The 54,120-nt window shown below is 66.1% G+C and carries 60 protein-coding genes (1 of these 60 running past the window's edge); 47 read left to right on the plus strand and 13 right to left on the minus strand.

All coding sequences use genetic code 11. From position 1 onward, the window contains the following. Nucleotides 1-89: the 3' end of a PEP-CTERM-box response regulator transcription factor gene (gene prsR / locus QOL79_RS08070; RefSeq protein WP_282949592.1), read on the plus strand. Its footprint begins 1,288 nt before the window's first position; only the last 89 of its 1,377 coding nucleotides appear in the window; its start codon lies beyond the left edge, outside the window; its stop codon occupies nt 87-89. Beyond that, the gene (locus QOL79_RS08075) at nt 90-1,934 is read left to right on the plus strand and encodes a tetratricopeptide repeat protein (protein ID WP_283419258.1); all 1,845 of its coding nucleotides are present in this window, start codon (nt 90-92) and stop codon (nt 1,932-1,934) included. It abuts the gene before it with no gap. A 272-nt stretch (nt 1,935-2,206) separates the two neighbouring features. Here the strand turns inward: QOL79_RS08075 and QOL79_RS08080 are convergent, their stop codons facing one another. Next, entirely contained in the window at nt 2,207-2,554 is a 348-nt protein-coding gene (locus tag QOL79_RS08080) for a GntR family transcriptional regulator (protein ID WP_204992645.1), read from the minus strand. A 71-nt stretch (nt 2,555-2,625) separates the two neighbouring features. Continuing rightward, nucleotides 2,626-3,207, minus strand: a complete 582-nt coding sequence (locus QOL79_RS08085; RefSeq protein WP_283419669.1) for a nitroreductase family protein — start codon at nt 3,205-3,207, stop codon at nt 2,626-2,628. A gap of 187 nt (nt 3,208-3,394) precedes the next feature. Between QOL79_RS08085 and QOL79_RS08090 the strand changes: the two genes are divergently transcribed. From QOL79_RS08090 to QOL79_RS08110, 5 genes are all read left to right on the plus strand, one after another. After that, nucleotides 3,395-5,017 (plus strand): peptide MFS transporter, encoded by a 1,623-nt coding sequence (locus tag QOL79_RS08090; protein WP_283419259.1) that lies wholly within the window; start codon nt 3,395-3,397, stop codon nt 5,015-5,017. A gap of 3 nt (nt 5,018-5,020) precedes the next feature. Continuing rightward, nucleotides 5,021-6,436 carry an amidohydrolase gene (locus tag QOL79_RS08095; protein ID WP_283419260.1) on the plus strand — a complete coding sequence of 472 codons (1,416 nt, stop codon included), beginning with the start codon at nt 5,021-5,023 and terminating at the stop codon, nt 6,434-6,436. Nucleotides 6,437-6,549: 113 nt separating this feature from the next. Beyond that, the gene (locus QOL79_RS08100; protein ID WP_283419261.1) at nt 6,550-7,884 is read left to right on the plus strand and encodes an amidohydrolase family protein; all 1,335 of its coding nucleotides are present in this window, start codon (nt 6,550-6,552) and stop codon (nt 7,882-7,884) included. Nucleotides 7,885-8,011: 127 nt separating this feature from the next. Continuing rightward, the gene (locus tag QOL79_RS08105) at nt 8,012-8,713 is read left to right on the plus strand and encodes an NnrU family protein (protein WP_058457204.1); all 702 of its coding nucleotides are present in this window, start codon (nt 8,012-8,014) and stop codon (nt 8,711-8,713) included. A 7-nt stretch (nt 8,714-8,720) separates the two neighbouring features. After that, nucleotides 8,721-9,257 carry a DUF1003 domain-containing protein gene (locus QOL79_RS08110; protein ID WP_283419262.1) on the plus strand — a complete coding sequence of 179 codons (537 nt, stop codon included), beginning with the start codon at nt 8,721-8,723 and terminating at the stop codon, nt 9,255-9,257. Between the two features lie 92 nt (nt 9,258-9,349). Here the strand turns inward: QOL79_RS08110 and QOL79_RS08115 are convergent, their stop codons facing one another. Further along, on the minus strand, nt 9,350-10,345 hold the full coding sequence (locus tag QOL79_RS08115; RefSeq protein WP_283419263.1) for an aldo/keto reductase: 996 nt from the start codon (nt 10,343-10,345) through the stop codon (nt 9,350-9,352). Next, entirely contained in the window at nt 10,342-11,595 is a 1,254-nt protein-coding gene (locus QOL79_RS08120) for a dicarboxylate/amino acid:cation symporter (RefSeq protein ID WP_082657724.1), read from the minus strand. The genes QOL79_RS08115 and QOL79_RS08120 overlap by 4 nt, the downstream gene beginning before the upstream one ends. Nucleotides 11,596-11,714: 119 nt before the next feature. On the opposite strand from QOL79_RS08120, the gene glmM reads away from it, so the two are divergent. From glmM to folP, 7 genes are all read left to right on the plus strand, one after another. Continuing rightward, nucleotides 11,715-13,052, plus strand: a complete 1,338-nt coding sequence (glmM, locus tag QOL79_RS08125) for a phosphoglucosamine mutase (RefSeq protein WP_282949600.1) — start codon at nt 11,715-11,717, stop codon at nt 13,050-13,052. Between the two features lie 43 nt (nt 13,053-13,095). After that, nucleotides 13,096-13,320 carry a DUF1272 domain-containing protein gene (locus QOL79_RS08130; RefSeq protein ID WP_204992654.1) on the plus strand — a complete coding sequence of 75 codons (225 nt, stop codon included), beginning with the start codon at nt 13,096-13,098 and terminating at the stop codon, nt 13,318-13,320. A 106-nt stretch (nt 13,321-13,426) separates the two neighbouring features. After that, a complete protein-coding gene (gene thiD, locus QOL79_RS08135) occupies nt 13,427-14,569 on the plus strand; it encodes a bifunctional hydroxymethylpyrimidine kinase/phosphomethylpyrimidine kinase (protein ID WP_283419264.1) in 1,143 nt (380 codons plus the stop codon). 139 nt (nt 14,570-14,708) lie between these two features. After that, entirely contained in the window at nt 14,709-15,263 is a 555-nt protein-coding gene (gene rnhB, locus QOL79_RS08140; protein ID WP_283419265.1) for a ribonuclease HII, read from the plus strand. 15 nt (nt 15,264-15,278) lie between these two features. Next, nucleotides 15,279-16,175: an oxidoreductase gene (locus tag QOL79_RS08145; RefSeq protein WP_283419266.1), complete on the plus strand. Its 897-nt coding sequence runs from the start codon at nt 15,279-15,281 to the stop codon at nt 16,173-16,175. Between the two features lie 206 nt (nt 16,176-16,381). Continuing rightward, nucleotides 16,382-17,530, plus strand: a complete 1,149-nt coding sequence (locus tag QOL79_RS08150) for a site-specific DNA-methyltransferase (protein ID WP_283419267.1) — start codon at nt 16,382-16,384, stop codon at nt 17,528-17,530. Beyond that, the gene (gene folP / locus QOL79_RS08155) at nt 17,530-18,660 is read left to right on the plus strand and encodes a dihydropteroate synthase (RefSeq protein WP_283419268.1); all 1,131 of its coding nucleotides are present in this window, start codon (nt 17,530-17,532) and stop codon (nt 18,658-18,660) included. The genes QOL79_RS08150 and folP overlap by 1 nt, the downstream gene beginning before the upstream one ends. Here the strand turns inward: folP and QOL79_RS08160 are convergent. Next, complete coding sequence (locus QOL79_RS08160; protein WP_058457194.1) at nt 18,657-19,373, minus strand: SDR family NAD(P)-dependent oxidoreductase; 717 nt, start codon at nt 19,371-19,373, stop codon at nt 18,657-18,659. The genes folP and QOL79_RS08160 overlap by 4 nt on opposite strands. 45 nt (nt 19,374-19,418) lie before the next feature. Further along, a complete protein-coding gene (locus tag QOL79_RS08165) occupies nt 19,419-20,852 on the minus strand; it encodes a sigma-54-dependent transcriptional regulator (protein ID WP_204992660.1) in 1,434 nt (477 codons plus the stop codon). Between the two features lie 282 nt (nt 20,853-21,134). On the opposite strand from QOL79_RS08165, the gene QOL79_RS08170 reads away from it, so the two are divergent. The 6 genes from QOL79_RS08170 to QOL79_RS08195 all read left to right on the plus strand — a co-directional run bounded on the left by QOL79_RS08170 (nt 21,135) and on the right by QOL79_RS08195 (nt 25,868). Then, nucleotides 21,135-21,254, plus strand: coding sequence for an aa3-type cytochrome c oxidase subunit IV (locus tag QOL79_RS08170; protein ID WP_058457192.1), 120 nt, complete (start codon nt 21,135-21,137; stop codon nt 21,252-21,254). A 13-nt stretch (nt 21,255-21,267) separates the two neighbouring features. Continuing rightward, nucleotides 21,268-22,389, plus strand: coding sequence for an NAD(P) transhydrogenase subunit alpha (locus QOL79_RS08175; RefSeq protein ID WP_283419269.1), 1,122 nt, complete (start codon nt 21,268-21,270; stop codon nt 22,387-22,389). Nucleotides 22,390-22,508: 119 nt separating this feature from the next. Then, the gene (locus QOL79_RS08180) at nt 22,509-23,123 is read left to right on the plus strand and encodes a fasciclin domain-containing protein (protein ID WP_283419270.1); all 615 of its coding nucleotides are present in this window, start codon (nt 22,509-22,511) and stop codon (nt 23,121-23,123) included. Between the two features lie 147 nt (nt 23,124-23,270). Further along, nucleotides 23,271-23,552, plus strand: a complete 282-nt coding sequence (locus tag QOL79_RS08185; protein WP_058457190.1) for a proton-translocating transhydrogenase family protein — start codon at nt 23,271-23,273, stop codon at nt 23,550-23,552. A gap of 59 nt (nt 23,553-23,611) precedes the next feature. Next, nucleotides 23,612-25,063, plus strand: coding sequence for an NAD(P)(+) transhydrogenase (Re/Si-specific) subunit beta (locus QOL79_RS08190; protein ID WP_283419271.1), 1,452 nt, complete (start codon nt 23,612-23,614; stop codon nt 25,061-25,063). A 106-nt stretch (nt 25,064-25,169) separates the two neighbouring features. Beyond that, nucleotides 25,170-25,868 carry an aspartate/glutamate racemase family protein gene (locus QOL79_RS08195; protein WP_204992664.1) on the plus strand — a complete coding sequence of 233 codons (699 nt, stop codon included), beginning with the start codon at nt 25,170-25,172 and terminating at the stop codon, nt 25,866-25,868. A gap of 144 nt (nt 25,869-26,012) precedes the next feature. Here the strand turns inward: QOL79_RS08195 and QOL79_RS08200 are convergent, their stop codons facing one another. After that, a complete protein-coding gene (locus QOL79_RS08200; protein WP_283419272.1) occupies nt 26,013-26,429 on the minus strand; it encodes a DUF2147 domain-containing protein in 417 nt (138 codons plus the stop codon). A 100-nt stretch (nt 26,430-26,529) separates the two neighbouring features. Here QOL79_RS08200 and QOL79_RS08205 point away from each other — a divergent pair, with 100 nt between their 5' ends. The 8 genes from QOL79_RS08205 (at nt 26,530) to QOL79_RS08240 (ending at nt 34,113) form a co-directional block, all read left to right on the plus strand. After that, entirely contained in the window at nt 26,530-27,744 is a 1,215-nt protein-coding gene (locus QOL79_RS08205; protein ID WP_283419273.1) for a parallel beta-helix domain-containing protein, read from the plus strand. Beyond that, nucleotides 27,741-28,766, plus strand: a complete 1,026-nt coding sequence (locus tag QOL79_RS08210) for an SO2930 family diheme c-type cytochrome (RefSeq protein WP_283419274.1) — start codon at nt 27,741-27,743, stop codon at nt 28,764-28,766. Before QOL79_RS08205 ends, QOL79_RS08210 begins: the two co-directional genes overlap by 4 nt. A gap of 7 nt (nt 28,767-28,773) precedes the next feature. Further along, complete coding sequence (gene maiA, locus QOL79_RS08215) at nt 28,774-29,406, plus strand: maleylacetoacetate isomerase (RefSeq protein ID WP_283419275.1); 633 nt, start codon at nt 28,774-28,776, stop codon at nt 29,404-29,406. Next, on the plus strand, nt 29,403-31,451 hold the full coding sequence (locus QOL79_RS08220) for a TonB-dependent receptor (RefSeq protein WP_283419276.1): 2,049 nt from the start codon (nt 29,403-29,405) through the stop codon (nt 31,449-31,451). The genes maiA and QOL79_RS08220 overlap by 4 nt, the downstream gene beginning before the upstream one ends. Before the next feature lie 68 nt (nt 31,452-31,519). Further along, nucleotides 31,520-31,966: a MarR family winged helix-turn-helix transcriptional regulator gene (locus QOL79_RS08225; protein ID WP_283419277.1), complete on the plus strand. Its 447-nt coding sequence runs from the start codon at nt 31,520-31,522 to the stop codon at nt 31,964-31,966. Then, nucleotides 31,959-32,240: an HPr-rel-A system PqqD family peptide chaperone gene (locus tag QOL79_RS08230; RefSeq protein ID WP_283419278.1), complete on the plus strand. Its 282-nt coding sequence runs from the start codon at nt 31,959-31,961 to the stop codon at nt 32,238-32,240. Before QOL79_RS08225 ends, QOL79_RS08230 begins: the two co-directional genes overlap by 8 nt. Next, nucleotides 32,237-33,103, plus strand: a complete 867-nt coding sequence (locus QOL79_RS08235) for an HprK-related kinase A (RefSeq protein WP_283419279.1) — start codon at nt 32,237-32,239, stop codon at nt 33,101-33,103. Before QOL79_RS08230 ends, QOL79_RS08235 begins: the two co-directional genes overlap by 4 nt. Continuing rightward, a complete protein-coding gene (locus QOL79_RS08240; RefSeq protein WP_283419280.1) occupies nt 33,100-34,113 on the plus strand; it encodes a nucleotidyltransferase domain-containing protein in 1,014 nt (337 codons plus the stop codon). Before QOL79_RS08235 ends, QOL79_RS08240 begins: the two co-directional genes overlap by 4 nt. Nucleotides 34,114-34,177: 64 nt before the next feature. Here QOL79_RS08240 and QOL79_RS08245 read toward each other — a convergent pair whose 3' ends face one another. Beyond that, nucleotides 34,178-34,840, minus strand: a complete 663-nt coding sequence (locus tag QOL79_RS08245) for an HAD-IA family hydrolase (protein WP_283419281.1) — start codon at nt 34,838-34,840, stop codon at nt 34,178-34,180. A gap of 48 nt (nt 34,841-34,888) precedes the next feature. On the opposite strand from QOL79_RS08245, the gene glmU reads away from it, so the two are divergent. Genes glmU through QOL79_RS08285 form a run of 8 tightly spaced genes read left to right on the plus strand, consistent with a single transcriptional unit; the run spans nt 34,889 to nt 40,955 of the window. Next, nucleotides 34,889-36,253 (plus strand): bifunctional UDP-N-acetylglucosamine diphosphorylase/glucosamine-1-phosphate N-acetyltransferase GlmU, encoded by a 1,365-nt coding sequence (glmU, locus tag QOL79_RS08250; protein WP_502957478.1) that lies wholly within the window; start codon nt 34,889-34,891, stop codon nt 36,251-36,253. A gap of 4 nt (nt 36,254-36,257) precedes the next feature. After that, on the plus strand, nt 36,258-36,797 hold the full coding sequence (locus QOL79_RS08255) for a GNAT family N-acetyltransferase (protein ID WP_283419283.1): 540 nt from the start codon (nt 36,258-36,260) through the stop codon (nt 36,795-36,797). Further along, nucleotides 36,794-37,108, plus strand: a complete 315-nt coding sequence (locus QOL79_RS08260; RefSeq protein WP_283419284.1) for a hypothetical protein — start codon at nt 36,794-36,796, stop codon at nt 37,106-37,108. The genes QOL79_RS08255 and QOL79_RS08260 overlap by 4 nt, the downstream gene beginning before the upstream one ends. A 30-nt stretch (nt 37,109-37,138) precedes the next feature. Further along, on the plus strand, nt 37,139-37,363 hold the full coding sequence (locus QOL79_RS08265; RefSeq protein WP_283419285.1) for a ribbon-helix-helix domain-containing protein: 225 nt from the start codon (nt 37,139-37,141) through the stop codon (nt 37,361-37,363). Further along, nucleotides 37,360-37,728 carry a PIN domain-containing protein gene (locus tag QOL79_RS08270; RefSeq protein WP_058457174.1) on the plus strand — a complete coding sequence of 123 codons (369 nt, stop codon included), beginning with the start codon at nt 37,360-37,362 and terminating at the stop codon, nt 37,726-37,728. The genes QOL79_RS08265 and QOL79_RS08270 overlap by 4 nt, the downstream gene beginning before the upstream one ends. Before the next feature lie 17 nt (nt 37,729-37,745). Then, nucleotides 37,746-39,569 carry a glutamine--fructose-6-phosphate transaminase (isomerizing) gene (gene glmS / locus QOL79_RS08275; RefSeq protein WP_283419286.1) on the plus strand — a complete coding sequence of 608 codons (1,824 nt, stop codon included), beginning with the start codon at nt 37,746-37,748 and terminating at the stop codon, nt 39,567-39,569. A gap of 4 nt (nt 39,570-39,573) precedes the next feature. Beyond that, a complete protein-coding gene (locus QOL79_RS08280) occupies nt 39,574-40,545 on the plus strand; it encodes a cobaltochelatase CobT-related protein (protein ID WP_283419287.1) in 972 nt (323 codons plus the stop codon). Continuing rightward, nucleotides 40,542-40,955: a GFA family protein gene (locus tag QOL79_RS08285; protein WP_283419288.1), complete on the plus strand. Its 414-nt coding sequence runs from the start codon at nt 40,542-40,544 to the stop codon at nt 40,953-40,955. Before QOL79_RS08280 ends, QOL79_RS08285 begins: the two co-directional genes overlap by 4 nt. Here the strand turns inward: QOL79_RS08285 and QOL79_RS08290 are convergent. Beyond that, nucleotides 40,945-41,166, minus strand: coding sequence for a hypothetical protein (locus QOL79_RS08290; protein WP_058457170.1), 222 nt, complete (start codon nt 41,164-41,166; stop codon nt 40,945-40,947). The two genes, QOL79_RS08285 and QOL79_RS08290, sit on opposite strands and share 11 nt — an antisense overlap. 60 nt (nt 41,167-41,226) lie before the next feature. Here QOL79_RS08290 and QOL79_RS08295 point away from each other — a divergent pair, with 60 nt between their 5' ends. The 3 genes from QOL79_RS08295 to QOL79_RS08305 all read left to right on the plus strand — a co-directional run bounded on the left by QOL79_RS08295 (nt 41,227) and on the right by QOL79_RS08305 (nt 44,617). Continuing rightward, entirely contained in the window at nt 41,227-41,886 is a 660-nt protein-coding gene (locus QOL79_RS08295) for an HAD family hydrolase (RefSeq protein ID WP_283419289.1), read from the plus strand. Between the two features lie 263 nt (nt 41,887-42,149). Continuing rightward, nucleotides 42,150-43,019, plus strand: coding sequence for a dienelactone hydrolase family protein (locus QOL79_RS08300; RefSeq protein ID WP_283419290.1), 870 nt, complete (start codon nt 42,150-42,152; stop codon nt 43,017-43,019). Between the two features lie 50 nt (nt 43,020-43,069). Next, entirely contained in the window at nt 43,070-44,617 is a 1,548-nt protein-coding gene (locus QOL79_RS08305) for an acyl-CoA synthetase (protein WP_283419291.1), read from the plus strand. Here QOL79_RS08305 and QOL79_RS08310 read toward each other — a convergent pair. Both QOL79_RS08310 and QOL79_RS08315 read right to left on the minus strand, forming a co-directional pair. After that, entirely contained in the window at nt 44,602-45,618 is a 1,017-nt protein-coding gene (locus QOL79_RS08310; protein WP_283419292.1) for an aldo/keto reductase, read from the minus strand. The genes QOL79_RS08305 and QOL79_RS08310 overlap by 16 nt on opposite strands. 63 nt (nt 45,619-45,681) lie before the next feature. Next, complete coding sequence (locus QOL79_RS08315; protein ID WP_283419293.1) at nt 45,682-46,272, minus strand: LysE family translocator; 591 nt, start codon at nt 46,270-46,272, stop codon at nt 45,682-45,684. Between the two features lie 74 nt (nt 46,273-46,346). Between QOL79_RS08315 and QOL79_RS08320 the strand changes: the two genes are divergently transcribed. From QOL79_RS08320 to queE, 8 genes are all read left to right on the plus strand, one after another. Next, nucleotides 46,347-46,799 (plus strand): Lrp/AsnC family transcriptional regulator, encoded by a 453-nt coding sequence (locus QOL79_RS08320; protein ID WP_204992688.1) that lies wholly within the window; start codon nt 46,347-46,349, stop codon nt 46,797-46,799. A 68-nt stretch (nt 46,800-46,867) separates the two neighbouring features. Beyond that, complete coding sequence (locus QOL79_RS08325; RefSeq protein ID WP_283419294.1) at nt 46,868-47,854, plus strand: LLM class flavin-dependent oxidoreductase; 987 nt, start codon at nt 46,868-46,870, stop codon at nt 47,852-47,854. Nucleotides 47,855-47,962: 108 nt separating this feature from the next. Beyond that, entirely contained in the window at nt 47,963-49,150 is a 1,188-nt protein-coding gene (locus tag QOL79_RS08330) for an aspartate aminotransferase family protein (protein WP_283419295.1), read from the plus strand. After that, nucleotides 49,151-50,074, plus strand: coding sequence for an ornithine carbamoyltransferase (gene argF, locus QOL79_RS08335; protein ID WP_283419296.1), 924 nt, complete (start codon nt 49,151-49,153; stop codon nt 50,072-50,074). Next, nucleotides 50,071-50,985, plus strand: a complete 915-nt coding sequence (gene hslO / locus QOL79_RS08340; protein WP_058457162.1) for an Hsp33 family molecular chaperone HslO — start codon at nt 50,071-50,073, stop codon at nt 50,983-50,985. Before argF ends, hslO begins: the two co-directional genes overlap by 4 nt. A gap of 163 nt (nt 50,986-51,148) precedes the next feature. Beyond that, a complete protein-coding gene (locus tag QOL79_RS08345) occupies nt 51,149-51,535 on the plus strand; it encodes a hypothetical protein (RefSeq protein ID WP_283419297.1) in 387 nt (128 codons plus the stop codon). Nucleotides 51,536-51,715: 180 nt separating this feature from the next. Next, entirely contained in the window at nt 51,716-52,399 is a 684-nt protein-coding gene (gene queC, locus QOL79_RS08350; RefSeq protein ID WP_058800171.1) for a 7-cyano-7-deazaguanine synthase QueC, read from the plus strand. Nucleotides 52,400-52,403: 4 nt separating this feature from the next. After that, complete coding sequence (gene queE, locus QOL79_RS08355; RefSeq protein ID WP_283419298.1) at nt 52,404-53,036, plus strand: 7-carboxy-7-deazaguanine synthase; 633 nt, start codon at nt 52,404-52,406, stop codon at nt 53,034-53,036. A 4-nt stretch (nt 53,037-53,040) separates the two neighbouring features. Here the strand turns inward: queE and QOL79_RS08360 are convergent, their stop codons facing one another. Both QOL79_RS08360 and lipB read right to left on the minus strand, forming a co-directional pair. Next, complete coding sequence (locus QOL79_RS08360; RefSeq protein ID WP_283419299.1) at nt 53,041-53,376, minus strand: hypothetical protein; 336 nt, start codon at nt 53,374-53,376, stop codon at nt 53,041-53,043. Nucleotides 53,377-53,386: 10 nt separating this feature from the next. After that, nucleotides 53,387-54,040, minus strand: a complete 654-nt coding sequence (gene lipB / locus QOL79_RS08365) for a lipoyl(octanoyl) transferase LipB (RefSeq protein WP_283419300.1) — start codon at nt 54,038-54,040, stop codon at nt 53,387-53,389. Between the last annotated feature and the right edge of the window lie 80 nt (nt 54,041-54,120).

The following is a 54,120-nucleotide window of genomic DNA, read 5'->3' on the forward strand; positions in this document are numbered from 1 at the left end:
AGGGCAATATCTCGTCGGCGGCGAAGCTGCTCGGGATCAGCCGCCCGACGCTTTACGACCTGCTGAAGCAATATCGGATGCAGGCCTGAGTGGTCCGTGTCCGCGTCCTGCTCGCCGCATCGCTGGCGGCGCTGGCGCTCGCCGGCTGCGGTGAGGCAACGAAGGAGGGCGCGCATAGCGAACTTCGCGAGCGCGCTGCAAAGCTGCAGGGCGACGTCGCGGCTGACCCCAGGGATATTGCGACGCGGGTCCGGCTGGCGCGCGTGCAGATCGCGCTGGGCGATGGCGTGGGGACCGAGGCGACGGTGAAGGCGGCGCTCGCGGCGGGCGCCAACGCCGACTATTTGCGCCCGCTGCTGGCGCGGGCTTATGCGTTGCAGGGGAACGGGACGCGCGCGCTGGAGACGCTCGCCGACGGACCCGTCGCACCCGAGATGGCGGGCGAGGCGGCGTGGGTCGAGGGCGATGTCCAGCTTGCGGGCGGCGATCTCGGCGCGGCGCGCGCCGCGTTCGATCGCGCGGTCCGGGCGCTGCCGAACGAGTCCGCGCTGTGGGTGTCGGTCGGGCGCTTTCGGGACGCCAACGCCGACGCCGCGGGCGCGCACGACGCCGCCGACTATGCGATCGAACTCGACGCGAAGAACAGCGCCGCCCTGACGCTCAAGGCGAAACTGGTGCGCACGCAGCAGGGGCTGAAGCCCTCGCTCGGCTGGTACGAGGCCGCATTGGCGGCCGATCCGGCAAACGCCGACGCGCTGATCGAGCAGGGCGCGACGTTCGGCGACCTCGGCCGGTACAAGGATATGCTGGCGTCGCTGCGCGCGGCGGCCGAGCTGGCGCCGGGCGATCCAAGGATATATTATCTGCAGGCGGTGCTCGCGGCGCGCGGCGCGAACTATCCGCTGGCGCGCAGCCTGCTCCAGCGCACGCGCGGTGCGATGGACGATGTGCCCGGCTTCATGCTGCTGAGCGCGGTCGTCGAACTCGAACTCGGCGGACAGGCCGTGGCGGCGACCTGGGCCGACCGGCTGCTGACCGAACAGCCGAACAATTTCACTGCGCGCCGCATCCTCGCGGTGGCCGACTGGGCCGATGGCGATGCCGGGGCGGCGGCCGATGCCCTGGCGCCCGTCGCGGCACGCGGCGATGCCGATAGCTGGGCGTTGCTGCTCGCGGCGCGGCTGGCGGCCGAGACGGGGGATGCCGATGCGTCCGCAGCCTATCTGGCGCGCGCTGCGACGCTGGCGCGCGGCGAGGCGGCGCCGTTCGCGGCGAGCGACAGCTACGGTCTCGCTTCGCTGTCGGCCGATGGCGATCCGCTCAATCCGGCGAAGGCGATCCCGGCGATCTCCGCCGATTTGGCGGGAAGCAATTATGCGGGAGCAATCGCGCGCGCGACGCGGCTGCGCGATGCCAACCCCGGCGTAGCCGACGCGCACGTGCTGCTGGGCGATGCGGCGCTGGCCGGAGGGCGGCTGGACCTTGCGGTGCAGGCGTACCGGTCGGCGCAGGCACTCGATGCGAGCGAGCGGGTCGCCTTGCGGCTGGCCAATGCGCTTTACCGTATCGGCGATGCCGCGGCGTCGCGCCGCGTCGTGTTGCGGCTGCTCGCAAATGATCCGTCGAGCGTGGCGGGCGAGCGGATCGCCGCTGCGCTGGCGATGGACGCCCGCGACTGGGACTCCGCGATCGCGCATTATGAGCGCATTCGCCGCCGGATCGGCAATCGTGACGCGGTGGTGCTGCGCGAACTGGCACGCGCGTGGATTGCAAGGGGCGACAGCGAGCAGGCGCTGCCGATGATCGCGCTCGCCTATCGGCTGCAGCCGCTGAATGCAGAGATCATGCGGATTTATGCGGATTTGCTGGACCGGCGCGGGAATGCGCAGGCGGCGGCGGATTTGCGCGAAAAGGCGGCGCAGGTCGGGCGGTAGGGGGCTGCTGACGAGCGGCTGCGGCCGTTCGTCTCCCCTCCCGCGGGCGGGAGGGGTTGGGGGTGGGGCGACGACGGCGCGCCATGCCCACCCCGCTGCGGCTAGCCAGCAAGCTGGCAAGCCTCGCTGCCCCTCCCGCCTGCGGGAGGGGAGGTTATCTCTTTTGTCGTCATTCCGGATCGGATGCGCGATCCGCGGCAGCGCGGACCTTATGGACCCCGGATCAAGTCCGGGGTGACGAAATTCCGCTCACCCCACGGCAGAAAGAAACGTCAGGCCTCGGTCAGGTCGAGCAGGGTGCGCGCGTCGAGGCCGATGCGGCGCATCTGCTGCGCGACGGGGGGCCAGACGTTGGCGAGGAAATCCTCGCGCATCAAGGTGCGTAGGCGGTCGGTCGCGCCTTCGGCGACGAACATGCCGACGCCGCGCTTTACCGTGACGAGCCCTTCGTCCTGAAAGGTCTGATAGGCCTTGGCGACCGTCAGCGGATTCGCCCCTTCCTCCGCCGCGAGCGAGCGTACCGACGGGAGCATATCGCCGTCGGCGTAGGTGCCGTCGAGAATGGCGTTGGCGATCACGTCGCGGAGACGCTGATAGACGGGTTTGGACTGATCGAGCATGGCGCCTTAATGCCATAAGACAGCAGCACAGTCAAATCGCGAAAATTAGCAAAATGTCGTCAACATTGAAATTAAATATCCCAAGAGCTTACGACGTCGTCATATTCGGGTCGCGGACGCTCCGAGAGGTCGGCGGCGGCGGTTCCGAAGAAGAAATAGCCGACGATCGTGTCGCCGTCGGCGACTCCGAAAGCTTTCGCCACATTGGGGCTGTACGCGGCCCAGCCGGTGAGCCAGCTGCCGACGAAGCCATGCGCGTGCGCGGCATGGAGCAGATTCATGCCGACCGCGCCGGCCGACATCTGTTGTTCCCAGACCGGAATCTTCGCACCCGGCACCGGGGTCGAGATCAGCACGAGCAGGCTCGGCGCCTGATGCGCGAACTGGTCGAGCGCCGACAGGTCCATTCCCGCGGCGCCGGGATTCTCCGCCACCCATGCGTCCTTGAGCACGGTGGCGAAACGCTCGCGCCGGTCGTCGGCGATCGTGACGATGCGCCACGGCGCGAGCTTGCCATGGTCGGGGGTGCGCAAGGCGAGGGCGATGATGTCATGGAGCTGCCCGGCGTCGGGGCCGGGGGCGACCATGTCGCGTGCCTTTCCCGAGCGGCGGGTGGCGAGGTGCGCGCGGAGCGAGGAGATGTCGTTGAACATGGAGCGCATTTGGGCGCCTTTGGAGGCCTGCGCAAGCGTTGCGAACGATTCGCAACAAATTTCCTCCGCGTGCCACATGGTTTCACGCGCAATTAGATTCTTCCCTTGAGCAATTTTCGCGCTAGGTTGAGCCATTCGCGCGGCGGAAAGCCGCGGCAAAAACATCCGGGAAAAGGGACGCGTTTCAATGAAATCTATGGGTATGTGGGACGAGGGTGACTGGATCGCGGTCATCGCACTCGTCGTCCTCGCGGTGTTTCTGAGCATCGGCGCGCTGATCGCCGGCAGCAAGAAACCGGAGTTCGCCGGCCATCCCAAGGGCCTCTACATGCTCTTCTTCGCCGAAATGTGGGAGCGTTTTTCCTATTACGGCATGCGCGCGATCCTGATCTTCTACCTGACCCAGCACTGGCTGTTCAGCGACAGCAAGTCGAACCTGATCTACGGCGCCTATACCAGCCTCGTTTACATCACCCCGGTTCTCGGCGGCTATCTCGCCGACCGGTACCTCGGCCAGCGCAAAGCCGTGCTGTTCGGCGGCCTGTTGCTCGCAGCGGGGCATAGCCTGATGGCGGTCGAAGGGGGCGGGGGGCAGGAGGACGCGACGATCAACGTCTTCTGGGCCGCGCTCGCCTTCATCATCGTCGGCTCGGGCTTCCTCAAGGCCAATATTTCGGTGATGGTCGGCCAGCTCTACCGGCTCACCGACGTCCGCCGCGACGGCGCCTATACGATCTTCTACATGGGCATCAACGTCGGCGCCGCGCTCGGCACGATCCTCGTCGGTTATCTCGGCCAGCGGATCGGCTGGGGCTATGGCTTCGGGCTTGCCGGTATCGGCATGCTCGCCGGTCTCGTCGTCTTCGTCCTCGGCAAGAGCGCGCTCCTCGGCGCCGGCGAGGCGCCCGCGCCGCTCGCGAAGTCGCGCGAATGGACGCTTTACGGCATCGGTTTTGCCGCAGTCGCCGTGATCTGGGCGCTCGTCCAGTATCAGGACGTCATCCAGTCGTTGCTCGCTATCTCGGGCATCGCGCTGCTCGGCTATGTCCTTTACGAAAGCTTCAAGCTGGAAAAGGAGCCGCGCGAGCGCATGTTCGCGATCCTGTTCCTGATCGCGCTCAACCCGCTGTTCTGGGGCCTGTTCGAGCAAGCGGGCGGGTCGATGAACCTGTTCACCGACCGCTATGTCGACCGCGGCGCGGTTCCCGCCTCGATCTTCCAGTCGATCAACCCGATCTACATCATCCTCTTCGCCCCCTTCTTCGCCGGGCTGTGGCAATGGCTCGGCAAGCGCGGCATGGAGCCGTCGGCCCCCGCGAAATTCGGCCTGGCGCTCGCGCAGATGGGGCTTGCCAACCTCGTCCTCGTCTGGGGCGCCGAAGCGTTCGGCGTGGCGGCGATGACGCCGGTGCTGTTCGTCTTCCTCTATTATCTCCTCGCCACGACCGGCGAGCTCTGCCTCAGCCCGGTCGGCCTGTCGGCGATGAACCGGCTGGCGCCGTCCTATCTCGCGTCGCTCATCATGGGCGCGTGGTTCTATATGACCGCGGTCGGCAATTTCGTCGCCGGCAAGATCGGCGAGGCGACCGGCGGCCATGGCGGCGAGATGAGCAAGGCCAAGCTGCTCGAAATCTACGAGATGTTCGGCTGGATCGCGATTGGCGCCGCGGTCGCGGTGCTGCTGGTCAGCCCGATCGTCAAGCGCTGGATGCACCTCGACACGCTGCGCGACCGCGACGAGGGCCTGGCCGGTGTCGGCGAGGCCGAGCCGCAGGCCGCGGGCATCCACCCCGAACCGAAGGGGGCGTAATCGATGGTCAGGAGCGTGAAGGGCGGCCTGCTGGCTGCGGTGTCGCTGGCGCTCGTCGGCTGCGCGGCGGGCGGCGAGGCGCCGAAATCGGCGGGTGACAAGCCCGCCACCGCCGCGGCCGAAAAGCCGGTCAAGTTCGACAAGGATCCCTATCCCTCGACCTACAAGGGATATCCGACGCGGCTGACCGTCGTGAAGGGCGCGACGATCTTCGACGGCGAGGGCGGGCGGTTCGACAATGGCACGGTGGTGCTGTCGAGCGGCAAGGTGCTGGCGGTCGGCGGCCCCGATCTGGAGGTGCCGACCGACGCCGATGTCGTCGACGGCACGGGCAAATATGTGACGCCGGGCGTGATCGACATCCACAGTCACCTCGGCGACTATCCCTCGCCGGCGGTCGATGCGCATTCGGACGGCAATGAGGCGACCTCGCCGACCACGCCCGAGGTGTGGAGCGAGCATAGCGTGTGGCCGCAGGACCCGGGCTTTACCCGCGCGCTCGCGAACGGCGGCGTGACGACGCTCGAAATCCTGCCGGGCAGCGCCAATCTGATGGGCGGCCGCTCGGTCGTGCTCAAGAATGTGCCCGCGCGGACGATGCAGGGAATGAAGTTTCCGGGCGCGCCGTACAGCCTGAAAATGGCGTGCGGTGAAAATCCGAAGCGCGTCTATGGCGCCAAGGGCCGGATGCCCTCGACCCGCATGGGCAATCTGGCGGTCAATCGCCAGACCTGGGCGAAGGCGGCGGCGTACAAGAAGAAGCTCGACGAGGGGAAAGCGGTCGACCGCGACCTGGCGATGGAAACGCTCGCGGGTGTGCTGTCGGGTGAAATCCTCGTCCAGAACCACTGCTACCGCGCCGACGAAATGGCGATCGTCATCGATATGAGCCACGAGTTCGGATACAAGGTGGCGGCGTTCCACCACGCGGTCGAGGCGTACAAGATCGCCGACCTGCTCAAGAAGGAAGGCATTTGCGCGGCGATGTGGGCCGACTGGTGGGGCTTCAAGATGGAGGCCTATGACGCGGTGCCCGAGAATATCGCGCTGATGTACAAGGAAGGCGCCTGCACGATCGTCCATTCGGACGATGCGAACCAGATCCAGCGGCTCAATCAGGAAGCGGCGAAAGCGCTCGCTGCGGGGCGCCGGATGGGGATGCAGATCAGCGACGAGCAGGCATGGACCTGGCTTGCGATCAACCCGGCGAAGGCGCTCGGCATCGGGGACAGGACGGGCAGCCTGAAGCCCGGCAAGATGGCCGACGTCGTGCTGTGGAACGGCAATCCGTTCAGCGTCTATACGCGGCCCGAAAAGGTCTGGATCGACGGCGCGCTGATGTTCGACGCGATGGACCCGAAACGGCGTCCGGTGACCGACTTCGAGCTTGGGCAGCCGGGCGAAGGAGACGTGAAATGATGCGGCTCCCGACCGTCCGGTCCAGGCTCTCCTGTGCCCCTGCGAAGGCAGGGGCCCATCTCCTTCGCTCTCGCTTGTTCACCGCGGCTTGTTTGAAATCGACAGGACCGGAGATGGGCCCCTGCCTTCGCAGGGGCACGGTGCTAACCGGGTTGGCGGGCGCCCTGGTTGCTGCTCTGGCCTTGTCTGCTCCGGCTCACGCGCAGGACGTCGCAATCACCAATGCGAAGCTCGTCATCGGCGACGGCAGCGCGCCGATCGAGGGCGGCACCGTCGTCGTGCGCGGCGGCAAGGTCGTTGCGGCGGGGCGCGGAGTGGCGGTGCCTGCGGGCATCGAGCGCGTCGATGCGGGCGGCCATTATGTGACGCCGGGCATCGTCGCGGCGTTCAGCCGCGTCGGGCTGGTCGAGGTCGATGCCGTTGCCGGCACCAACGACCGCTCGGCGACGCGCTCGCGCTTCTCGGCGGGGCTCGATATCGCGCCCGCGCTCAACCCGATGGGATCGCCGATCGCGGTCAATCGCGCCGCGGGCGTGACGCGCGCGATCGTCGCGCCGGGCAGCAGCAGCAATTTGTTCGCCGGGCAGGGCGCGGTCGTCGACCTTGGCGACGACAACGACATGGTGACGCGCCCGCGCGCGCTGCAGTTCGTCGCGTTCGGCGAGGACGGGTCGGCGAAGGCGGGCGGCAGCCGCGCCGCGACCTTCCTGCTGTTCCGCGAGCAATTGCTGGCGGCGCGGAGCTATGCCCGCAACCCCACGACGCTGGCCGAGTGGAGCAATGACTCGCTGATCCAGCGCGCCGATGCCGAGGCGCTGGTGCGCGTGATCAATGGCACGACCCCGCTGTTCGTGCGCGTCGACCGCGCGGCGGATATCCTGAACGTGCTGAAGCTGAAGGGCGAATTCCCGGCGCTGAAGCTGGTGCTCGTCGGCGCGACCGAGGGCTGGCTCGTCGCGCGCGATATCGCGGCGGCCAAGGTGCCGGTGCTCGTCTCGCCGCTCACCGACCTGCCGGGCAGTTTCGAGCAGCTCGGCGCGACGCAGTCGAACGCCGGGCGGCTGAAGGCGGCAGGGGTCGAGGTGTCGGTCGGCGTGTTCGACGACGACGATGCGCACAAGATGGGATATACCACCCAATATGCCGGCAATCTGGTCGGGCTGTCGAAGCTGCCGGGCGCGAGCGGGCTGACATGGGATCAGGCCTTCGCCTCGATCAGCAGCGTGCCCGCGAAGGCGGTGGGGATGGACGGCGCGATCGGGTCGCTGCGCGCGGGGCGCGCGGGCGATATCGTGATCTGGGACAATGACCCGCTCGAACTCGGCAGCCGTCCGACGATGGTGTGGATCGATGGCAAGCGCCAGTCGCTCGTCACGCGGCAGGACCGGCTGCGCGATCGCTACCTGACCCCGACCGAAGGGGCATTGCCGAAGGCATATGATCGGTGATTATAATGGTTGCGGGCGTTCGTCCCCATTTCGTCATCGCGGCCCGTCGACTGCGCGGGTGAGACCCCGGCCTTCGTCGGGGGTGACGATTTGAAGGGAATGGCGCCAAAGGGAGAGGGGGCGTCCAATGCAACCCATGTCGCTTTTGATCACGACCTGCGCGCTGTTCGTCGGTTCGCACCTGCTGCTGTCGCATCCGATGCGTCCTGGGCTTGCCGGGCGGCTTGGCGAGCGCGGCTTCATGATCGTCTATTCGATCGTCGCGATCGCCACCTTCGTCCTGATCGTGCAGGCATGGCGCGGGATGCCGCCCGAGCCGCCGCTGTGGGCCGTCGACGATCCGCTTTGGATCCTCGCTTCGCTGCTCGTCCTGGTCGCTAGCATCCTGTTCATGGGATCGCTGATCGGCAATCCGGCGATGCCGGCGCCAAACGCCGCGGCCGCCGCGCAGGCGGCGCCGCGCGGCGTTTTTGCGATCACCCGGCACCCGATGATGTGGGGGTTCACCCTGTGGGCGCTCGCGCACGCGCTGGTGATGCCGACGCCGGGGCAGATCGTGCTGTCGGCGACGATCGCCTTCCTCGCGCTCGTCGGATCGGCCGGACAGGATGCGAAGAAGGCGCGGCTGATGGGCGACAGTTGGAGGCACTGGGCGGCGCGGACCAGCTTCGTGCCTTTTGCGCGCCAGGTTGCAGGTACGACGCCGTGGGGCGATGCCCTGCCGCGCGGCCATGCGCTGCTCGGCGGGATCGTTCTGTGGCTTGCCGCGACATGGGCGCACGGCGCGCTGGGCTTCATGGTTGCCGGGATATGGCGCTGGGTGGGATAGGAGGTGCATGAACAGCACCGCGCATCTCAACGATTTGTCGCTGCGGCTGCTTGGCCGCGCCTATGATAATCTGGATATAGAGGAAAGCCGTGTTCTCGAGGCCATCGCCGCGCGGGCCCCCAGCAGCCGCGATGCGGCGGACCTTGGCGACGCGCAGGCGAGCCGCGGCGACCGACTGGCCGACCGCGTCGCGGCGGTCGGCGGTTCGTGGGGCTTTATCATCGTGTTTACGCTGGTGTTGTTCGGTTGGATGCTGCTCAATTCGGAGGTGCTGCAGCGTTTCGGGCTGGCGTTCGACCCCTATCCGTTCATCTTTCTGAATCTTATGCTCTCGACGCTCGCCGCGGTGCAGGCGCCGATCATCATGATGAGCCAGAACCGGCAGGCCGCGAAGGACCGGCTGACCGCGAGCGTCGATTATGAAATCAACCTGCGCGCCGAGTTGGAGATCATGCGGCTGCACGAAAAGCTGGACCAGATGCCGTTTCACGAGCTGCGCGAGAAGGTCGATGAGCTTTGCGACCGGCTGGATCGGAAGGAATAGGCGGGAAGGCGGCTTTGGGGTGGGGAGCGGACGTCTCCGATCCTCCCCGTGCCGGGGAGGATCGCTATGTCCGCAACCGGTCGAGAGTCGCGCTACAACCGCACCATCCGCATTCCCATTTCGCCATAGCGCGGCCCGCTTGTACCGCCCATCGGCGCGGCAGCGTCGATCGTGGCGAGGTCGTCGGCGGTGAGCGCCACGTCGGCGGCGGCGACGCTGTCTTCCATCGTGACGCGGCGCTTGGTGCCGGGGATCGGGACGATGTCGTCGCCCTGCGCGAGCAGCCACGCGAGCGCGATCTGTGCGTTCGAGACGCCATGCTTTGCGGCGACCCCGGCGATCGCGTCGACGATCGCGAGATTGGCGGGCAGGTTCTCGTCCGAATAGCGCGGATCGTTGCGGCGCCAGTCATTCTCGGGCAGCTCGTCGCGGCTGCGGATCGTGCCGGCGAGGAAGCCGCGGCCGAGCGGCGAATAGGGGATGAAGCCGATACCGTTGTCGCGGCAGGCGCCGAGGATTTCCTCTTCGACGTCGCGTTCCCAGATCGAATATTCGCTCTGCAGCGCGGTGATCGGAGCCGCCTTGGCGGCCCGGCGGATCGTTTCGGGCCCGGCTTCGGAGAGGGCGATGTGGCGGACCTTGCCCTCCTTCACCAGCTCCATCATCCCGCCCACGGTCTCCTCGATCGGCACCGAGGGATCGACGCGGTGCTGATAGAAAAGGTCGATCGTGTCGATGCCGAGCCGCTGGAGCGAGCCCTCGCACGACCGGCGCGCATTCTCGGGGCTGCCGTCGACGCCGACGATCTGCTTGCCGTCGAACTTGAAACCGAATTTGGTGGCTATGACGAGGCCGTCGCGCTTGCCCCTGATCGCCTCGCCGAGCAGCTCCTCGTTGGTGAAGGGGCCATAGATTTGCGCGGTGTCGAAGAAGGTGACGCCAAGGTCGATCGCACGGTGGATCGTGCGCGTCGATTCGTCCAAGTCGGCGGCCTCGCCATAGAGGATGTTGCCGCCCTTGATCATCGGCATGCAGCCGATGCCGATCGCGGAAACTTCGAGGCCTTGGCCGAGGGTGCGATATTTCATGAAACGACTCCTGCGGGGGATGCATCCTCTTCTACACCATCGGCGGCATATTTGGTTGCGGCGACATCGGCGACGACATTGCCGAGGGTACGGAAGATGTCAGGGAAGGTTTCGACCGCGACGAGCAGGCCGAGCGGCGCGACCGGAACCCCCATCGCGATCGCGATCGGCGCGATCGAGGTGACGAAGCTGATCGAACCGGGAAGGCTGACCGACGAGAGCGCCGCGGCGAGCGCGACGGCGAGGCCGACCGCCATCTCCCACGGGGTCAGCTCGATGTTGAACAACCAGGCGACATAGATGACGACCGCGAGGTTCATCGCCGGGCTGGTGAAGCGGAACAGCGCCACCGCGAGCGGCAGGACAATGTCGGCTTTCTTGGGATCGACATCGAGCTCGGCCGAGGCACGGAGCATTGCGGGCAGGCTGGCGAGCGAGCTTTGCGTGCTGAGCGCGACCGCGAAGGTCGGGACCATCGCGCGGACGAAGCGCGGCAAGGAGACGCCGACCACGAAGACCGCGAGCAGCAGGGCGAGGATGATCGTGCCGGTTCCGATCATCGAAAGCATCAGCACATAGTGGAGCAGGCCGCCGAACGCTGCGACCCCGGCCTTGACCGCGAGCGCATAGCCGAGCGCGAAGACGCCGATCGGCGCAAGCGCGAGCACCCAGCCGATGACGACGAGCATCGCGTCGCCGAGGGCCTTGAAGAAGCCCGACAGGGTTGCGCGCTCCGCCGTGCCGACGCGCGTGATCGCGAAGGCGAAGATCGTCGTGAAGACGATCAGCGGCAGGATCGAGGTTTCGGCGGCGGCGGCGATCGGGTTGGTGGGGATCAGGCCGAGGATGAAGTCGGCGAAGGTCGGCGATGCGGCGGTTTCGGTGTGGCCGCCGAGTCCGTGGCGCAGCCCCTCGGCGGCGGCGGCCGACATCGGAAAGGCGCGGAGCAGGAGCGGCAGCAGGAGCAGGGTCATCAGCCCCGCGATCAGGTTGCCGGCAATGAAGATCGCGACGGCGCGGCCCGCGAGCTTGCCCGCGCGCGCCGCATCGGCGGTCGCGGTAATTCCGGTGATGAGGAGCGCGACGATCAGCGGGATGATCGTCATCTTCAGCGCGTTGAGCCAGAGCAGCCCGGCGGTCTCGACATAGGGGAGGCTGGCGGTTCCGGCGGCGGGAGACAGGCTTTCGACCGCGACCCCCAGCAACATGCCGACGACGAGCGCCGAAAGGATGATCCATGCCGATTTCAAGTTCGATTCTCCCGGTGCCGGTCCCGGCCAGCTTGCCAAGCCAAAATGGGTGACCTAGGGCCGTCCGGTATTACGGGTGGGCTCTTGTCCTGCCCACCGGATTAGGTAGCAGAGGTGCCATGCGCAAGTTTTTCGGAACCGACGGGATTCGCGGGCTGACCAACCGGGCTCCGATGACCGCGGAAACCGCGATGCGTGTCGGAATGGCGGCGGGCGCACACTTCCTGCGCGGCGACCACAAGCATCGCGTCGTGATCGGCAAGGACACGCGTCTGTCGGGCTATATGCTCGAGAACGCGCTCGTCGCGGGGTTCACCAGCGTCGGCATGGACGTGGTGCAGGTCGGGCCGATGCCGACCCCGGCGGTCGCGATGCTGACGCGGTCGATGCGCGCCGATCTGGGCGTGATGATTTCGGCGAGTCATAATCCGTTTCTCGACAACGGCATCAAGCTGTTCGGCCCCGACGGTTACAAGCTGTCGGACGAGGACGAGATGCAGATCGAGTTCCTGCTGACGCAGGAAGCGCGCCTTGCCGACCCGTCGCATATCGGGCGCGCCAAGCGCATCGACGACGCGCGCGGCCGCTATATCCACGCGGTGAAGCAGAGCTTGCCCGAATCGGTTCGGCTCGACGGGCTGAAGATGGTGCTCGATTGCGCGAACGGCGCCGCGTACAACAGCGCGCCGACGGTGTTCTGGGAGCTGGGCGCCGACGTCGTCGCGATCGGGGTCGAGCCCAATGGCACCAACATCAACGCGAATTGCGGATCGACGTCGCCCGGCCTGTTGCAAGAAACCGTCGTCGCGAGCGGCGCCGACATCGGCGTCGCGCTCGACGGCGATGCCGACCGCTTGATCATCGTCGACGAGAAGGGCGCGATCGTCGACGGCGACCAGATCATGGCGCTGATCGGCGCGAGCTGGGCGCGGCAAGGTCGGCTGAAGGGCGGCGGCGTCGTCGCGACGGTGATGTCGAACCTGGGGCTCGAGCGCTTCCTTCAGGGCGAAGGACTGACCCTCGAACGGACGAAGGTCGGCGACCGTTATGTCCTCGAGCGGATGAAGAGCGGTGGCTTCAATGTCGGCGGCGAGCAGTCGGGGCATATGATCCTGTCGGACCATGCGACGACCGGCGACGGGACGCTGGCGGCGCTGCAGGTGCTGGCCGAGCTGGTCGGGGCGGGGAAGCCGGCGAGCGAATTGCTGCACCAGTTCGATCCGGTGCCGCAGCTTTTGAAGAATGTCCGCTTCGCGGGCGGCAAGCCGCTGGATAATGCACAGGTGCAGGCGGCGATCGCCGAGGGCGAGGCGGCGCTGAACGGACGCGGACGCCTCGTCATCCGCGCGTCGGGAACCGAACCGGTGATCCGTGTGATGGCCGAGGGCGACGACGCCGGCCAGGTTGAGCGGGTCGTCGATTTGATCTGCGACGCGGTGCGCGTGGCGGCCGCCTGATGAGTCATCCCGTCCGTACGGACGGAACTGGAAGGAAAATACCATGCTTGAAATGCGACCCGATTGCGAACGCTGCGGCCGCGACCTGCCCGCCGATATCCACGGCGCATTCATCTGCTCGTTCGAATGCACCTTCTGCGCCGATTGTGCCGACAAGCTCGACGAGCGATGCCCCAATTGTGGCGGCGATTTGCTCGACCGGCCGCTGCGCGAAGGCGCGGCGCTCGCGAAATTCCCCGCCTCGACGGAGCGGAAGTTCAAGGGGTGACAATTCCCCATATTCGTCATGCCGGACCTGATCCGGCATCCTCCACAGGCCTGTCGTCATGGGCCCCGGATCAAGTCCGGGGTGACGATGATTTTGGGGGCATGTTGTGACCGCACGCGTTCTGATCATCGCCGGTTCCGACAGCGGGGGCGGTGCGGGAATCCAGGCCGACATCAAGGCGGTGACGATGCTGGGCGGTCACGCGATGACCGCGATCACGGCGATCACCGCGCAGAATACGCTGGGCGTGCAGGGCGTCCACCCGATCCCGACCGAGATGGTGCTCGCGCAGATCGACAGCGTCGTTGCCGATATCGGCGTCGATGCGGTGAAGATCGGCATGATCGGCAGCGCCGAAACGGCTGCCGCGGTCGCCGAGCGTTTGACGCGGCCCGACCTTGCGCACGCGGCGGTCGTCTTCGATCCGGTGATGGTGGCGACAAGCGGATCGGCGCTCGCCGATGACGCGACGATCGCGGCGTTCAAGGCTTTGCTCGACCGCGCGATGGTCGCGACGCCGAACCTGCCCGAACTCGCAGCACTCGGCGGCGAGGAGGCGGTGCTGGCGCATGGCTGCTCGCTGCTGATCAAGGGCGGGCACGGCGAGGGAGAGACGGTGATCGACCGCCTGCTCGAAACCGGCGAGGGCGAGGTTGCGCGCTGGGAGGCGCCGCGCATCGACACGACAAGCACGCACGGCACGGGCTGTACGCTGGCCAGCGCGATCGCGACGGGACTTGCGCAGGGTATGCCGCTCGAACCCGCGGTTGCGCGGGCGCGCGATTTCGTGCGGCTCGCGCTGATGGGCGCGCCGGGGCTGGGGAGCGGGCATGGCCCGATGGGGCAGCAGTTCGTGCGCAACGACGGGCTGTTCACCGGCCCGGCGCTCAACCAGATCACCTTGCCCGCGAACGACTATGCGGTGTCGGTCGCCTTCTACAAACAGATGGGGCTCACGCAGATCGTCGATAGCCCCGGCAATGGGTACGCGCGCTTCGAGGCGGCGAACGGCGTTACGCTGTCGATCCATGTCGGCGACGGCGCGGCGGGCGGGGCGACGACCTATCTGGAGAGCGGTGCGCTCGATGCGTGGGTTGCCTATCTGGCGCGGCGCGGGGTGCAGTTCGAGCAGATGCCGAAGGACGAGGAATGGGGCTGGCGCGAGGCGCGGCTGAGCGATCCGGCGGGGAACCGCCTCTGCCTCTATCAGGCGGGCGAGTATCGGAGATATCCGCCGTGGCGCATTTGATCCCCCCTCCCGCAGGCGGGAGGGGTTGGGGGTGGGCTCGAGCGAAGCGAGGTCCTGCCGCCGGCTTTGCCCACCCCGCTGCGACTAGCGAACAGGTTCGCAAGTCTCGCTGCCCCTCCCGCTTGCGGGAGGGGGAGTCGTGATCGTCGGCGTCGACGAAGCCGGGCGCGGGCCGCTCGCGGGGCCGGTGGTCGCAGCCGCCGTCCTGCTCTGCGAAGGCGGGATTGCCGGGCTTGATGACAGCAAGAAGCTGACCGCGAAACGCCGCGCCGAACTCGAAGTCGAGATCAAGGCGCGCTGCCGCTGGGGGATCGGCGAGGCGAGCGTCGCCGAGATCGACAGCATCAACATATTGCAGGCGACCTTCGTGGCGATGACGCGCGCGGTCGAGGCGCTGGGATTCGAGCCGGGCGAGGTGCTGGTCGACGGCAACCGGCTACCCAGATGGCGCTACAGGGCGCGGGCGATCGTCGGCGGCGATGCGTCGCACCCGTGCATATCGGCGGCGAGCATATTGGCGAAGGAGCATCGCGACCGGTTCATGGTCGCGGCGGCGCGCGACCATCCGGGCTTTGGCTGGGAGACCAATATGGGCTATGGCACGGCGAAGCATCTCGCGGCGCTGCGCAAGCACGGACCGACGCCGCATCACCGGGCCAGTTTCGCGCCGGTTGCGCAACTGACCCTGATCTGACGGCGGGAGAAAGACATGCGCAGCGGGTTTACGGCCGACGATGTTGCGCAGCAAAGCGGACGCCGCTTCCTGATCACGGGCGCCAATGCCGGGCTCGGCCTAGAGACCGCGAAGGTTCTGGCGGCGCGCGGCGCGCATGTCATCCTCGCCTGCCGCGACGCCGGGCGCGCCGAGGCCGCGATGGACCTGATCCGCGACGAGACGCCGGCCGCCACGCTGAGTTTCCAGCCGCTAGACCTTGCCGATCTGGACCAGGTGAGGGAGGCGGCCGCCGCTGTCGTCGCCGGGCCGCGGATCGACGTGCTGATCAACAACGCCGGGGTGATGATCCCGCCGCGGACGCTGACCAAACAAGGCTATGAGCTGCAATTCGGGGTCAACCACCTCGGCACCTTCGCCTTCACCGGGCTGATCCACGGCCATGTCGATGACCGGATCGTTGTCACCGCCAGCATCGCGCACAAGAACGGGACGATGGATTACAGCGATCTCGATGCGAGCCGCAGCTACCACAATTGGCCGCGCTACCAGATGAGCAAGCTTGCGAACCTGCTCTTCATGTACGAGCTCGACCGGCGGCTCAGCGCAGCGGGCCGCGCGACGCAGGCGATCGGATGCCATCCGGGCGTCGCCATGACCGAGCTGACGCGGCACCTGCCGCTGCCGCTGCGTTATATGACGCCGCTCGCGACGCCCTTTTTCAACAGCGCGGCGCAGGGCGCGTGGCCGACGCTGCAAGCGGCGACCGGCGCGCATGTGCAGGGCGGCGATTATCTGGGGCCGCAGGGGCTGGGCGAGATATCGGGGCGTTCGGGCCCGGCGCGCGCGACGCGCGATGCGCGCGATCCGAAGCTGGCGCGCGATCTGTGGCGCCGTTCGATCGATCTGACCGGGGTCGATCCCGGGATCTGAAAATATTTTTCGCGGGTGAGTCCTCATCGCCACACCACCAGTGGTTGAGTCCGCGCGGCGCGCATGACTCCATATGTCGTGGCAGACTCGTTTCGTTCTCGTGCCGTTAACCATTATGACACCTGGAATCCTTAGAATCCCGAGCTTGACGGCGGACTCCGCCGGACTCATCAGGGGCTTCTTTCGGGTTTGAACAGGGGCGAAACATGGGTGTGATGGAACGGGTCAAGGCCCCGGCGGCGAAGCGTGCGTCGAAATCGGCGCCCAAAATCAGCCACGCCGATTTGCCGCTCGACAGCATCCTTCAGGGCGACTGCGTCGAAATGATGCGCTCGCTCCCTGCAGCGTCGGTCGACATGATCTTTGCCGACCCGCCGTACAATCTCCAGCTCGGCGGCGACCTTCACCGCCCCGACGGCAGCCAGGTCGACGCGGTCAACGACGAATGGGACAAGTTCGACAGCCTCGGCACCTACGACCGTTTCACCCACGCCTGGCTCGCGGAAGCGAAGCGCATCCTGAAACCCGGCGGCAGCATCTGGGTGATCGGCAGCTATCACAATATCTTCCGCGTCGGCGCGGCGCTGCAGGATCAGGGCTACTGGATCCTCAACGACATCGTCTGGCGCAAGGCGAACCCGATGCCCAATTTCAAGGGCACGCGCTTTACCAACGCGCACGAGACTCTGATCTGGGCGTCGATGGGCGAGAAGGCGAAATATACCTTCAACTATCGCGCGATGAAGACGCTGAACGACGAACTCCAGATGCGCAGCGACTGGCTGATCCCGATCTGCGGCGGTCAGGAGCGGCTGAAGAAGGGCGGGCACAAGGTCCACCCGACGCAGAAGCCCGAAGCCTTGCTCTATCGCATCCTGCTGGCCTGTTCGAACCCCGGCGACGTGGTCCTCGATCCCTTCTTCGGCACCGGTACGACCGGCGCGGTCGCGAAGCGTCTCGGTCGGCATTTCATCGGGATCGAGCGCGAGGATGACTATATCGCGGCCGCGCTCGAGCGGATCGAGATGGCGCTGCCGCTCGACGAGAGTGCGGTGAAGACGATGATGGCGCCCAAGGCCGCGACGCGCGTCGCGTTCGGGACGCTCGTCGAATGCGGGATGGTTCCGCCGGGCTCGGTGCTGACCGATGCCAAGCGTCGCTGGAAGGCTGTCGTGCGCGTCGACGGATCGCTCGATTGCGCGGGGCAAAATGCGGGCTCGATCCACAAGGTCGGCGCGGGCGTGCAGGGCGCGCCGAGCTGCAACGGCTGGACCTTCTGGCACGTCGACGACGGCAAGCAGCTCCGTATGATCGACGCAGTGCGGCAGGACTGGCTGCTCGCCAACGAGGCCTGATGTTCCAGCCGCTGACCAAGCCCGATTTCGGCAAGACGTGGGAGGATGCCCGCGTCTATTGCCGCCCGGCCTGTTTCGTCGACAGGCCGCACGAGCTGGACGACGACTGCCTGCGGATCGCCGATACGCTGGCCTGGTTCGCGGCGTGGCACGTCAGCCTGCGCGACACCGACGGGGTCAGGTCGGCGATCGTGCCGGTTCCCGAATTCGATGGCTGGATCGCCGCGATGCCCGATCGTCTCGCCGCAGCGGCGACGGCGCAGCGGTCGGCGGTCGCGCGCCCACGCGGAGTATTGCAACTCGGTGAGCGCACAGTGCGGCTCAATGACCCGCAGGTCATGGGCATCCTCAACGTCACCCCCGACAGCTTTTCGGACGGCGGCAAGCATGTCGACACTGCGGCTGCCAGCGAGGCGGGTTATGCCTTGGCCTCGGCCGGAGCGGCGATCGTCGATGTCGGCGGCGAATCGACCCGCCCCGGCGCGCCGCTGGTATGGGAAGGCGACGAGATCCAGCGCGTCGAGGGCGTCGTTTCGGCGCTCGCGAAGGGCGGCGTCGCGGTTTCGATCGACACGCGCAAGGCGGCGGTGATGGAAGCCGCGCTCGCAGCGGGCGCGACGATCGTGAACGATATTTCGGCGCTGCGCTATGACGAGCGCGCGATGGAGGTGGTCGTGCGCGCAGGCTGTCCGGTGGTGCTGATGCACGCGCCGTCGGCGAAAAGCGATCCGCATGAAGGCGGCACCTATTCGAATATATTGTTCGACGTTTACGATATGCTCGCCGAGCGCATCGCGGCGTGTACCGCGGCGGGGATCGATCCGGCGAAGATCATCGTCGATCCGGGCCTCGGCTTCGGCAAGGGCGTCGCCGACAATCTGGCGCTGGTGAACGGGGTGGCGTTGTTCCACACGCTCGGCTGTCCGATCCTGTTCGGCGCAAGCCGGAAGCGGATGATCGGCGCGCTCGATAACGAGGCGCCGACCGACCAGCGGTTGGGGGGCAGCGTGGCGCTCCATTATCAGGCGGCGACGCAGGGCGCGCAGTTGCTGCGCGTTCACGACGTTGCGGAGACCCGGCAGGCGCTGAGGGTATGGCGCGGCCTGAGGGACGCTGCGCTGACGGCCTAGAGCGAATAGCCGCCATCGGCGGCCAGCACGGCGCCGGTGATACTGGCAGCATCGTCCGACAGCAGGAATGAAATCTGGCGCGCGGTTTCGTCGGCGCTGGCCCAGCGGCCGAGCGGCGTTGCGGCTTTCGCCATCGCATCGATTGCGCCCTCGCGGCTGCCATGTTCGGCGATCATCGCCGGAAAGAAGTCGACATCATCCCAGATCGGCGTGTCGACCCCGCCGGGGGCAATCGCGTTGACGCGTATGGCGTGCGGCGCGCCTTCCTTTGCAGCGATCCGCGCGAGCTGGATGACGCCTGCCTTCGACGCACCATAAGCGCCGACACCAGGTTCGGCCTTGATTCCCGAAATCGAGGCGGTGACGACGATCGCGCCGCCGCGGCCATGCGCGATCATGGCGCGCATCGCGGCGCGCAAGGTCAGCATCGCGCCGTCGAGATTGACCGAGAGCGTGCGGCGCCAGTCGGTGAAATCCATGTCGGCGATCTGTCCCGCGGTGGCAATGCCGGCGTTGACGACGGCGACGTCGGTGTCGACAAGCTCGCTCGCAAGGGCGTCCCACATTTCAGGGCTGGCGACGTCGCGGCCTTGCGACAGATCGACGCCGATGATGCGCGCGCCCTCGGCTTGCAGCAACGCGGCGGTTGCCGCCCCGATGCCCGATGCGCTGCCGGTGATGAGCGCGGTTCGTCCGGAAAATCGCTTGTCCATTCGCTTGACCCTAATCGGGCCGGCCGAGACCGTCGATGCCAAAAATCAGGCGGCGGTATCGATCCCCAAATCGCTCAATTTGCGATAGAGCGTCGAGCGGCCGATCCCCAGGCGCCGCGCAACCTCGCTCATGCGGCCGCGGTAGTGGCCGATCGCGAGGCGGATGACGTCGGCCTCGATCTCCTCGAGCGGACGGAGGTTGCCGTCGGGCAGGTAGAGCGTGACCCCGATCGCTTCGCCGTTGATCGCGACATCGCCTTCGCCGCCGGGCGTGCCGCCGCCGAGCGCCGCCTCGATCGCCTTGAAATCGGCGCCGGTCAGGACGTCGGTCTTGCTCGACGTCGCGGCGCGGAACAACACGTCCTGAAGCTGGCGGACATTGCCCGGCCAGGCATAGGCGGCGAGCAGGCGCAGCGCGTCGTCGGTGATCCCGATCTGACCCATGCCGGGCAGGCCGCCGATGCGCGCGAGCAGGTGGCGCGCGAGCGGGCCGACGTCGCCGCGGCGTTCGGAGAGCGAGGGCAGGGTAAATTGCGCGGTCGAGAGCGCGTAATAGAGATCCTCGCGGAAGTGCCCGGCCTCGATCAGCTTGTCGAGCGGGCTCGCGGTCGTCGCGATGATGCGGACGTCGACGCTCTGGCGGATCGAGCCGCCGATCATCTGGACTTCGCCGGAGTTTATGAACTCCACGAGCTTGGCCTGCGTTTCCAGCGGGATACATTCGACATGGTCGATGATGATGCTGCCACCGTCGGCCTGGACAAGACGGCCGATCTGGCGGTCGAAAGCGCCGGGAAAGGCGCCGCGTTCGTGGCCGAACAGGCCCGAGCCGATCAGGCCCGGCGATACCGCCGAGCAATCGACCATCACGAGCTGGCCGCGCGCGCGCGGCGATGCGCTGTGGATCGCGCGGGCGAAGACCTCCTTGCCGGTGCCGGGCTTGCCGTTGATCATCACCGGAACGCGTGCACGCGCAGCCTTCGCGGCGATCGCGAGTGCGCTGCGGAAATTGGGACTCGACCCGATGATCTCCTCGAACGCCAGCGGCGCGCGGAGCTTTTCGGTGAGCGGGCGGAGTTCGCCCTGCGGTCCGTTCGGCGAGACGATGCGGTCGAGCGCGCCGAGCAGGCGGTCGGGGGCGATCGGCTTTTGCACGAAATCGCTCGCGCCGGCGCGCATCGACGACACGGCGACCTCGACGCTGTTACGCAATGTGATGACGATGAGGGGCAGGGCAGGACGCCAGCGTCGCAGTTCGGCGACGAATTCGCCGATTTCCATGCCCGGCGTGCCCTGGTCGACGAGGACGGCGTCGAGCGCCATGCCCTCCTGCGTGCCCAGCTTCGCAAGCGCGGTGTCGGTGTCGCCGGCGACGATGCTGCGCCAGCCGCCGCGCGACAGCAGCGCCGACAGGAACCGCTGCTGTGCGGGTTCGCTATCGACGATCATCACTGTTCGCGTGTCGCGCTGGCTGGCCATAATCCCCGTTCTGCCCCTATGTTCGGATGCCTGATGCCGTGCCATCCGTTCAAGCGCTGTGATCTACGGCATAGGGGTAAAGGGGCCATTAAGGCCGTTCGGCTTTCGCCACGATGAAGGGCTTTTTCCCGCCAGCGCCCCTTGAGCATCGCGAAAGGCGTGGCTAAGACCGGCGCGACGCTCGATTCTGGGGCGCGCCACCCGCGCATCCGAAGTAATTTTGGCGAAGCGATTTTGGGCGCGCGGGCGCGCCTTTCGGCGAACAGGCAAAGGGGACAGGGCATGGCGGAACAGGAAATGAAAGCGGCGAACGAAACCTATGCGGGTTTCCTCAGCATGCTGAAAATCGGCACGATCATCACGGTGGTCGTCGCGGCCTTCGTCGTCCTCATCATCTCCTGACCGGCCCTTTGCCATGCGCATCGCCGTCCTGAAGGAACTCGCCCCCGGCGAGACCCGCGTCGCCGCGACCCCCGAAACCGTGAAGAAATTCATCGGGCTGGGCGCTGAATTGGCCGTCGAGACGGGAGCGGGGGAGGCGGCATCGATCGCCGACGCCGACTATACCGCTGCCGGCGCCAGCGTCGGCAGCCGTGCCGAGGTGCTGAAGGGTGCGAACATCATCCTCGGCATCCAGGGGCCGGACCCCAAAGACCTCAAGGGCTTTACCGAAGGCGCCTGGCTCGCCGCGGGGCTCAACCCGTTCGGCGAGCGCGCGCGCGTCGACGAATATGCGAAGCTCGGGATCGAAGCGCTCGCGATGGAATTCATGCCGCGCATCACGCGCGCCCAGTCGATGGATATCCTGTCGAGCCAGGCGAACCTCGCGGGGTACAAGGCGGTGCTGATGGCGGCGAATGCCTATGGCCGCGCCTTCCCGATGATGATGACCGCCGCGGGCACCGTCAGCGCCGCCAAGGCGTTCGTGATGGGCGTCGGCGTCGCGGGGCTGCAGGCGATCGCGACCGCACGGCGTCTGGGGGCGCAGGTCAGCGCGACCGACGTGCGCTCGGCGACCAAGGAACAGATATTGTCGCTCGGCGCGAAGCCGATCTTCGTCGAAAGCGTCGCCGGGATCGAGGGCGAGGGCGCGGGCGGCTATGCCACCGAAATGTCGGAAGAATACAGACAAGCGCAGGCCGAACTGGTGTCGTCGCACATCGCGAAGCAGGACATCGTCATCACCACCGCGCTGATCCCCGGCCGCCCCGCGCCGCGGCTTATTTCGGACGCGCAGCTTGCGACGATGCGGACGGGCAGCGTGATCGTCGACATGGCGGCCGAAAGCGGTGGCAATGTCGAGGGTGCGGTCGCCGGTGAGGCGAAGCGCATCCACGGCGTTACCGTGATCGGCGCGAAGAATATCGCGGCGCTGATGCCTGCCGATACCAGCGCGCTGTTCAGCCGCAACCTGTTCAACTTCCTGTCGGCTTTTTGGGACAAGGAAGCCGGCAAGCCGGTGCTCGACGAGGAAATCGGCAATGCCGTGCGCCTGACGCAGGGCGGCAAGGTCGTGAACGAGCGGTTGCTGGCATAAGCAATTCCGCGCTGTCTTTCTTCTGAAACTTTCGCGCCGCAGGGCGCGTTTCGCTGCGAGTGGCCGCGGATTCTTCGAATCCGCGGCATTTCGCCTTTGGTTTCAAGGAGAATGACGAGATGACGAAACATATGCTGCTTGCGGCCGTAGTGGGTGCCGGTCTGGCGCTCGCCGGGTGCAACAAGGCCGCCGAGGCGCCCAAGGCCGAGACCGACGCCGCCGCGACCGGCGATGTCGCCACCGCGAGTGGCAACCCGACCGTCGGCGGCGCCGAGATGTTGCCGACCCGGAACATCGTCGAAAATGCCTCGGCCTCGCCGATCCACAAGCAGCTTGTCGCGGCGGTCAAGCAGGCGGGTCTCGTCGAGACACTGTCGGGTCCCGGCCCCTTCACCGTCTTTGCGCCGACCGATGAAGGTTTTGCGCAGATTCCCGCAGTGACGCGCGACGGCTGGATGCGCCCCGCGCAAAAGGATGTGCTCGCGGGCGTGCTCAAATATCATGTCGTGCCAGGCAAGCTGACGATCGCCGATATCGAGGCGAAAATCGCGGAGGGCAAGGGCAGCGCGACGCTCGAGACCGCCGACGGGCAGGATCTGACCGCGACCAAGAGCGACGGCGCGATCCTGCTGACCAGCGCAAGCGGCAACAAGGCGCTGGTGACGCAGGGCGACGTCGCCCAGTCGAACGGCGTGATTCACGTCGTCGACGCGGTGCTGCTGCCCAAGATGTAGCTTGTCCCGCGCAATTTAATTACGCCCCGGGCGCGCCTTTCCTCCGATCGCGAAGGGTGCGCCCGTTTTTTTGACAGCTTTGGAGTCGACACGCCCCCTCGCGCACGGCAAGAGGTGCGCCAAGCGGAATCAGCAGGGGAGCCGGCCGTGGACTTTATCTCGATTTTCTCGATTTTCCTTCTGGCCTGTTTCGTGGGCTATTTTGTCGTCTGGTCGGTGACGCCCGCGCTGCACACGCCGCTGATGAGCGTCACCAACGCGATTTCCTCTGTCATAATCGTCGGTGCGCTGATCGCCAGCGCGGCCGCCGGATCGCCGCTGTCGAAATGGCTTGGCCTTGCCGCCGTGGTGATGGCGAGCATCAACATTTTCGGCGGCTTCGCGGTCACCGAGCGGATGCTCGCGATGTACAAGAAGAAAGAGCGCTGAGGCGCGGCAATCCTTGGATTTGACGGGCCGGGGACGGACGGCCCGACGGGGGAATTAGAATGCACGAAGTAGCACCGATCAATCCCTGGGTGGCGCTGGCCTATCTGGCCTCGGGCATCCTTTTCATTCTGGCGTTGCGCGGGCTGTCGAGCCCGGCCTCGTCGCGACGCGGCAATCGCTACGGCATGATCGGCATGACGATCGCGGTCGTCACCACGCTGCTGACCCACGTCCCGCGGACGGGCGAGGGCGCGTTCGACACGATCGCGATCGCCGAAGTGCTCGGCGCGATCGGTATCGGCGCGGTGATCGGTATCGTCATGGCGCGCAGGATCGCGATGACCGCGATGCCGCAGCTTGTCGCGGCCTTCCACAGCCTTGTCGGCCTTGCCGCGGTCGCCGTGGCGGCGGCAGCCTATCTCAACCCCGGCGCCTTCCACATTGCCGACGCCGCCGGCGAAATCTTCGCCGTCAGCCGTGTCGAAATGGGCCTTGGCATCGCGATCGGTGCGATCACCTTCTCGGGCTCGGTCATCGCCTTCCTGAAACTGAACGGCAATATGTCGGGCTCGCCGATCATGCTGCCGGGGCGCCATATCATCAACCTCGGCACGCTCGCCGCGATCATCGGCCTTGTCGCCTATTTCCTGACCGACCAAAGCCCATGGGTCTTCTGGACGATCACGGCGCTGAGCTTCATGATCGGTTTCCTGCTCATCATCCCGATCGGCGGCGCCGACATGCCGGTCGTCGTGTCGATGCTGAACAGCTATTCGGGCTGGGCGGCGGCGGCGATGGGCTTCACGCTCGGTAACACCGCGATGATCATCACCGGCGCGCTCGTCGGTTCGTCGGGCGCGATCCTGTCGTACATCATGTGCCGTGCGATGAACCGCAGCTTCATCAGCGTCATCGCGGGCGGCTTCGGCGCCGACGCGGCGGCCGCTGCGGGCGGGGCAAAGGAACAGCGTCCGTGGAAGCCGGGCAGCGCCGACGACGCCGCCTTCCTGATGAGCCAGGCCGAGAATGTCATCATCGTCCCCGGTTACGGCATGGCGGTCGCGCAGGCGCAGCACGCGCTGCGCGAGATGGCCGACCAGCTGAAGAAGGAAGGCGTCAACGTCAAATATGCGATCCACCCGGTCGCAGGGCGTATGCCGGGCCATATGAACGTGCTGCTCGCCGAGGCGAACGTCCCCTATGACGAGGTATTCGAGCTTGAGGACATCAACGGCGAATTCGCGCAGGCCGACGTCGCCTTCGTCATCGGCGCGAACGACGTGACCAATCCGGCGGCGAAGACCGACAAGACCTCGCCGATCTATGGCATGCCCGTGCTCGACGTCGAAAAGGCCAAGACCGTGCTGTTCGTGAAGCGTTCGATGGGCGGGGTCGGCTATGCCGGCGTCGACAATGACGTCTTTTACATGGACAATACGATGATGCTGCTCGGCGACGCGAAGAAGATGGCCGACGACATCGTCAAGGCGCTGAGCGGTAGCGGGCATTGACATAAACCGTCGCCCCCGCGAAGGCGGGGGCCGTTATCGAGGTGGCAATACGCTGCCAACGGCCCCCGCCTTCGCGGGGGCGACGTGTTTTGGAACAAGGGACCTTATGCGCAAGATCGGCCTGATCGGGGGAATGAGCTGGGCATCGACCGAGCTTTATTACAGGCATCTCAACAAGGGCGTTCAAAAACGCCTCGGCACCGCCTGCTCGGCGCCGATCCTGATGGAGAGCCTCAATTATTGCGAGCTTTCGCGCATTTCGACGCCCGAACAATGGGCGCATGCGAAAGAGGTGCTGATCGCGTCGGCGAAGCGGCTGCAGGATGCGGGCGCGACCGCGCTGATGATCGCCGCCAATTCGATGCACAAGGTCGCCGAGGATGTCGCGGCGGCGATCTCGATCCCGCTACTTCACATCGTCGACGAGACCGGCGAAAAGATGAAGGCCGACGGCATCAAGGCGGCGGCGGTGATCGGCACGCGCAACGTGATGACCGAACCGTGGTTCCGCCAGCGCCTCGTTCGCCACGGCCTGACCCTGGCGCCCTATGACGCGAGCCGCGCGGAGGAGATCGACCGGATCATCTACGAAGAGCTGATGCTGGGCAAGGTGAACGAAAGTTCGCGGCGCACGATGAAGACGTTCATCACCGACATCGCAAAACAGGATGTGCAGGCGATCGTGCTGGCCTGCACCGAACTGGTGATGCTGGTCGATACCGACGCCAATGTCCTGCCGATCTATGACACGACGCGTATCCACGTGGCGGCCGGGGTCGACTGGATCCTTGGGGATGCGCCCTGAACCTCGAATCTCCCTGTGGCGCAGCCATGGGGAGGTGGCAGCGCGAAGCGCTGACGGAGGGGCCATGGCGCAACGTCGCCGCCCCTCCACCATCCTTCGGATGGTCCACCTCCCCATCGCTGCGCGACAGGGAGGATCAAAGGATCAAGCGATCCGCGTCCAGGTGACGGTCTTGCAGAAGACCGCGACGCAGCCCTTCATCGTCAGCTTGTTGCCCTTCACATGCAGATGCGCGGTGTAATAGCGGCCATCTTCGGGGCTGTAGCCCGGCCCTTTCCAGCCGTCGTCATGCGGCACGAGATCCCAATATATCTGCAGGCCGGTGACCTGCCGGCCGCGCTTCGCCTTGTCGGGATTGCGTTCGTCGAGCTGGCCGCCCGCGGGCTGTTTGATCAGCAGGCGCTCGATGCGCCCGCACATCTTAGTACCGCAGGGCGCCATCGCAACGATGGCCTTGCCGTCGTCGGTTTTCCAGCGCCCGCTGACCGCCGCCGCTGGCGCCGCAGCCATCGACGGAACGGCGATGAAGGCTGCAAGCACGAATCCAATTCTCAAATACAATGCGACCACTCCCGTTTTTTATTAGCTACACGCATGTCAGCAACCCGCTTGGCATCCGTCAAGTCTTGCCGCATGGTTCCGGAAAACAAGGGAGAGACTCATGCGATTCCAACGCCTGCGCCAAGCTGCGACGCTCTGTTTCGTGGCGGCTTTCGTCGCCGTTCCCGCGGCGGCAAAGACCATCAGCGTCAAGGCGGGAACGCCCGACGCCAATGAAAAGCTGCAGGAGGCGCTGATTCTCGCCGAACCCGGCGACACGGTCGAACTGGGCGCGGGGGTCTGGAAACTGACCGACGGGCTGTCGCTCGACGTCGACAATGTGACCGTGCGCGGCGCGGGGACGAAGGACGGCGCAGGATCGATCCTCGACTTCTCCGGCCAGCAGGGCGCGGGCGAGGGGTTGCTGGTGACCAGCGACGACGTGTTCCTGACCAATTTCGCGGTGCTCAACACCAAGGGCGACGGGATCAAGTCGAAGGGCGCGAATCGCATCGTCTATCATCAGCTTCGCGTCGAATGGACCGCGGGGCCGAAGGAAACCAATGGCGCCTATGGCGTCTATCCGGTCGAGAGCAGCGACGTGCTGATCGACAGCGTCTATGTCCGCGGCGCCTCGGATGCGGGCATCTATGTCGGCCAGTCGAAGAACATCGTCGTCCGCGATTCGATCGCGACCGAGAATGTCGCCGGGATCGAGATCGAGAACAGTTTCGACGCCGACGTGCACGACAACATCGCCGCGAAGAATACGGGCGGGATTCTGGTCTTCGACCTGCCGAGCCTGCCGCAGCAGGGCGGTCATAATGTCCGCGTGTTCGAGAATATCGTCAGCGACAACAGCACGCCGAACTTCGCGCCGAAGGGCAATATCGTCGCGAGCGTCCCGACCGGCACCGGCGTGCTGGTGATGGCGAACCGCAATGTCGAGGTTTTCGGCAATGTCTTCGACCAGAACGGCACCGCCAATGTCATGATCGTCGGCTATCGCTACGATCACAATGATCCGAACTACCAGCCGCTGCCGAAGGGCATTGTCGTGCGCGGTAACCAGCATGGCAAGGCGGGCTATGCCCCCGCGTTCGATGGCGGGGCGCAGATCGCGGCGGCGATGGGCGGGGCGATCCCGCCGGTGCTGTGGGACGGCGCGGGCGACGCGATCGTTCTCGACGAGGTCGGGGTGCTGTCGCTGAACCTGCCCGATGTGAAGACGCCGCGCGATCAGGCGAAACCGACGCCGGTGACGCTGAAGGGCACGCCCCCGGCGGCGCTGCCCGAGATCAAGCTGCCCGCGAGCATGGAGGCGAAGGTCCAGTGAAGCCCGTCGTAGTGGCGCTCGCTGCTGCGCTGCTTTTTGCGAACGGTGCGGGCGGTGTCGCGCCGCCGGCCGTCGACCAGGCGCTGGTCGACGGCGACACGATGCCGCCGAAACTGTCCGCCTTTGGCCTGTTCGCGGGCAATGATCCCGCGCGTCCGGTCGCAAGCTTCGCTTATACGTTGAATACGCCGCTGTTCAGCGACTATGCCGAGAAGCATCGCTTCGTTTCGATCCCGGCGGGCAAGAAGGCCGAGGTCGCCGACGACGGCACGATCGCGTTCCCCGTCGGCACGGTGATCGTCAAGAGTTTCGGCTGGCACGACCGGAACGGCGGCCGCCCGGTCGAGACGCGGCTGCTCATCCACCGCGCGAAGGGCTGGGTCGCGCTGCCCTATATCTGGGACGCCGACGGCAAGGATGCGTCGCTCGCGATCGCGGGCCGGCGCGTGCCGGTGAGCTTCGAGAGCCCCGGCGGCGGGGCGCACAGCATCCAATATGGCGTGCCGAACAAGAATCAGTGCAAGGAATGCCACAGCCGCGCGGGCGCGATCGTTCCGATCGGCCCGAAGGCGCGCAACCTCGTGCTGCCGGCGACGATGAGCGCGGATGCGAAACGGCGCTGGTTCGACCGGCCCGAGGCGCTCAAGCCGGTCATGCCGCGCTGGGACGATCCGGGGAGCGGCAGTTTGCAGGACCGCGCGCGCGCCTATCTCGACGTCAACTGCGCGCACTGCCACAATCCGGAAGGCAGCGCATCGAACAGCGGCCTGTTCCTGCGCTGGACCGATCCGGTGAACGTCAACTACGGCATCGGCAAGCGCCCGACCGCGGCGGGGCGCGGCAGCGGCGGGATGGAGTTCGCCATCGCGCCGGGCGAGCCCGACCGCAGCTTCCTCATCTATCGCCTCGAAAGCACCGAGCCGGGGATCGCGATGCCCGAGCTCGGCCGCTCGACGGTCCATAAGGAAGGCGCGGCGCTGCTGCGGCAATGGATTGCGGAGATGCCGAAAGCATCGCATTAGGGCGCGCATGACCAGCCTCGTCCTCCACGATTATTTCCGCTCCTCGGCCAGCTTTCGGGTTCGCATCGCGATGAACCTGAAAGGGCTCGACTATGAGCGCGTCGAGGTCAGCCTGATCGCGGGTGACCAGCGCAGCGACGCCTATCTGGAACAGAATGCGCAAGGATTCGTGCCGATGCTCGTCGTCGATGGCGAGCCGATCATCCAGAGCATGGCGATCATCGACTGGCTCGACCGTGCCTATCCCGAGCCGCGCCTGATCCCCGACGAACCGATGCCGCGCGCGGTGGCGCTGGCGCGCGCGCAGGTGATCGCGAGCGACATCCATCCGCTCAACAACCTCCGCGTCCTCAAATATCTGACGAAGGATCTGGGGCTCAACGAGCAGACCAAGGATCGCTGGATCGCGACGTGGATCGCGCAGGGGTTCGAGGCGCTCGAGGCGATGGCGGGCGAGGGGCGCTATCTGGGCGGCGATGCGCCGGGGATCGCCGACTGCTGCCTCGTGGCGCAGATGTATAACGCGCGGCGGTTCGAGGTGCCGCTCGATGACTATCCGCGGCTGGTCGCGATCGATGCGGCGTGCATGGAGCTGGATGCGTTCCAGAAGGCGCACCCCGATGCGGTGAAGCCCGCGTGATCAGGTTGCTCGCGGGGGCGGCTGCGCTGGCGCTGCCGGCGGCGGCGATGGCGCAGGACGATTACGATGGCGGCACCGACTGGACCACGGCCGATCCGGTTGCCTGGCACAGTCCATATGAAATCATCGTTCGCGGTGGCCTGCTTCGGCATAGTGATGGCCACTCCATCCAGAGCAGCACAATTGTAGCGGATTTGCAGCCTGGCCTCGGCACGCGGATCGAGAACCGATTGCGAGACGAAGCCGGGATCGTCCAGTTCCGTCGCTCGGACGGGCGCAGCGCCCATCCGACCAGCCAAGGCGTTACCTTGCGCGGGCTGGGCGGCAATGCGTCGAGCCGCGCGCTGGTGACGCTCGACGGGGTGCCGCAGGCCGACCCGTTCGGCGGCTGGGTCGCCTGGTCCGCCTATGATGCGATCAATCTCGGCGGTATCGTCGTGACGCGCGGCGGCGGTAGCGGGGTCGATGGACCGGGCGCGCTCGCCGGGACGATCGGGCTATATTCGACGATGACCGACGGCGTCGAGGCGAGCGCGGCCTATGGCAGCCGCGATAGCTGGGACGTCTCTGCTTCGGCGGGCGGCGAACTGGGCAGCGGGCAGGTCGTGATCGATGGGCGGTATAGCCGCGGCGATGGGTTCATCCCCATCGCGAAAGGCCAGCGCGGCAGCGTCGATCGCGCGGCGCCCTATGAACAGGGCGGGGTCGGGCTTCGCTTGCGTTTCGATGCCGGCAACGACAGCCGGATCGAGGCGAGCGTGCGCGGCTTTTCCGACCGGCGCGAACGCGGCACCGATTTCACACAGAGCAAGGTCGACGGCGTCGACGCGAGCGTGCGCTTCGTTCACGACCCCTATGGCGCGACGCAATGGCTCGCGCTTGGCTATATCCAGCTTCGCGATTTCGAGAGCGGCTTCGCGAGCGTTGCGGCGGGACGGAACAGCGTTGCGCCCGCGCTCTTTCAGCGCGTGCCCGCGACCGGGCTCGGTGCGCGCGCCGAACTGCGTCCTGCGATCGGCGGCGGCAATCCGCTGCGCGTCGGCGCCGACTGGCGCCGTACGACCGGCCGCACCGAAGAGGATTTCTTCTTTACCGGCATCGTCCCCGGCCGCCACCGGATTGCGGGCGGCAGCAGCGATACGCTCGGTGCTTTCGCCGAATGGACCTCGGGCGACGCGACCGACGGGTTCCTCTGGACGCTGAGCGGGCGGGTCGATCGCTGGTGGCTCGGCGAGGGCTACCGGCTCGAGCGCAATATCGGCGGGTCGCTGATCACCAACCTGCGCTTTGCGTCGCGGCAGGGTTGGGAGGGCAGCGGCCGCGCAGGTGTCCGCTGGACGTCGGACGCATTCGCGCTGCGCGCCGCCGGGTATCGCGGTTGGCGCCTGCCGACGCTCAACGAACTTTACCGGCCCTTCCGTGTCGGCGCCGAGGTGACGACCGCGAACGAGGCGCTGGAACCCGAGCGCTTGTGGGGCGGCGAAGTGGGCGCCGATTGGGAGCGCGGCGGGACGAAGCTGTCGGTGACGCTGTTCGCCAACCATCTGTCGAACGCGATCGCCAATGTGACCCTCGCGCCCAACCTCAACCAGCGCCGGAATCTCGACGCGATCGACAGCAAGGGGGTCGAGGCCAGCGCCGAACAGCGGCTCGGCCCGGCGACGCTTCGTGCGACCTATGCGTTCACCGATGCCAAGGTCGACGCGTCGGGTGCGGCCGTCGCGCTCGACGGCCGCCGCCCGGCGCAGATCGCGAAACATGGCGGCAGCGTCTCGCTGCGCAGCAACGGCAACGGCCGCTTCGGCGGCTTCGCGACGTTGCGCTACATCGGCAAGCAGAATGAGGATGATCTCGGCCTGCTACGGCTCGGCGACGCGCTGACGCTCGACGCCGGGATGTCTTGGCGCCTCACCGATGCGATCAGCATCGAAGCGCGTGGTGAAAATCTGACCGACGAACTGGTCCCTGCCGCGATCTCGTCAGCGGGAATCGTCGAACGCGCGACGCCGCGTACGCTGTGGATCGGCGGCCGCGTCACATTCTGACCTTCACAGGCCCGAAACAGGCGATAGGATGAGGATGCCGGGAAACGGCATTTGGGGGTTTGCAAGGCATGGCCGCGAAGAAGCTGAATCTCGACAATTTCCTGCCCTATCGTCTGTCCGTCGCCTCCAACGCCCTGTCCAGCCGGATCGCCGCCGAATATCAGAACCGGTTCGGGCTCAAGATTCCCGAATGGCGGTTGATGGCGGTGCTGGGCGAGGGCGTGCCGCGCACCCAGCGCGAGCTTGTCGCGATCACCCATATGGACAAGGTGACGGTCAACCGCGCGGCGAAGGCACTGGCCGACCGCCAGCTTATCGCGCGGCAGGCGCACGCGGTCGACGGGCGCTCGCACCATCTCGAGCTCACCGAAACCGGTCGCTCGCTGTATGACGCGATCGTCCCGGCGGCGCTCGCGGCGGAGGAAAAGCTCGAATCGGCCTTGACCCGCGAGGAGCGCGCGAAGCTGATGGAAATTCTCGTCAAGCTGCTCGCGACCGCCGAAAATTATGCCTGATCGCGCCTATCGCGCCGCGCCCGCCGACGCGCTGCGCATCGAGACGCTGGGTGAGCTGACCGCGATCTTCGACCGGCGGTCGATGCAGACGCATCTCGTGATCGCGCCGATGCCCGAGATATTGGCCGCGATCGGGAGTGAGGTCTGTAGCGCGAATGCCGTGGCCGAGCGGCTGGCCGGCGATTTCGAACTCGATGCCGATGATGACGCCGTTGCGGTGATCGCGGACCGGCTGGCGGAGCTTGCGGCGATGGGGCTGGTGGCGGAGGCGTGAGGCACAGCGCGCGTATCCAGGTTGGACCCGTCCAGTTTCGGATCGGCAGCGACTGGCGCGCCCCCATCGCGGCGATCGAGGCCTTGTATGCCGGTTATCCGCGCGACGATGCGCGGCCCGCCGATGCGACGGTGCGGCTGTTCGCGGCGCGGCCGTGGCGGCGCTGGCTGCGGCCGTCGGTGCATATCGGCGGCGACTTCGTCGTCCCTGACGCGCTGCCGTTGCCACTCTCGATGGGGCTGCTCGCAGCCGAGATGGGGATGAACCTGCAGGTGGCGCTCGGCTGGCGGCGGCATCTGCTGCTCCATGCGAGCGCGGTCGCAAGGGACGGGCGCGCCGTGATCATGTCGGGCGAATCCGGATCGGGGAAGTCGACCCTCGCGGCGCTGCTCGGCGAGGGCGACTGGCGGCTGATGGGCGACGAGTTCACGCTGGTCGAACCCGCCAGCGGCGATGCGCTGGCCTTTCCGCGCGCGGTCAGTTTGAAGAATGAGGCAATCGCCGAAATGGCAGCGCGCGTCGATGCGGCGCGGCTCGGCCCGCTTCTCGCCGGAACGCCGAAGGGCGACATCCGCCACCTGATCCCGCGCGCCGACGCGATCGCGGCGATGCACGTGCCGGCGCGTCCCGCGTTGATCCTCTTCCCCCGCTTCGGCGGTGAAGCGGCGATCGAACCGATGGGCGAGGGCGAGGCCTTTGTCCGGCTGACCGAGGCGTCGACCAATTATATCGCGCTCGGCGAGGCGGGCTTCGCCGCGCTGACGCGGCTGGTGCGCGAGACGCCCGCTTTCGGCATTTCCTATCCCGACAGCGCGGCAGGGATGGCGCTGGTCGAACGGCTGTGGGCGGAGGCGGCGCGGTGAGCGCGACCGATACTCTGGTGGGCCTGCTTGCGGGACGGATCGATGCGGTATCGCTCGCGCCGCGCGACTGGGACGGCGTGATCAGCGTCGCGCGCGCCGAGGCGATGCTGGCGACGCTGGCACACCATCTGCGCGAGGCAGATCTGCCGCCGCCGGTCGCGGCGCTGTTCGCCGACCAGCGCGCCGCCGCCCAGGTTGCAAAGGATCAGGCGCTGTGGGAAGCGGAGATGGCGCGCCGCGCGCTCGCGCCCGAAGGGATCGAGTTCGTGCTTCTGAAAGGCACCGCCTATGCCGCCGCCGGCCTGCCGTGCAGCGCGGGGCGCCAGATCGGTGATCTCGACATCCTCGTCCTCGCACACGACATTCGCCGCGCCGAGAACGAGCTGCTCGAAGCCGGCTGGGAATGGGTCAAGTCCGACCCCTATGACGATTTCTATTATCGCGAGCATATGCACGAGCTGCCGCCGCTCATTCACAACGCGCGCGACCGGATGATCGACGTCCATCACACGATCCTGCCGAAAACGCACCGGATCACGCCCGATGCGCTGGTGCTGGTCGCCGAGGCGGTGACGACGGCGAGCGGCTTTACCATTCTCAATCGCGAGGACATGGCATGCCATTGCGCCGCGCATATGCTCGCCGACGGCGACCTGCAGGGCGGGCTTCGCAACCTGTGGGATTTCCATTGCCTGACGCGCGATTTCGCCGCGGCGGATACGGGTTTCTGGGGCAGGCTCGACGCGCGTGCGGACCTGCACGGGCTGCGCGGCGCTGTGCATCGCGCAGCGCGACTGGCGCGCGATCTTTATGGCGCGGACTTGCCCTCCGGATGGGATCGGCAGGACGCCGGCGACGTCTGGTATCGCCGCCGCCTCCTCGCGCGCGATGACTGGGGGCGCCCGACGAACTTCATGCTCCAGCAGGCCTTCTACATCCGCTCGCACTGGTTGCGGATGCCGCCGACGATGCTGGCGAAGCACCTCTGGACGAAGTGGCGGAAGCGCTGAAGTTGCGATGTGATCCCCGGCGAAGGCCGGGGCCCATCTCCGAAGCTCCCGGCCTTCGCAGGGATCACAGTGCTTCGAGCAGGGGAACCAGTTCGTCATAATGGCCGATCACATGATCGGCGCCGAAGTCCTCGGCGGGCCGGTCGAGGAAGCCGAAGCCGACGAGGATGCTGGGTACGCCGGCGGCTTTTGCAGCCATGACGTCATAGATGCTGTCGCCGACGAAAGCCGTCCGGCCGCCGTCGCTTTGCTCGATCATAGCGTGGATGGGGTCGGGTAAGGGCTTGCGCACGCCGATCGTGTCGCCGCCGATGATCGCGCTCATCCGGTCGACGAGGCCGAGTTCCGCAAGCAGCTGTCGCGCCAGCCCCTCAGCCTTGTTCGTGGCGACCGCAGTCCGGACCCCGAGCGCGTCCAGCCGGTCGAGCGCGTCGATCAAGCCGGGGAAGGGACGGCTGTGTACCGCGATATGCTGGCCATAATAGCGAAGCAGCTCGGGATAGAGCCGCTCGACCGCGCCTTCGGGAACGCCGCCGGTCGCGGTGAGGCCCTGTTCGAGCATATGCTTCGCCCCGAGCCCGATCATCGGCCGCACCTCGGCTTCGCTCAGCGACGCACGATCGAGCAGCGCGAGCGCATGGTTCACTGCCGCGGTCAGGTCGCCCGCAGTGTCGACCAGCGTGCCGTCGAGGTCGAAGCCAACGATGCGGAAGGGAAAATCGCTCATGCGGTGGCGCATGGCGCGATGTGCTGGAAACCGCAATGATTTGCTGGCATGGCTCGCGCCATGAGTAATCGCATCGCCGCCATCATCCTTGCTGCGGGCAAGGGCACCCGCATGAAGTCCGACCTCCACAAGGTGCTGCACCCGATCGCGGGGCGGCCCATGCTGCTGCACCTGATGGCCGCGGTCAATGCGCTGGCCCCCGCGAAAAAGGTCGTTGTCGTCGGCGACAAGGCCGACCAGATCGAGGCGGCGCTGAAAGACAGCGCCGACCTCGCGATCCAGGAACCGCAGCTCGGGACCGGGCACGCGGTGCAGCAGGCCGAAAGCGCGCTTGCCGGTTTTGATGGCGATGTGCTGATCCTCTATGGCGATGTGCCCTTCGTGCCGACCGCGACGATGCAGGCGATGATCGACCGGCTCGGCGCTGCCGATGCGCCCGCGGTCGTGGTGCTGGCGTTCGAGCCCGACGATGCGTTGCAATACGGCCGCGTCATCACCGAAGGCGACCGCGTCGTGAAGATGGTCGAGCATAAGGATGCGACCGACGCCGAGCGCGCGGTGCGACTGTGCAATTCGGGGCTGATGGCGGCGAAGGCGTGCGACCTGTTCGCGCTGCTCGCGCGGGTCACCGACGACAATGCGGCGAAGGAATTTTATCTCGTCGATATCGTCAATATCGCGAACGCCGACGGGCGCCATTGCGCGGTGGTCAGGACCGACCCCGCCGACGTTGCAGGGATCAACAGCCGCGCCGAACTTGCCGCCGCCGAGGCGCAGTGGCAGGCGTTCAAGCGCGACGAGGCAATGGCGGGCGGCGCGTCGCTGAAGGCGCCCGAAACCGTCTGGTTCTCGTGGGACACCGAAATCGGCCGCGACGTGACGATCGAACCCAATGTCTTCTTCGGTCCCGGTGCGAAAGTCGCCGACGGGGTCACGATCCGCGGCTTCAGCCATATCGAGGGGGCGACCATCGGTGTCGGCTGCGAAGTCGGCCCCTTTGCACGCCTCCGTCCGGGAACGATTCTTGGCGAAAAGGCCAAGATCGGCAATTTCGTCGAGGTGAAGAAGGCTACCCTCGGGAAGGGCGCCAAGGCGAACCATCTTACTTACCTCGGCGATGCGACTATCGGCGCGGGGGCGAACATCGGCGCGGGCACGATCACCTGCAATTATGACGGCTATTTCAAATATCAGACCGTGATCGGCGAGAATGCCTTCATCGGATCGAACAGCGCGCTCGTCGCGCCGGTGAAGATCGGCCGCGATGCGATCGTCGCGGCGGGCAGCACCGTGACGCGCGACGTGATGGACGGCGAACTCCGCCTCGTGCGCGCCGAACAGTCGGTCAAGCCCGGCTGGGCCGACCGCTTTCACGATGCGATGCGCAAGAAGAAGGCAGCGGAGAAGAAATAGTCTGATGTCCGCGCCGATGCTGACGACCGCGCGGCTCGTGCTGCGCCAGCTTCGCGAGGACGATGCCGGCGCGCTGTTTTCGGTGTTGTCCGATCCCGAGGTGATGATCTGGTGGTCGAGCGGGCCGCACGCGTCGTTTGCAGAGACGGCGGATTACGTCAAAGGAAATGCCAGCGAAGGGCAGGGTCATCTCTGCTGGGCGATCACCGCGGGCGACGATGCCGCGCTCGGCTGGGTCATCCTGATCGACAGCAGGCCTCAGGTGAAGGAAGTCGGCTATATCCTGCGTCGTGACCAGTGGGGCAAAGGCATTGCGCGCGAAGCGGTGGCGCGAGTGATCGACTATGGGTTTGACGAGTTGGAACTGCGCCGCATCTTTGCCGACACCGACCCCGAAAATCGGGGTTCGATCGGGCTGCTCGAACGGCTGGGGTTCCAGCGCGAAGGCCGGCTGCGCGGCGAGTGGGAAACGCATATCGGCGTGCGCGATTCGCTGATCTACGGCTTGCTGCGCGACGAATGGAAGACGGAGAAGACGAGATGAGCGACCGCTACGACGACAAGCCATTCCTTCGCTACGTCGACGCATGGGTCCTGAACGCGATCGGCCATCTCGACGAGCCGACGCGCGCCTATTGCGTGGCGATGGAGCCGACGATACGCCAGAGCCTGGGGCTGACGGGCAGCTGGGTGCAAATGGTCGCGCAACAGATGAAATTCGGACCCGAATTGCCCGAGCAGATCCGCAAGATATGGGAAGAGGGCAAGCTACGCTTCGAGCAGGGCAATGGCCGCCCCGCCGATCCGGTGCAATTTGCCATGACCTTTGTCGACAGGAACTTCGGCAGGACTTGATCTGATATCACGATATGATATCAGAATTGCATGCGCTTTCTCGCGGACATTCCCGATTCCGATGTCGAATGGCTCGACTCGCTCGCCGCCGAGCAAGGCGTCTCGCGCGCTGAGCTGGTGCGCCGCGCGGTCGCGGCCTATCGCGCCGACGTGTCGGGTGACGCCATCGACAATGCGTTCGGTATCTGGAAAGACCGCGACGATATCGGTGACGGCCTCAAATATCAGCGCCGCCTGAGGGGCAAGCGCGAATGATCGATGCGCAGTTCGACAGCGACATCCTGATCGACGCGCTGATCGGCGTCGAGGCCGCGCGGGGCGAGATCCGCCGCGCCGGGCGCAAGAGCGTCAGCCGGGTGAGCTGGACCGAGGTGATGTCAGCCGCCGACCCGCAATCAGTCAAAGCCGTCGAGGCCTTTCTCGGCTGTTTCCAGGTCGAGGAGATCGGCGACGCCGTCGCGCGCCGCGCCGCCGCACTCCGCGCCGAACGCAAGGGCTTGACCCTTGCCGACGCCTTCGTATTGGCGACCGCGCAGATCAGCGGGCGCATCCTCGTCACCCGCAATATCAAGGTGTTTCCGGCGTCGATGCCGGGTATTCGCATTCCCTACACGCTCTAGAAGAAAGCCCAGCCCCCATGTGCGGAATCATCGGAATCATCGGCAAGGACCAGGTGGCGGACCGCCTCGTCGACGGCCTGCGGCGCATGGAATATCGCGGCTATGATTCGGCGGGCGTTTGCACGGTCGAGGGCGGCCAGCTGATCCGCCGCCGCGCCGAGGGGAAGCTGAACAATCTCGTCAAGGAGCTCGCGGGCAACCCGGCGCCCGGCACCGTCGGCATCGCGCACACGCGCTGGGCGACGCACGGCGCCCCGACGACGAGCAATGCGCACCCGCATGCGACGGGTGAAGTCGCGCTGGTGCACAACGGAATCATCGAGAATTTCAAACCCTTACGCGAAGCGCTGCAGGCGCGCGGTCGCACCTTCGAGAGCGAGACTGATACCGAAGTCGTCGCGCACCTCGTCAGCGAACAGGTCGAGGCAGGCAAGTCGCCTCAGGAAGCCGTGCAGGCGGTGCTGCCGCAGCTCCGCGGCGCCTTCGCGCTCGCGATCGCCTTCCGCCAGCATCCCGATCTGCTGATCGGCGCGCGCCTCGGCTCGCCGCTCGTCGTCGGATATGGCGAGGGCGAGACTTATCTGGGCTCCGACGCGCTAGCGCTTGCGCCGCTGACACAGAAGATCGCCTATCTCGACGAGGGTGACTGGGTCGTCATCACGCGCGACGGCGCGCAAATCTACGACGCCGCCAACAATCCGGTGACACGCGAGATCACGACCAGCGGCGTCACCGCCGCAGCGGTCGAGAAGGGCAATTACCGCCACTTCATGCAGAAGGAAATTTTCGAGCAGCCGACCGTGGTCGCGCAGACGCTCTCCTCCTACATCCGCCCGCTCGAACAGACGGTTGCGCTGCCGCAGATGGACTTCGACCTGTCGACGGTCGAGCGCATCACGATCGTCGCGTGCGGCACCAGCTTCTACGCCGGCATGGTCGCCAAATATTGGTTCGAGACTTTTGCGCGCGTTCCCGTCGATATCGATGTCGCGTCGGAGTTCCGCTACCGTGATCCGGTGCTGCAACCCGGCGGACTCGCGCTCTTCATCTCGCAGTCGGGCGAGACCGCCGACACGCTCGCGGCGCTGCGCCATTGCAAGGCGAACGGCCAGACGATCGCGGTCGTCGTCAATGTGCCGACGAGCAGCATGGCGCGCGAGGCCGACCTGCTGCTCCCGACCCACGCGGGGCCGGAGATCGGGGTTGCGTCGACCAAGGCCTTCACCTGCCAGCTCGCGGTCCTCGCCGCGCTCGCCGCGCATCTTGCGCTCAAGAAGGGCAAGCTCAGCGCCGATGAGGAGCGCGAGATCGTCAAGCATCTGATCGAAGCCCCCGCCGCGCTGAACGCGGCGCTGGCGCATGACGAGGATATCGCGAAGATGGCGCATCTGGTCGCGCCGGCGCGCGACGTGCTGTATCTGGGCCGCGGTCCCGACTATCCGCTCGCGCTCGAAGGCGCGCTGAAACTCAAGGAAATCTCCTACATCCACGCCGAAGGCTATGCGTCGGGCGAGATGAAGCACGGGCCGATCGCGCTGATCGACGAGGCGGTCCCGGTGATCGTCCTCGCGCCGAGCGGGCCGCTGTTCGAAAAGACCGTCAGCAACATGCAGGAAGTCATGGCGCGCGGCGGCAAGGTCGTGCTGATTTCGGACGCCGAGGGCCTCGCCGAAGCCGGCGACGGCTGCATGGCGACGATCGAGATGCCCAAGGTCCACCCGCTGATCGCGCCGCTGGTCTATGCCGTGCCGGTGCAGTTGCTGGCGTACCATGTGGCGGTCGCGAAGGGCACGGATGTTGACCAGCCGCGCAATCTGGCGAAGTCGGTGACGGTGGAATAGGCCGATGGCTGCCGACTCCCCGAGTTCGGTGCCTGTGGCTCTCAGCCTTTTACTTACCGCGACTTTTCTGTGGGTTGTGGCTGGCATCATAATCCGCCGCCGGCGGGCGCGCCCTGTCGCCGATGGCCCCGAAGGGGAGCCTTATCGTGTGTACACGCGGGAATATGATCGTGTTTTGGCCGCGACAGATCTGCCGCTTGCCCTCTACGAAGCGAGTCCTGATCGTGAAAAAGGTCATGTCGAGACCGGCGACGAGCAGTGGCGCGCGCAGATTGCGAACGCAGAAGACATCTATCGCGGACTGAACGACCTTCCTTCGCTCGCCGGAGCTGAGGCGGGCGAGTTTCATGATGCGGCTGTCCTACTGATGGTTGACCAGTCCGGTTCGATGCGCGGCGAACCCATGGCTTGGGTTGCCGCGGGCGTCCGGCGATTGTCGGAGGAGTTGGGACGGTGCGGTGCCAGTGTCGCGGTTGCTGGCTATACGACTGCCGGGTGGCATGGAGGTTTCGCGCGGCGCAAATGGCTGCGCGAGGGACGACCCCGGCGACCCGGCCGTCTGTGTGCGCTGCTTCACATCCTCTATCAGCCATTCGACGGTGCGGGTCTGGACGACAATGGTTGGAGGCAGATGCTCAACCCTGACCTTCTGCGCGAGAATGTTGACGGGGAGGCGCTGGAATGGGGCGCTCATTATCTGAACCAGCGGCGCGAAAGACGCCGTATCCTGATGGTCGTCAGCGACGGGGCGCCGGTGGATGACTCGACGCTTCTTATGAACGGCGCGTCCTATTTGCATCGCCACTTTCTGAAGGCGCGGGATGCATTGATCGAAGCGAAGGAAGTGGAATTGCTCGCGATTGGCGCGGGATATCGTGTAGCGGAATTTTATCCCGTATCGCGCGAAGCGACTTCGGCCGCGGAACTCGTTGAGGCGGGGCTCGAAATGTTGAGAGGCAGGGTGATTTCGGAATGACCTGGAACACCACCTGCCACTGCGGCGCCGTCTCGGTGCGGCTCGCCAAGGCGCCCGAGGAGATTGCCGAGTGCAATTGCTCGCTCTGCTTCTCGCACGGCATCCTCTGGGCCTATTATTCGCCGCGCGATGTCGTGATCGAGGGGGAAACGCGGACCTATAATCGCGCCGACCGCCCGAACCCCAATTCGGACCTGCATTTCTGTGCCATCTGCGGCTGTTCGACGCACTGGTCGGCGACCGCGGGCCTGATCGAGCGGATGGGCGGTGCGGTCGACCTGATGGGCGTCAACATGCGCCTGTTCGCGCCGGCGCAGCTAAGCGGGATAAAGCTGAGCTTCCCCGACGGACGCCATTGGTCGGGCGAGGGCGCGTGGGGTTATGCCCGCGATCCGGCGCTCATGCCGTGACCGGCGGTCCGTCACCGGCTCGGCGCCCCGAGGCGTTGGCCTGCGCGAGGATCGAGGCCGAAACATCTTCGATGGTCCCCGCCACGAGCAGCGGCGTGCTGCCGACCATGCCGACCTGCGTCTGTCCGTTTTCGGCGGACCGGAGCCACGCGACATTTTCCGCGACAACCAGATAGTTGCCGCCACGCGAGTTTAGCGAAATGAATTTCATGATGATGTTTCCTGACCCGTTCAGTCTCTAGCGCCCAAGTATGAAGATTGTGCACACCCGATGACCTTCGCCGCCATCATCTTCGACTTCGACGGCGTGATCGCCGACAGCGAGGTGCGCGCGAATATGTCGCTCTCCGAAAGCCTGACCGCGGCGGGGATGCCGACGACCTATGACGAAGCCTTGCGCGACTATTACGGCCATAACTGGCAGGAGACGCAGCGGCGGATCGAGGCGCGCTTCGGCCGCGCGCTGCCCGCCGATTTTCGCGAAACGCATCGTGCCCGCGCCCGGGCGAGGTTCATGGAGGGGTTTGACGCGGTTCCCGGGGCACCCGCCTTTCTCGACGCGATGGGATCGATGCCGCGCGCCATCGCCTCGTCGAGCCGCGCCGAATATATCGACTGGGCGCTCGGGCTGTTCGGCCTCCGCCATCATTTCGGCGAGCATATCTACAGCGCCGATGGCTGGGATCGCGGCAAGCCGCATCCCGACATCTATCTCGCTGCGGCCAAAGGGATCGGGGTCGATCCGGCGGACTGCCTCGCGATCGAGGATTCGCCGACCGGCGCGCGGGCTGCGCTCGCGGCGGGGATGACCGTGGTCGGCTTCTGCGGCGCGGGTCATATCGTCGACCGTGCGGCGCATGGCGAGATGCTGCGCGGTGTCGGCGTGCATCATGTGGCGCTCGGTTACGACGAGATACGTCTCAACGCCTGACCTCCTGTCTCGTCATCCCCGCGAAGGCGGGGATCCAGCTAAATAGCCGCGTTGGAGGAAGCGGGATCCCCGCCTTCGCGGGGATGACGAAATGGGACCGATAACCCTTTCCTATTATCTTGGGCCGTGCTTAGCTGCCCCTATACCCATCGATGCGCGTACTGCGATTTGTGAGTGAAGTTGCGTAGTTTTCTGCGCTTTCGGGGAAATCGGCAGCCTTTGGCGTTTCGGCGCGTATCGGGGTTCGGGAAGAGGAGAGAGCCATGTGCAACGACATCACCGAAGCCGATCTCGACCGCGCCGGAGTCCCGGTAAACCGTCGTAGTTTCGGCACGCTGGTCGGCGCGGGTGCGCTTGCCTCGATGTTGCCGGTGTCGGCGGGCGCCGCGGGTCCGGTGAAGGGCCGCGACGTCGAGATTCGCACCGCCGACGGCACCGCCGATGCCTATTTCGTCGCACCCGCGAGCGGCAAGCACCCTGGTGTCCTCGTGTGGCCCGACATTCGCGGTTTGCGTCCCGCGTTTCGCCAGATGGCCGACCGGCTGGCGGGCGAGGGCTATGCAGTGCTGACGGTGAATCCCTTCTATCGTTGGCAGAAGGCGCCCGTCGTCGACGCGACCAACGACTTCAACGACCCCGCGATCCGCGACAAATTGTTCGGCTATCTGAAGCAGCTGACCAAGCCATTGGTGACGACCGACGCGACCGCGCATCTCGCCTTCCTCGACGCGCAAAAGGAGGTCGATACCAGGCGCAAGCTCGGCACGACCGGCTATTGCATGGGCGGGGCGATGACGATCTACACCGCGGCGTTGAAGCCCGACCGCGTCGGTGCGGCGGCGAGCTTTCATGGCGGCGGGGTCGGCACCGACAAGCCCGACAGCCCGCACCTGCTGATCCCCGGAACCAACGCGGGCTATCTGTTCGCGATCGCCGACAATGACGACAAGCAGGACCCCGAAGAGAAGAACCGGCTGAACGCCGTGCTGACCCCCCGCAAGCAATGGCACGAGGTCGAGGTCTATGCCGGCGCGATGCACGGTTGGTGCCCGCCCGACGGCCGCGCCTACAACGAGGCGGCGGCTGAAAAGGCGTGGGGCCGGATGCTCGAACTGTTCAAGGCCAGCCTCTAGATTCGATTCGCTTTCCTCCCCGGAAACCGTAGATTTGACGCGGGAGAGACATGATGAACGATATGCTGGTCTATGACTGGATCGCCGAAAACGCGCGCCGTTTTCCCGACAAGATCGCGACGATCGACATCCACAGCGGTCGAAACCACAGCTATGCCGCGATGCACGAGCGGGTGGCGCGGATCGCGGGGCATTTGAGCGCAATCGGCGTCGCGAAGGGCGACCGCGTCGGCCTGCTCTCAATGAACAGCAGCGACATGCTCGACATCATGTTCGCCTGCTGGCGGATCGGCGCGGTGCTGACGATGCTGAACTTCCGCCTGACCGCCCACGAGCTGGCGTTCATGGTGAGCGACAGCGGCGCGAGCGCGGTCTTTTACGACACCGATCTCGAAGCGGTGATCCCGGCGCTCAGGGAGAAGACCGATGTCGCGCACTGGATCACAATGGACCCGGCGGGGAAGGGCGGCGATCTGGAGGCGGCGATAGCCGCGGCGACGCCCGTGTACGACCAGCTTCCGCAGCTCGGCAGCGATCTCTGCATGATCATGTATTCGTCGGGCACCACGGGAACGCCGAAGGGGGTGATGTTCAACCATGCCCAGTTCCTGTTCATCAATGCGGGGTCGGGCGGCATCTCGAATGCGTCGAACCAGATGGTCGGGCTTGTGGCGCTGCCCCTGTTCCACATCGGCGGGCTCGTCGCCTATACAACGATCAGCTTCGGCTTCGGCGGCACCGTCGTCGTGGTGCGCGCGTTCGAGCCCGGCGCCATGCTGCGCCTGTTCGGCGATCCCGACATGGGCGTGACGCACTTCCTGGGCGTGCCGGCGATGTACAATGCGATGCAGGCGCATCCCGATTTCGCGACAACCGATTTCTCGCGCACCCAGACGATGAGCTGCGGCGCCGAGAGCGTTCCCGAAAGCCTGCTCCGCACCTGGTTCGCGCGCGGCGTGCCGATCCGCGAAGGCTATGGCATGACCGAGACCTGCGCTGCGGCGCTGATGCAGGAGGCGCGCGACATCCCGGGCAAGATCGGCGCCGCGGGCAAGCCGGTACGGCATTGCGAGGCGAAGATCATGCGCGGCGATGGCACCGAGGCGCCGGTCGGCGAGCTTGGCGAGATCTGGATGCGCGGCCTCAACATCACGCCCGGCTACTGGAACCGGCCCGACGCCAATGCGTCGAGCTTCGTCGACGGCTGGTTCCGGTCGGGCGACGTCGGGCGGCAGGATGAAGAGGGCTATTTCTACATCGAAGACCGGGTGAAGGATATGTACATCACCGGCGGCGAGAATGTGTATCCGGCCGAAGTCGAGAATGCGCTCTATGCGATGGAGGCGATCCATGAGGTCGCGGTGATCGGCCTGCCCGATCCCAAATGGGGCGAATGCGGCTGCGCGGTTGTCGTGCCGCGTCCCGGCGCAAGCGTGACGATCGAGGACATCAAGGCCTACTGCGGCGAGCGGCTCGCGCGGTACAAACACCCCGCGCGGCTCGAAATCGTCGACGCGCTGCCGCGCAACGCGACCGGCAAGGTGCTGAAGTTCGAGCTGCGCGAGCGGTTCGGCGGTGCGCCTCAGCCCATCGGATAGAGGATGTCCTTGCCGACCTTGTGCAGCGCCTTCATCAGTTCATCGCTCAGCACCAGTTCCTTGGCGGCGAGGATCGGGTCGACCTGATCATAGGCGCTGACCCCGACGATCGTCGAGGCGACGAAATCGTGCTGCTTCGACCAGGCGGTCGCCATCGTCACCGGATGCAGGCCATGCTCCTCGGCAATCGCAAGATAGCGAGCCGTCGCCGCGAGGCTCTTGTCGTTCACGAAGCGGCGGCCCATCGCGGCCTGCCGCCCCTCCATCGCGAGATAGCGCGAGAAGCGCGCGCCCTCGGGCGTCGCTCCGTCCTGGTATTTGCCCGAGAGGACGCCGCCGGCGAGCGGCGAATAGGGGATCAGGCTGACGCCTTCCTGCCGGCAGACCTGCGCGAGTTCGTCCTCGAAGCGGCGGTTGTTGAGGCTGAAATTATTCTGGATCGTGTGGTAGCGCTGAGCGCCGAGGCGTTCGGATGCGGCGAGCGACTTCATCAGGCCCCAGCTCGTCTCGTTCGAACAGCCGAGGATGCGAACCTTGCCCTCGCGGACGAGTTCGTCGAGCGCGTCCATGATCTCATCATAAGGCGCGTCATGGTCGGGCCAGTGCGTCTGGTAGAGATCGACATAATCGGTCTGGAGGCGCGTGAGGCTCGCTTCGATTGCGGTGCGGATATTGTGGCGGTCGAGCGCGGTCATTCCGCCGCGGCACGGCGACTTGAACCAGACGTGGCTGGGGCCCGACACCTTGGTCGCAAGGATGATCGCGTCGCGGTTCTTGGTCTTGAGCCAGCGGCCGACAATTTCCTCGGTGCGGCCGACCCATTTCGTGTCGGGCGGCACCGGATAACCCTCGGCGGTGTCGTAGAAATTGATCCCCTCGTCGAAGCAGCGGTCGAGAATGCGGAACGCTTCGGCCTCGTCGGTCTGGCTGCCGAAGGTCATCGTCCCCATGCAGATGTCGGAAACGTGGATGGCGCTTTTTCCGAGGCGGCGGCTTTGCATGGCTCTCTTCTCCTGTGAGGGGAGCGCCGTGTTTAGGTTGCGGATCGCAACCTTGCAATCGGATCAGATAAGAAGCGCGAGCGACCCCACCAGCAACGCCGCCATCGTCCAGTTGAACGCGCGCAACCGTGCCGGGCTCGACAGCCAACCGCGGAGCGACACGCCCATCACCGCCCACAGACTGGTCGAGGGGAGGTTGATGATCCCGAAGATGACCGCGACCAGCAGCACCGCCGCGAAATTGCGGTTCGGGGCATAAAGCGCGATCGCAGTCAGCGTCATCGACCAGGCCTTGGGGTTCACCCACTGGAACATCACCGCCTGGAAAAAGCTCATCGGTTTGCCGCGCGGGCTCTCGCCGTCGCCAGGCGCGCCGGCGTTGGCGATCTTCCAGGCGAGCCAGAGCAGATAGACGACGCTCACCACCTTGAGGGCGATGTTGAGCACCGGAAAGAGGTCGAACAGGCCCATGAGGCCGACGCCGACGAGGACGATCATCAGCGTGAAGCCGATGCCGACGCCGAGGGCGTGCGGCACGGTGCGGCGAAGGCCGAAGTTCGCGCCCGACGCCATCAGCATCATATTGTTCGGCCCCGGCGTGATCGACGAGACGAGAGCGAAAGCGGAGAGCGCGGCGAGGGTGGTCTGTTCCATGTGGCGCAACATAATGCGTTTCGATGCGCCACGGATTGCAAAGATAGGTAGTTATCGGATAGATTGTGCAATCCATGATCAAGATCGACGCCATTGGCCGCAAGATATTGCACGAATTGTCCAGCGATGGACGAATCTCTAACCTCGAACTCGCCGATCGCGTCGGCCTGTCTCCCTCGGCGTGCTTGCGCCGCGTGCAGGAGCTCGAGCGCAGCGGCGTTATCAAAGGCTATCGCGCGGTGGTCGACCCGGCGAAGCTGGGGCTGACGTTCCTGGCCTATGTGACCGTCGGCCTGTCGTCGCACACGAAGAAGTCGCAGAATGATTTCGAGGCGGCGATGGCGCTCGCTCCCGAAGTGCGCGAGTGCCACAATCTCACCGGCGCGATCGAATATCTGCTGCGGGTCGAGACCGAGGATCTGGCCGCGTACAAACATTTCCATACCGAAGTCCTCGGCGTGCTGCCGCAGGTGCATTCGATCACCACTTATGTGCTGATGGAATCGCCGAAGGACGAGCGGGCGTAGATTTTCTTCTGCCTGCCCGCGGAGGGCTGTGGTTGAACCCGCAGCGCCGCGACCGCATATCGGCCCGCATGACGAAACTGTCCTTCCTCGACCTCGTGCCTGTCACCGATACCGGCACCATCTCCCAGTCGCTCGCCAACGCCGCCGACCTCGCAAGGCACGCCGAGGCGCTGGGCTACGAACGCTATTGGGTTGCCGAGCATCACGGGATGGCGGGGATTGCTAGCGCCGCGACGTCGGTCGTGCTCGCGCATATCGGACAGGCGACGTCGAGCATTCGCATCGGCGCGGGCGGCATCATGCTGCCGAACCATGCGCCGATGGTGATCGCCGAACAGTTCGGCACTTTGGAGGCGCTATTCCCCGGCCGCGTCGACTTGGGGCTCGGGCGGGCCCCGGGCTCGGACGGCGTCGTCGCCCGCGCGCTCCGCCGCAATCTCGCGAGCGACGAACGCCAGTTCCCGCAGGATGTGGTCGAGCTTCAGGCGTTCCTCGCCGGCGACGAGCGGCTCGGCATCCGTGCGGTGCCCGGCGAAGGGACGAACATACCGCTGTGGATATTGGGGTCGAGCTTGTTCGGCGCCCAGCTCGCGGCAATGCTCGGGCTGCCCTATGCCTTCGCCAGTCACTTCGCGCCCGACGCGCTCGACGAGGCGCTTGAGATCTATCGCCGCCAGTTCAAGCCCTCGGGGCAGCTTTCCGAACCCTATGCCGCAGCAGCATTCAATGTCTTCGCCGCCGACACGCGCGAGGAAGCCGAACTGCTCGCTTCGTCGCAGCAGCAGGCCTTCGTCGCGCTGCGCACCGGCAATCCGGGCAAGATGAAGCCGCCGCTCGAAGGCTATAAGGACAGCCTGCCGCCGAATGCACGCGCGATCCTCGACCATGTGCTGCAATGCTCGGCGGTCGGGACCGTCGACGATGTCGCCGCGGGCCTCAAGGCGTTCAGGGCGCGTACCGGCGTCGACGAGATCATCATCGCTTCTTCGATGTATGATCACACCGCGCGCAAGCATTCGGTCGCGCTCGCGATGGAAGCGGCGAAAACGCTCTAACCCCTGTGTTGACGCGGCTCCGGCCGCGGCAGTATAGGGGCGGCCCCACCAAGGGCGGCCCGTTCGGGGTCGCCTTTTTACGTTTGTCTTTCTCGAAAGGTGCCCGACATGTCGATCACGCCGCTGATGCCCGTTTACCCCCGGTGCGGTGTGCGTCCGGTGCGAGGCGAGGGCGCCTATCTGATTGGCGAGCGCGGCGAACGCTATCTGGACTTCGCGAGCGGCATCGCGGTCAATCTGCTTGGCCATGGCCATCCACATCTGACCAAGGCGATCCAGGATCAGGCCGCGACGCTGATGCATGTGTCGAACCTTTACGGCAGCCCGCAGGGCGAAGCCTTTGCGCAGCGTCTGGTCGACAACACCTTCGCCGACACCGTCTTCTTCACCAACTCGGGTGCCGAGGCGGTCGAGTGCGCGATCAAGACGGCGCGCGCCTATCATTCGAGCGCGGGCAATGCCGAGAAGCACACGCTGATCACCTTCAACAACGCGTTCCACGGCCGGACGCTGGGCACGATCTCGGCGACCAACCAGGAAAAGCTGCGCAAGGGTTTCGATCCGCTGCTGCCGGGTTTCGCCTATGCGCCGTTCGACGACCTCAATGCGGCGCTCGACCTCGTCGACGACAATACCGCGGGCTTCCTTGTCGAGCCGGTGCAGGGCGAGGGCGGCATTCGTCCGGCGTCGCAGCCCTTCTTGCAGGGCCTGCGCGACATCTGCAACGAGCGCGACCTCGTGCTGGTGTTCGACGAAGTCCAGTGCGGCGTCGCGCGCACCGGCACGCTCTATGCCTATGAACATTATGGCGTCACCCCCGACATCATGGCGACCGCCAAGGGTATCGGCGGCGGCTTCCCGCTCGGCGCGTGCCTCGCGACCGAAAAGGCGGCGCGCGGGATGGTGATCGGTACGCATGGTTCGACCTACGGCGGCAACCCGCTCGCGATGGCGGCGGGGCAGGCGGTGTTCGACGTCATCCTCGAGGAAGGCTTCCTCGACCAGGTCAAGACGACCGGCGAACGCCTTCGCGGTGCGCTGGAACAGCTCATCCCCAACCATGACGATCTGTTCGAAAGCACCCGCGGCCTCGGCCTGATGCTCGGTCTGAAGCTCAAGAGCGACAGCCGCGCCTTTGTCGCGCATCTGCGGGACAACCACGGGCTGCTGACCGTCGCGGCGGGCGAGAATGTCGTGCGCGTGCTGCCGCCGCTCAACATCGAACAGGCGCATATCGACGAATTCATCGAGAAACTGTCGGCGGGGGCGGCGAGCTATACGCCGCCCGAAGCGTAAATGCGGAACTTCCTGAACCTGTCCGATGCGGGCGGGGATGCGGTCGCGGCGATGCTGGCCGACGCGATCGGTCGCAAGGCGGCGCGTGCGGGCTGGCCGAAGGCGAAGCCCGACGCCGACGCGCCGCTGGCCGACCATGTGCTCGCGATGGTGTTCGAGAAGAATTCGACGCGCACGCGCTGCTCGTTCGACCTTGCGATCCGCCAACTCGGTGGCGTGCCGATGATCCTCGACGCGGGGACGACCCAGCTCGGCCGCGGCGAGACGATCGCCGACACCGCGCGCGTGCTGTCGCGCTATGCCGATGCGATCATGATCCGCACCGATCATCACGAGAAGATCGAGGAACTGGCTCAGTACGCTGACGTTCCGGTCATCAATGGCCTCACCGACCTGTCGCATCCGTGCCAGATCGTCGCTGACCTGCTGACGATCGTCGAAAGCGGCAAGGCACTGCCGGGGCTCGAACTCGCGTGGCTCGGCGACGGCAATAACGTGCTCGCCTCGCTGATCGAGGCGGCGGGGCTGTTCGGCTTCAACGTTCGTGCGGGCGTGCCGCAGGGCTATGAACCCGATGCGGGTTTCGTCGAGGCGGCGCGCGCAAGGGGCGCCCGCATCGACATCGTGCGCGACGCGCGCGAAGCGGTCGCGGGCGCCGATTTGGTCGTCACCGATACCTGGGTGTCGATGGGGCAGGATCATGCGCACAACAAGCTGGCGGCGATGGCGCCCTATCAGGTCGATGAGCGGCTGATGGGTGCTGCCAAGGGCGATGCGCTGTTTCTTCACTGCCTGCCCGCGCATCGGGGCGAGGAAGTGGTCGACGCGGTGATCGACGGCCAACAGTCGCGCGTTTGGGACGAGGCCGAAAACCGCGTCCACGCGCAAAAATCGGTGCTGCTTTGGGCCGTCGGGAAATTATGAGCGAGATTATCGAAACCTGGTTCGACCAGCCGCTGCTGTTCACGATCAGCGAGCGCCATGTTCGCGGCCGCCTCGTGCGTCTTGGGCCGACGCTGAACACAATCATCGCCGCGCATAACTATCCGCCGGTCGCAGAAAAGCTGCTCGCCGAGGCGCTCGCATTGACCGTGCTGCTGGGCTCGACACTCAAGGACGAGGGGAGCCAGCTTACGCTGCAGGCGCAGACCGGCGGCGGGCCGATCGAACTGCTTGTATGCGACTATCGCGGTGGCGAACTGCGGGGCTACCTGAAATTCGACGCCGAGCGACTGGTCGGCGTCGGCGCCGATCCGACGCTGTTTGCGCTGTTCGGTGAGGGGTTCCTGGCGATCACCTTCGACCAGGCGGTGACCGGCGAGCGCTATCAGGGCATCGTGCCGCTCGAAGGATCGTCGATCGGCGACGCCGCCGAGCATTATTTCGAGCAGTCCGAACAGATTCCAAGCCTGATCAAGCTGGCGGCGCGCCACGATGCCGAGGCGGGGTGCCTTGCTGGCGGCCTGCTGCTCCAGCATCTGCCCGAGGGCGAGGTCGGCCGCGACCGCCTGCATGTCCGGCACGATCACCCCGAGTGGGAACATGCCAAGACCATCGCCGCGACGCTGAAGGACGAAGAACTCACCGACCCGGCGACCTCGCTCGAGACGCTGGCATGGCGACTCTTCCACGAAGACGAGGTGCGCGTCCAACCGGGTGTAGCCGTATCGCGCGGCTGCCGGTGCAGCATCGACTATTTTGCCGGCGTTCTCTCGAAATTTCCCGAAGGCGAACGCCGCGAGATGGCTGATGACGATGGGCTGGTGCAGGTCGATTGCGCTTTTTGCTCGCGCGTCTTTCCGATCCCGCTCGACGATATCGCGGCGCACGGCTGAGTGTTTTACCCCCTTGATTTCACCGGGGTGACGACGAGACGAGGCATATCGGCGCCAAGCGGTTGAAATGCCTGCCCTGGCTTGCTAGCTAATGGGAACAGGGGTCGCGTTTTGCCCGGACCAGGGCAGCCAGATGGAAGGTGTAATGGCGATCTTCTCTCCCATGTTTCGAACTACCTTGCTCGCTCTCGGAGTTGCCGGAGCAACCGCGGTGCCGGCGCAGGCGCCGTCGCTCGCGATGCTCGACCGCCTCGAAAAGGGGAGCTGGCAGCTTCGCGAACGCGGCAAGGATGCGGTGCTGCAGACGGTCTGCCTCGGCGACGCAAGGCGCCTGATCCAGGTCTATCATCCGCAGCAGGGCTGTTCGCGCTATGTTATCGAGGATACGCCGGCCTCGGTGACCGTCCATTACACCTGCCCGGGCGCCGGGCACGGGCGGACGACGATCCGCAGCGAAACGAACCGGCTGGTTCAGATCGACACGCAGGGGATTGCCGACGGCCGCCCCTTCTCGCAGGCGATCGAGGCGCGCCGCGCGGGCGGCTGCTGATCACCGCGTTCTAACGGCTTGTTAACCATCGCCTGCTAGAGGGGTTGGACGACGCACCGATGTGTGTCCTTCTCCCTACGGCTTTATGCCGACCTAGGCCGTGCGGCTCGCGCCGTGCGGCCTGTTTCTTTGTGCGCCGCAATACTTGCACGCCTGCGGGCGCAGGCCTATCTGGCGCCGATGCAGGATGTTTCCGGAAAAAGCGTCATCGTCCTCCTGTCGGGCGGTCTCGATTCGATGGTGTGCGCGGGGCTCGCGCGCGAGGCGGGGGCGCGGATTGTCGCGCTGACGATCGACTATAACCAGCGCCACCGCGTCGAACTCGAATCCGCCGCGCGGATCGCCGCCTACGTCGGCGCGGCCGAACATATCGTCCTGCCGCTCGACCTCCGCCGCTTCGGCGGGTCGGCGCTGACCGCCGACATCGACGTGCCCAAGGAAGGTGTCGGCAGCGATATTCCGGTTACCTATGTGCCCGCGCGCAACCTCATCTTCCTGTCGCTCACGCTCGGGCTTGCCGAGGCGCGGCACGCACAGGATATCGTGATCGGGGTCAATGCGCTCGACTATTCGGGCTATCCCGATTGCCGTCCCGAGTTCATTCAGGGGTTCGAGAAGCTTGCGGCGCTCGCGACGCGCGACGGGGACCAAGGCGTCGAGTTTCAGATCCACGCGCCGCTCCAGCATATGACCAAGGCCGACATCGCGGCCGAGGCTGCGCGGCTCGGCATGGATGCGGCGATGAGCTGGTCGTGCTATGACCCGACGCCGGAGGGGCTGCACTGCGGATCGTGCGACAGTTGCCGCCTGCGGTCGAAGGGCTTCGCCGACGCCGGGCTGCCCGACCCGACGCGCTACGCCTGATCCGATGACCTATTCCGTCAAAGAGATTTTCCTGACCCTGCAGGGCGAGGGCGCGCAGGCGGGCCGCCGCGCGGTTTTTTGCCGTTTTGCCGGCTGCAATTTGTGGACGGGACGCGAGCAGGACCGCGCGAAGGCGATCTGTAAATTCTGCGACACCGATTTCGTCGGCACCGACGGCACGCTCGGCGGCAAATATCGCGATGCGGCGGCGCTCGCCGCGGTGATCGCCGAAAGCTGGGGCGAGGGCGCCGACGACCGCTACGTCGTGCTCACCGGCGGCGAGCCGATGCTGCAGGTCGACGCGGCGTTGATCGACGCGCTCCATGCCGAGGGTTTCACCATTGCGATCGAGACCAACGGCACGCAGGATGTTCCGCGCAGCATCGACTGGATTTGCGTCAGTCCCAAGGCGGGTAGCGAACTGGTTCAGAGAAGCGGCGACGAACTGAAGCTCGTCTGGCCGCAGGCGGGAAGCGATGTTGCGATGCTGGCCGATCTGGATTTCGCGCATCGGCTGATCCAGCCGCTCGACGATCCGAACGCCGCCGCGAATGTGCAGGCATGTATCGATCTGGTGATGGATGATCCGCGCTGGCGCCTGTCGCTGCAGACGCACAAGAGCCTGGGGCTGCGCTAAAGCCCTATTGGGTCTTTTTCGTCGCGCTGTCGGCAGAGATGGCCTTTTGCGCGACGGGCGCCTCGACCGCGTCGGGATCGCTGCTCTCGTCGGATTCGGCGGTGTCGGTCGTTTCGCTGGCCTCGGCTTTCGGCGCTTCCTTCTTCGTGCCGTCGTCGGGGACGCTGTTGTCGACCGCTGTGCCGTCGCCCGCCGCGTCGTCGAGGAAGATCATCGAATCGCTGATCGTGCCCGGCTGCACCTCGACCGCGTCGAGCTTGGTCGTCGATTTGCCCGCGGGCTCGCTGTTGCAGGCGGCGAGCAGGACAAGGGGCAGGGCGATGAGGATGATCCGCGTCATGCCGCCGTTCCTAGTCGCTTGCCCGGAGCTTGTCGAGAAAGGCGGGCAGGGCATCGGCCAGCGCCCGGTCGACGTCGGCGAAGGTGGCCGGGTTGCCGAGCGCGGCGAGGCTCGTGACCGGGAATTCGGCGATCCCGCACGGCACGATCCCGGTGAAATGGGCAAGGTCGGGGGTCACGTTGAGCGAGAAGCCATGCAGCGTGATCCAGCGCTTCACGCGCACGCCGATCGCGCCGATCTTCGCCTCGCGGCCATGTTCGTCGTCGGTCCAGATACCGATCCGACCCTCGGCGCGTCGCGCCTCGACGCCGAGCAATCCGAGCGCGTCGATCACCCAGCCCTCGAGCGCTGACACATAGGCGCGCACATCGCGCCCGCGCCGCGTGAGGTCGAGCTGGACGTAGCCGACGCGCTGGCCGGGGCCGTGATAGGTGTAGCGCCCGCCGCGCCCGGCGTCGAACACCGGAAAGCGCGTATCGAGCAGTTCGGCGGGATCGGCACTCGTCCCGGCGGTGTAGAGCGGGGGATGCTCGAGGAGCCAGATGCGTTCGCCAGCGTTGCCCGCGTGCATCGCGGCGGCACGGTCCTCCATATCGGCAAGCGCGGCCGCATAGTCGGTCAGGCCCGGTGAAACATGCCATTCGGGGGTGGGCAGGATGGTCATAGGGCGCGCTTCCTGCCCCTTTGCGTGCGGTCAGGCAAGGGGGCGCAGCGGCCGTAGCGACAAGGCTGGACATTGAGGGC

This window comes from Sphingopyxis sp. Geo48 (genome assembly GCF_949769155.1).
In the GTDB taxonomy this organism is placed as follows: Bacteria; Pseudomonadota; Alphaproteobacteria; order Sphingomonadales; family Sphingomonadaceae; genus Sphingopyxis.

What these genes read in the sequence shown, in the direction of transcription:
- glmS (WP_283419286.1), top strand. Translation starts at nt 37,746, where the DNA reads ATGTGCGGAATCATCGGAATCATCGGCAAGGACCAGGTGGCGGACCGC.
- QOL79_RS08345 (WP_283419297.1), top strand. Translation starts at nt 51,149, where the DNA reads ATGTTTCGAACTACCTTGCTCGCTCTCGGAGTTGCCGGAGCAACCGCG.
- QOL79_RS08105 (WP_058457204.1), top strand. Translation starts at nt 8,012, where the DNA reads ATGCAACCCATGTCGCTTTTGATCACGACCTGCGCGCTGTTCGTCGGT.
- lipB (WP_283419300.1), bottom strand. Translation starts at nt 54,040, where the DNA reads ATGACCATCCTGCCCACCCCCGAATGGCATGTTTCACCGGGCCTGACC.
- QOL79_RS08165 (WP_204992660.1), bottom strand. Translation starts at nt 20,852, where the DNA reads ATGGCCAGCCAGCGCGACACGCGAACAGTGATGATCGTCGATAGCGAA.
- QOL79_RS08145 (WP_283419266.1), top strand. Translation starts at nt 15,279, where the DNA reads ATGCGCAGCGGGTTTACGGCCGACGATGTTGCGCAGCAAAGCGGACGC.
- QOL79_RS08310 (WP_283419292.1), bottom strand. Translation starts at nt 45,618, where the DNA reads ATGCAAAGCCGCCGCCTCGGAAAAAGCGCCATCCACGTTTCCGACATC.
- QOL79_RS08325 (WP_283419294.1), top strand. Translation starts at nt 46,868, where the DNA reads ATGACGAAACTGTCCTTCCTCGACCTCGTGCCTGTCACCGATACCGGC.
- folP (WP_283419268.1), top strand. Translation starts at nt 17,530, where the DNA reads ATGTTCCAGCCGCTGACCAAGCCCGATTTCGGCAAGACGTGGGAGGAT.
- hslO (WP_058457162.1), top strand. Translation starts at nt 50,071, where the DNA reads ATGAGCGAGATTATCGAAACCTGGTTCGACCAGCCGCTGCTGTTCACG.
- QOL79_RS08260 (WP_283419284.1), top strand. Translation starts at nt 36,794, where the DNA reads ATGAGCGACCGCTACGACGACAAGCCATTCCTTCGCTACGTCGACGCA.
- QOL79_RS08290 (WP_058457170.1), bottom strand. Translation starts at nt 41,166, where the DNA reads ATGAAATTCATTTCGCTAAACTCGCGTGGCGGCAACTATCTGGTTGTC.
- QOL79_RS08255 (WP_283419283.1), top strand. Translation starts at nt 36,258, where the DNA reads ATGTCCGCGCCGATGCTGACGACCGCGCGGCTCGTGCTGCGCCAGCTT.
- QOL79_RS08095 (WP_283419260.1), top strand. Translation starts at nt 5,021, where the DNA reads ATGGTCAGGAGCGTGAAGGGCGGCCTGCTGGCTGCGGTGTCGCTGGCG.
- QOL79_RS08170 (WP_058457192.1), top strand. Translation starts at nt 21,135, where the DNA reads ATGGCGGAACAGGAAATGAAAGCGGCGAACGAAACCTATGCGGGTTTC.
- QOL79_RS08265 (WP_283419285.1), top strand. Translation starts at nt 37,139, where the DNA reads ATGCGCTTTCTCGCGGACATTCCCGATTCCGATGTCGAATGGCTCGAC.
- QOL79_RS08195 (WP_204992664.1), top strand. Translation starts at nt 25,170, where the DNA reads ATGCGCAAGATCGGCCTGATCGGGGGAATGAGCTGGGCATCGACCGAG.
- argF (WP_283419296.1), top strand. Translation starts at nt 49,151, where the DNA reads ATGCGGAACTTCCTGAACCTGTCCGATGCGGGCGGGGATGCGGTCGCG.
- QOL79_RS08280 (WP_283419287.1), top strand. Translation starts at nt 39,574, where the DNA reads ATGGCTGCCGACTCCCCGAGTTCGGTGCCTGTGGCTCTCAGCCTTTTA.
- QOL79_RS08180 (WP_283419270.1), top strand. Translation starts at nt 22,509, where the DNA reads ATGACGAAACATATGCTGCTTGCGGCCGTAGTGGGTGCCGGTCTGGCG.
- QOL79_RS08330 (WP_283419295.1), top strand. Translation starts at nt 47,963, where the DNA reads ATGTCGATCACGCCGCTGATGCCCGTTTACCCCCGGTGCGGTGTGCGT.
- QOL79_RS08175 (WP_283419269.1), top strand. Translation starts at nt 21,268, where the DNA reads ATGCGCATCGCCGTCCTGAAGGAACTCGCCCCCGGCGAGACCCGCGTC.
- QOL79_RS08360 (WP_283419299.1), bottom strand. Translation starts at nt 53,376, where the DNA reads ATGACGCGGATCATCCTCATCGCCCTGCCCCTTGTCCTGCTCGCCGCC.
- QOL79_RS08285 (WP_283419288.1), top strand. Translation starts at nt 40,542, where the DNA reads ATGACCTGGAACACCACCTGCCACTGCGGCGCCGTCTCGGTGCGGCTC.
- QOL79_RS08100 (WP_283419261.1), top strand. Translation starts at nt 6,550, where the DNA reads ATGGGCCCCTGCCTTCGCAGGGGCACGGTGCTAACCGGGTTGGCGGGC.
- QOL79_RS08160 (WP_058457194.1), bottom strand. Translation starts at nt 19,373, where the DNA reads ATGGACAAGCGATTTTCCGGACGAACCGCGCTCATCACCGGCAGCGCA.
- QOL79_RS08295 (WP_283419289.1), top strand. Translation starts at nt 41,227, where the DNA reads ATGACCTTCGCCGCCATCATCTTCGACTTCGACGGCGTGATCGCCGAC.
- queE (WP_283419298.1), top strand. Translation starts at nt 52,404, where the DNA reads ATGACCTATTCCGTCAAAGAGATTTTCCTGACCCTGCAGGGCGAGGGC.
- QOL79_RS08305 (WP_283419291.1), top strand. Translation starts at nt 43,070, where the DNA reads ATGATGAACGATATGCTGGTCTATGACTGGATCGCCGAAAACGCGCGC.
- QOL79_RS08270 (WP_058457174.1), top strand. Translation starts at nt 37,360, where the DNA reads ATGATCGATGCGCAGTTCGACAGCGACATCCTGATCGACGCGCTGATC.
- QOL79_RS08245 (WP_283419281.1), bottom strand. Translation starts at nt 34,840, where the DNA reads ATGAGCGATTTTCCCTTCCGCATCGTTGGCTTCGACCTCGACGGCACG.
- QOL79_RS08150 (WP_283419267.1), top strand. Translation starts at nt 16,382, where the DNA reads ATGGGTGTGATGGAACGGGTCAAGGCCCCGGCGGCGAAGCGTGCGTCG.
- glmM (WP_282949600.1), top strand. Translation starts at nt 11,715, where the DNA reads ATGCGCAAGTTTTTCGGAACCGACGGGATTCGCGGGCTGACCAACCGG.
- QOL79_RS08320 (WP_204992688.1), top strand. Translation starts at nt 46,347, where the DNA reads ATGATCAAGATCGACGCCATTGGCCGCAAGATATTGCACGAATTGTCC.
- QOL79_RS08300 (WP_283419290.1), top strand. Translation starts at nt 42,150, where the DNA reads ATGTGCAACGACATCACCGAAGCCGATCTCGACCGCGCCGGAGTCCCG.
- QOL79_RS08090 (WP_283419259.1), top strand. Translation starts at nt 3,395, where the DNA reads ATGAAATCTATGGGTATGTGGGACGAGGGTGACTGGATCGCGGTCATC.
- QOL79_RS08080 (WP_204992645.1), bottom strand. Translation starts at nt 2,554, where the DNA reads ATGCTCGATCAGTCCAAACCCGTCTATCAGCGTCTCCGCGACGTGATC.
- QOL79_RS08205 (WP_283419273.1), top strand. Translation starts at nt 26,530, where the DNA reads ATGCGATTCCAACGCCTGCGCCAAGCTGCGACGCTCTGTTTCGTGGCG.
- queC (WP_058800171.1), top strand. Translation starts at nt 51,716, where the DNA reads ATGCAGGATGTTTCCGGAAAAAGCGTCATCGTCCTCCTGTCGGGCGGT.
- QOL79_RS08110 (WP_283419262.1), top strand. Translation starts at nt 8,721, where the DNA reads ATGAACAGCACCGCGCATCTCAACGATTTGTCGCTGCGGCTGCTTGGC.
- QOL79_RS08225 (WP_283419277.1), top strand. Translation starts at nt 31,520, where the DNA reads ATGGCCGCGAAGAAGCTGAATCTCGACAATTTCCTGCCCTATCGTCTG.
- QOL79_RS08130 (WP_204992654.1), top strand. Translation starts at nt 13,096, where the DNA reads ATGCTTGAAATGCGACCCGATTGCGAACGCTGCGGCCGCGACCTGCCC.
- glmU (WP_502957478.1), top strand. Translation starts at nt 34,889, where the DNA reads ATGGCTCGCGCCATGAGTAATCGCATCGCCGCCATCATCCTTGCTGCG.
- QOL79_RS08230 (WP_283419278.1), top strand. Translation starts at nt 31,959, where the DNA reads ATGCCTGATCGCGCCTATCGCGCCGCGCCCGCCGACGCGCTGCGCATC.
- QOL79_RS08315 (WP_283419293.1), bottom strand. Translation starts at nt 46,272, where the DNA reads ATGGAACAGACCACCCTCGCCGCGCTCTCCGCTTTCGCTCTCGTCTCG.
- QOL79_RS08190 (WP_283419271.1), top strand. Translation starts at nt 23,612, where the DNA reads ATGCACGAAGTAGCACCGATCAATCCCTGGGTGGCGCTGGCCTATCTG.
- QOL79_RS08085 (WP_283419669.1), bottom strand. Translation starts at nt 3,207, where the DNA reads ATGTTCAACGACATCTCCTCGCTCCGCGCGCACCTCGCCACCCGCCGC.
- QOL79_RS08115 (WP_283419263.1), bottom strand. Translation starts at nt 10,345, where the DNA reads ATGAAATATCGCACCCTCGGCCAAGGCCTCGAAGTTTCCGCGATCGGC.
- maiA (WP_283419275.1), top strand. Translation starts at nt 28,774, where the DNA reads ATGACCAGCCTCGTCCTCCACGATTATTTCCGCTCCTCGGCCAGCTTT.